The sequence below is a fragment of the Streptomyces sp. NPDC001410 genome (assembly GCF_042895235.1).
Classification (GTDB): Bacteria; Actinomycetota; Actinomycetes; order Streptomycetales; family Streptomycetaceae; genus Streptomyces.
The window spans coordinates 115,344-173,014 of sequence record NZ_JBIAWE010000008.1 but is presented as its reverse complement, the minus strand read 5'-3'; the positions used below and the strand labels follow the sequence as shown (position 1 = coordinate 173,014).

Sequence of the window (57,671 nt, the reverse complement as noted above, 5' to 3'; positions counted from 1 at the left end):
CCAGCAGCCGGTGTCCTGGCCGTCGCGTGCCGAGAAGGCGGGCGGCAAGACCAGCCCCGAGGAGCTGATCGCCGCCGCCCACTCCAGCTGCTTCTCGATGGCCCTCTCGCACGGCCTCACCGGCGCGGGCACCCCGCCCACCCGCCTGGAGACCAAGGCCGACGTCACCTTCCAGCCCGGCGAGGGCATCACCGGCATCCACCTCACCGTCCGCGGCGAGGTGCCGGGCGTGGACGCGGAGGCCTTCGCGTCGGCGGCCGAGGACGCCAAGAAGAACTGCCCGGTCAGCCAGGCCCTGACCGGCACCACCATCACCCTGACGGCCGAGCTGGCCTGAACGTCGTACGACCGCCACGGTGCCGCGTTCCCGGACAGGGGCGCGGCATCGCCGTTTCCGGGTATTCGTACATTGACAGCGCCGTACGCGCGTTTTGTGCTGGAAGGGCGCGAGGCGCCCTGACGGAAGGGGACGGACCATGGCACGTGCGGTCGGGATCGATCTCGGGACGACGAACTCGGTGGTGGCCGTCCTGGAGGGCGGCGAGCCCACCGTCGTCACCAACGCGGAGGGCGCGCGGACCACCCCCTCCGTGGTGGCGTTCGCGAAGAACGGCGAGGTACTGGTCGGTGAGGTCGCCAAACGGCAGGCCGTGACGAACGTGGAGCGCACGGCCCGCTCGGTGAAGCGGCACATGGGCGACGCCGGCTGGCGCTTCCCCGAGCAGGGCACGGTGGACGGCGCCCGGCTGCGTGCCCAGGAACTGTCGGCGCGAGTGCTGCAGAAGCTGAAGCGGGACGCGGAGGCCTATCTCGGCGAGGACGTCACGGACGCGGTGATCACCGTGCCCGCGTACTTCGACGACGCCCAGCGGCAGGCGACCAAGGAAGCGGGGGAGATCGCCGGTCTGAAGGTGCTCAGGATCATCAACGAGCCCACGGCCGCCGCCCTCGCCTACGGCCTGGACCGCGGCGAGGAGCAGACCGTCCTCGTCTTCGACCTGGGCGGCGGCACCTTCGACGTGTCCCTGCTGGAGATCGGCGACGGCGTCATCGAGGTGAAGGCCACCAACGGCGACACCCACCTCGGCGGCGACGACTGGGACCAGCGGGTCGTCGACCACCTGGTCAAGCGGTTCAAGGGTCAGCAGGGCATCGACCTCGGCAACGACAAGATGGCGGTGCAGCGGCTGCGCGAGGCCGCCGAGAAGGCCAAGATCGAGCTGTCCTCGTCCTCGGAGACCTCGATCAACCTGCCCTACATCACCGCCTCCGCCGCGGGCCCGCTGCACCTGGAGGAGAAGCTGACCCGCGCCCAGTTCCAGGAGCTGACAGCGGACCTGCTGGACCGCTGCACGACCCCCTTCCACCAGGCGGTCAAGGACGCGGGCGTGAAGCTCTCCGCCATCGACCACGTCATCCTCGTCGGCGGCTCGACCCGGATGCCCGCGGTCACCGACCTGGTCAAGCAGCTGACCGGCAAGGACCCGCACAAGGGCGTCAACCCCGACGAGGTGGTGGCGGTCGGCGCCACCCTCCAGGCGGGCGTGCTCCGCGGCGACGTCAAGGACGTCCTCCTCCTGGACGTCACCCCGCTGTCCCTGGGCATCGAGACCAAGGGCGGCATCATGACCAAGCTGATCGAGCGGAACACCACGATCCCGACCCGCCGTTCGGAGATCTTCACCACCGCCACCGACAACCAGCCCTCGGTCGGCATCCAGGTCTACCAGGGCGAACGCGAGATCGCCGCCTACAACAAGAAACTCGGCGTCTTCGACCTCACCGGCCTGCCGCCCGCCCCGCGCGGTGTCCCGCAGATCGAGGTGGCCTTCGACATCGACGCCAACGGCATCATGCACGTCTCCGCGAAGGACCTCGCGACCGGACGGGAACAGAAGATGACCGTCACCGGCGGCTCCGCCCTGCCCAAGGACGACATCGACCGCATGATGCGGGAGGCCGAGCAGTACGCCGAGGAGGACCGGCAGCGCAAGGAGGCCGCCGAGACCCGCAACCAGGCCGAGCAACTCGTCTACCAGACCGAGAAGTTCATCCGCGACAACGAGGACCGCGTGCCCGCCGACACCCGCACGGAGGTCGAGGCGGCGGCCACCGAGCTGAAGACCCTGCTGGAGCAGAACGCCGACACCGCCGCTCTGCGCCCGGGAGTCGAGAAGCTCGCCACGGTCAGCCAGAAGATGGGGCAGGCCATGTACAGCCAGGCCCAGCCCTCGGCCTCCGGCGCCCCGGCCGGGGAACAGAGCACGCCGCCCGACGAGGAGGGAGTGGTGGACGCGGAGATCGTCGACGAGGACCGGGACCAGAAGGGCGGCGCAGCCTAACCGCCCAGCCGCTCCCAGCCCCGCCGCTCCGGCCGCGGCCCGAGCTGTCTCGGATCCCGTGTCCGGTAGACGACGTACGGCCGGAACAGGTACTGCACCGGTGCGCTGAACATGTGCACCAGGCGGCTGTAGGGCACGAAGGCGATCAGCAGCATGCCGATCACCGCGTGCACCTGGTACAGCACCGGCACGCCCCCCATCAGGTGGGTCTTCGGCTGGAGCGTGAACAGGCTGCGCGCCCACGGGGCGATCGTCTCGCGGTAGTCGTAGCCGTCGCCGGAGGTGTGGGCGAGCTTGGCGACCATGCCCAGGACGATCGCCCCGAGCAGGACGACGTACATGATCTTGTCGTTGACCGTGGTGGCCCGGAACACGGGGGAGCGGGTCCGCCGACGGTAGATGAGCAGCAGGATCCCGACGACCGTCAGCACTCCGGCCGCCGTGCCGCCGTACAGCGAGAACAGGTGGTACGTGCGCTCGCTGACGCCGATCGCATCCGTCCAGGACGCGGGCACGAACAGCCCGATCAGATGCCCGGCCAGCACGAACAGGATGCCGTAGTGGAAGCAGGGCGAGGCGATGTTCAGCAGCTTCGACTCGTACACCTGCGACGAGCGCGTGGTCCAGCCGTACTTGTCGTAGCGGTAGCGCCAGACGAGGCCGGCGACCAGCAGGGCGAAGGCGATGTAGGGCAGGGCGCCCCACAGGAGCGTGGTCATGAGCGCACTCCGGTGTGTGCGGTCGGCAGTGCGGCGCACACGGCGTCCAGGACGGCCGCGTACGGTGTGCCGTGGTCGGTCAGCCGGCACCGCAGCTGTTCCAGGGCGTCACGGTGTCCGGTCAGCAGATCGGTGTTGCCGGTGCGGGCGGTGAACTCCAGCACCGCCGGCAGGAAGTCCGGCAGCTCCTCACCGCTGAACTCCAGCCCGTGCTGCCGGTAGACGTCCTTGAAGCGGACCAGGGACATGCCCCGCCGCCGGGTGTCGCCGTCCCGCCACCAGCTCAGGTACAGGCTGTGCCGGTTTTTGAAGTCGAAGACCTGCACATAGTGCGCGGCCAGCTCCTGCGGCTCGCTGACGGCCGCGTGGTCGGTGAACGCGCGCAGCTGCGGGGCGGCTTCGCGCAGCAGTGGCAGCCGGGCGAAGAAGTCGTCGTCCGGGTAGGTCAGGCAGAGCGCCGCAGCCTGGTACAGCACCGCGTCCGAGGGCATCAGGGCCTCCTAGGCGTCGTCCGCGTGGTCGGAGGTCTGCCGCTTGCGCAGCAGATGGAAGGTCTCGACGGACACCAGCGGCAGCCGTCTGCGGCCGGAGTCCTGGCCGAAGGGGCCGTCGCCGCCCATGCCCGGCCCGCCTTCGTAGTCGAGGCTGCATCCCTCGGGCAGCGCCGACTCCTCCAGCCGGCGGGCGTCGCCGACGGCGGCGGTCGGGATGACGTACCGGTCCTCGTACTTGGCGATCGCGAGCAGCCGGTACATCTCCTCGATCTCGTGCGGCCGCATCCCGACAGCGGAGGCGATCGCGGTGTCGGGTTGCTCGCCGAGGTTGAGCGCGCGCATGTGGGAGCGCATCGCCGCGAGCCGCTCCAGCGAGGCCCGCACCGGCCGGGTGTCGCCCGCCGTGAACATCTCCGCCAGGTACTCCAGCGGGATGCGCAGCGTGTCGATCGCGCCGAACAGGTTCCGCGCGTCCTCGCCGTCGTGCCCGGTCTCGGCCAGCGCGTCCACCACCGGCGACAGCGGCGGGATGTACCAGACCATCGGCATCGTCCGGTACTCGGGATGCAGCGGCAGCGCCACCCGGTACCTGGTGATCAGCGCGTGCACGGGGGAGCGGCGGGCGGCCTCGATCCAGTCGTGCGGGATGCCCGCCGCCTCGCAGGCCCGCCGCACCGCGGGGTCCTCCGGGTCGAGGAAGACGCCCAACTGGGCCTCGTACAGCTCCTTTTCCTCCCGCACGGACGCGGCAGCGGTCACCCGGTCGGCGTCGTAGAGGATCACTCCCAGGTAGCGCAGCCGGCCCACGCAGGTCTCGGAGCAGACCGTCGGCAGCCCGACCTCGATCCGCGGATAGCACAGCGTGCACTTCTCGGCCTTGCCGGTGGCGTGGTTGAAGTACACCTTCTTGTACGGGCATCCGGTCACGCACATCCGCCAGCCCCGGCACCGGTCCTGGTCGACCAGCACGATGCCGTCCTCGGCCCGCTTGTACATCGCCCCCGACGGGCAGGAGGCCACGCACGACGGGTTCAGGCAGTGCTCGCAGATCCGCGGCAGATAGAACATGAAGGTCTGCTCGTACGCGAACTTCACCGTGTCCGAGGCCTGTTGGCGCACCCGCTCCACCATCGGGTCGAGGTCGCCGTAGGCCGGGGCGCCCGCGAGGTTGTCGTCCCAGTTGGAGGACCACTCGATCTTCATCGGCTTGTCGTCGAGGGACGACACCGGCCGGGCGACCGGGAAGTCCTCGCCGAGCGGGGCGTCGGTGAGGTTCCGGTAGTCGTACGTCCAGGGCTCGTAGTAGTCCTTGATCTCCGGCAGCCTGGGGTTGGCGAAGATCCCGGCGAGCTTGTGCAGCCGGCCGCCCGCCTTGAGCTTCAGGGCTCCGCGCCGGTTCAGCTCCCAGCCGCCGCGCCACTTCTCCTGGTCCTCGTAGCGGCGCGGATAGCCCTGCCCGGGCCGGGTCTCGACGTTGTTGAACCAGACGTACTCCATGCCCCGGCGGTTGGTCCACGCCTGCTTGCAGGTGACCGAACAGGTGTGACAGCCGATGCACTTGTCGAGGTTCATCACCATGGCGATCTGGGCCATCGGACGCATCAGTACTCGACCTCCTGGCTGCGGCGGCGGATCACCGTCACCTCGTCGCGCTGGCTGCCCGTCGGGCCCAGGTAGTTGAAGGCCCAGGACAGCTGGGCGTAGCCGCCGATCAGGTGGGACGGCTTGAGGATCAGCCGGGTGAGCGTGTTGTGGATGCCGCCGCGCATCCCGGTGGTCTCCGTCTTCGGCACGTTCACCGTGCGCTCCTGCGCGTGATGCATGTAGACCGTGCCGGCCGGCATCCGGTGCGAGACGATCGCGCGGGCCACGACCACGCCGTTGCGGTTGACGGCCTCGATCCAGTCGTTGTCCTGCACCCCGATGGCGTCCGCGTCCTGCGGGGACATCCAGATGTTCTGGCCGCCCCGGGAGAGGGCCAGCATGAACAGGTTGTCCTGGTACTCGGAGTGGATCGACCACTTGTTGTGCGGGGTGAGGTAGCGGACCGTCACCTCCCGCTGTCCGTCGGGCCCGAGCCGCGGTTCGCCGAACAGCCGGTGCATGTCCAGCGGCGGCCGGTACACCGGCAGCCCCTCGCCGAGTTCGTGGATCCAGTCGTGGTCGAGGAAGAAGTGCTGGCGCCCGGTGAGGGTGTGCCACGGCTTGCCGTGCTCGGTGTTCAGCGTGAACGCGGTGTACCGGCGACCGCCGGACTCGCTGCCCGACCACTCCGGCGAGGTGATCACCGGCACCGGCGCCGCCTGCGTGTCGGCGTACGTGACCCGCTTGCCCTCGTGCTCGGCGGCCAGATGCGCCATCTCCTGGCCCGTGCGCTGCTCCAGCGTGTGGAAGCCCTGGGTGGCCAGGCGCCCGTTGGTGGTGCCGGACAGGGCCAGGACGGTGTTGGCCGCCTTCACCGCCGTGTCCAGGGACGGGCGGCCGTCGGCCGGTCCGCCGCGCACGGGCCCGTTCAACTCCCGCAGGTGCGCCACCTCTTCGTCCGGCCGAAGGGCGATCCCCTTGGCGGGCAGCCCGAGTTGCTCCACCAGCGGGCCGAGCGCGCCGAACTTGGCGCCGACCGCCGTGTAGTCGCGCTCCACGACGGTCAGGCCGGGCAGCGTCTTGCCGGGCTCGGGGTCGCACTCCCCGCGCCTCCAGTCCAGGACCACCCCGCCGGGCTGGGCGGTCTCGCCCGGGGTGTCGTGCTGGAGCGGGGTCGCCACCAGGTCCTTGCGCACGCCCAGATGGTCGACGGCCAGCTCGCTCAGCTTCTCGGCGAGCGCCTTGAAGGCGTCGAAGTCGGTGCGCGCCTGCCAGGGCGGGTCCACGGCCGGCGAGAAGGAGTGCACGTAGGGGTGCATGTCGGTGGAGGACAGGTCGTGCTTCTCGTACCAGGTGGCCGCGGGCAGCACCACGTCCGACAGCAGAGTGGAGGAGGTCTGCCGGAAGTCCAGCGACAGCAGCAGGTCGAGCTTGCCCTCGGGCGCCTCCTCCCGCCAGACCACGTCCCGGGGCCGTTCGCCGGGTGCGGCCTGCTCGGCGCGCAGCGAGGACTGGGTGCCGAGCAGATGCCGGGTGAAGTATTCGGCGCCCTTCGCGGACGAGCCCAGCAGGTTGGCCCGCCACAGGGTGAGCACGCGCGGCCAGTTCTCCGGCGCGTCCGGGTCCTCGCAGGCGAACTTGAGCGTGCCCGCCCGGAGTTCGGCCACCGCCCTGGCCACCGGGTCGCCGAACACCTCGCCCAGATCGAGCGGGTTGCGGTCGAAGGTCGGGTACGACGGCATCCAGCCCACGCGGGCCGACAGGGCGAGGCAGTCGGCCGCCGTCATCCCCGCGAACCTGCCCTCGCCGAGCGGCGAGGCAAGCACATCGGCGGCGAAGCGGTCGTAGCGCCACTGGTCGGTGTTGAGGAACCAGTACGCGGTGCCGATCATCTGCCGCGGCGGCCGCGCCCAGTCGGAGGCGGCGGCCAGCGTCGCCCAGCCCGTCACCGGCCGGCACTTCTCCTGGCCGACGTAGTGCGCCCAGCCGCCGCCGTTGCGGCCCTGGCAGCCGGTGAGCTGCAGCAGGGCCAGGAAGGCGCGGTAGATCGTCTCGGAGTGGAACCAGTGGTTGGTGCCGGCGCCCATGAGGATCATGCAGCGGCCCCGGGACCGCTCGGCGGTCCGCGCGAACTCGCGGGCGATCTTCACGCACTGGGCGGCCGGGACGGAGGTGTGCCGCTCCTGCCAGGCGGGCGTCGCCGGAGAGCGGGCGTCCTCGTAGGAGGCGGGCCAGTCGCCCGGCATACCGTGCCGCCACACACCGTACTGCGCCAGCAGGAGGTCGTAGACGGTCGTCACCAGCGGGCCGTCCGACCCGCCCAGCCGGGTCGTCGGCACACTGCGCCGCAGCACGTCCCCGCGGCCCTGCCCGTGCTCGCCGCCCTCGGTGTCGAACCGCGGCAGCAGCACCTCGACGTTGGTCGCGGCCTCACGGCCGTACAGACTCAGCTCCGGCTGCACAGCGCCGAGTTCGAGATTCCATTTGCCCTTGCCCGACTCGGTCCAGCGGAAGCCCAGGGAGCCGTTCGGGACGACCGCGCGGCCGCTCGCCCGGTCAAGGACGACCGTCTTCCACTCCGCGCCCTCGCCGCCCTGCCCGAGGTCGGCGGCGCGCAGGAACTTGTCCGGCACGTACGCCCCGTCCCGCTCGCGCAGCGTCACCAGGAACGGCAGGTCGGTGAACTTGCGCACGTAGTCCGCGAAGAACGGTGTCTCCCGGTCGACGAAGAACTCCTTGAGGATCACATGCCCCATGGCCAGCGCCAGCGCGCCGTCGGTGCCGGGGTGCGGATGCAGCCACTCGTCGGCGAACTTGGCGTTGTCCGCGTAGTCCGGCGCCACCACCACGACCTTCTGGCCGCGGTAGCGGGCCTCCGCCATCCAGTGCGCGTCCGGGGTCCGCGTCACCGGCACGTTCGAGCCCCACATCATCAGATAGGCGGCGTCCCACCAGTCGCCCGACTCCGGCACGTCCGTCTGGTCCCCGAAGACCTGCGGGGACGCCACCGGAAGGTCCGCGTACCAGTCGTAGAACGACAGCATCGACGCGCCGATCAGCGAGTGATAGCGGGCGCCGGCCGCTTGCGACACCATCGACATCGCCGGGATCGGCGAGAACCCGGCGATGCGGTCGGGGCCGTACGTCTTGATGGTGTGCACCTGGGCGGCCGCGACGATCTCCACGGCCTCGTCCCAACTCGCCCGCACCAGACCGCCCTTGCCGCGCGCCCGCTGGTAACGGCCGCGCCGCTCGGGGTCGCTCTGCAGGTCCGCCCACGCCAGCACCGGGTCGCCGAGCCGCTGCTTCGCCTCCCGGTACAGCTCCAGCAGCACGCCCCGGACGTACGGGTAGCGCACCCGGGTGGGGGAGTAGGTGTACCAGGAGAACGCGGCACCGCGCGGGCAGCCGCGCGGCTCGTACTCGGGGCGGTCCGGGCCCACCGACGGGTAGTCCGTCTCCTGGGTCTCCCAGGTGATGATCCCGTCCTTGACGTACACCTTCCACCGGCAGGAACCGGTGCAGTTCACCCCGTGCGTGGAGTGCACCACCTTGTCGTGGCTCCACCGGTCCCGGTAGAAGGCGTCCGCCTCCCGGCCGCCGGTGAGCGTGACGCTGTGCAGGTCGGGCGCGGGCGTGCCCGGCCGGAAGAACCGCCCGGCGCTCAGCAGTGCCGCGCCGGGCTCCTTCGGTGGTGTCCGCGTGTCCGTCACGTGCGCTCCCTTGCTCACCCCATGGTTCAGAACCTAGGGGCGGGCAGGGACACCCACCTGTTCAGACCGCCGTACGGGTCACCCGGCACGGTCGGTCACCCGTCCGGGTCAGGGCTTGCGCGCCACCCCCGCGTACACCGGCACCACGCCCTCCGCCTGCGCCGCCACGTCCTCCGGCTCCGGGCGCCACCCGTGCACGGGGATCACGCCCGGCCCGAGGAGTTCCAGGCCGTCGAAGAACCGCCGGAACTCGGGCAGCGTGCGCGGGTGGAAGGGCGTGCCGCTGCTGCGGAACAGCTCGGCGGCCCGGGCCACCCCGTCCGGGCTGAGGTCCTGCGTGACCTGGGACAGGATCAGGAAGCTGCCCGGCGCGAGCCGCGCGACATAGCGCTCGACCAGGCCGTACACGTCGTCGTCGGCATCATCGAGATAGTGGGTCAGCGCGACCACGGACAGCGCCACCGGCCGGTCGAGGTCGAGGCTCTCCCCGGCCCGCCGCAGGATCGTCTCGGGGTCCCGGACGTCGGCGTGGATGTACTCCGTGCCGCCCTCGGCGGAGCCGTGCAACAGCGCCTCGGCGTGCCGCAGCACGATCGGGTCGTTGTCCGCGTACACCACCCGGGACTCCGGGGCCGCGCCCTGCGCCACCTGGTGCAGGTTGGGCTCGGTGGGGATGCCGGTGCCGATGTCCAGGAACTGCCGGATCCCAGCCTGGGCCGCCGCCCGCACGGCACGGTGCATGAACCGGCGGTTGGCGCGCGCCCCGCGCACCGCCGTGCCGTCCGCGGCCAGGATCTTCCGGGCCAGCTCCTCGTCCACCGGGTAGTTGTCCTTGCCGCCCAGCCACCAGTCGTACACCCGGGCCGGGTGCGGCCTGCTGGTGTCGATCACGGTGGGTGGCGCGGCGTCCGGTCCGGTCATGCGGTGTGTGCTCCTTGGCTGGTCGCAGGGGTGTCGGAGGTTTGTTTCGCAGGGGAGTCAGAAGCTCTCGCGGTACTCCCGGAGCAGCTTCATCGTGCGCTGCGCGGAGGCGGCCCGGGCCGTCATGTGGTCCAGCACCTCCAGATGCGCCGAGACCTCCCGGCGCGAGTCCAGGTACAGGGCGCCGGTCAGGTACTCGGTGAACACCATGTCCGGCAGCTCCGGCTCGGCGAACCGGAACAGCGTGAACGGGGCGTACGTCCCGGGATGCGGGCCGGCCGCGAACTCGGCGATCTGCAGGGTGACCCGGTCCCGCTCGGCGTACTCCAGCAGCCGGTCCAGCTGGTCGCGCATCACCTCGGGCCGGGTGCTCACCGGACGCCGCAGCACCGTCTCGTCCATGATCACCCACAGGTGGGGCGGATCGTCCCGCTCCAGCAGCCGCTGCCGCTCCATGCGCAGCGACACATGCCGCTCGACCGTGTCCGGGCCGGTCTGCCCTATCGTCCCGGCCTCCATCACCTCGCGCGCGTACTCCTCGGTCTGCAGCAGGCCGGGCACGAAGTGCGGCTCGTAGGAGCGGATGATCCGGGCGGCGCCCTCCAGGCTCACATACAGGCTGAACCAGTCGGGCAGCACGTCGTGGAACCGCTGCCACCAGCCGGGCTGGTTCGCCTCCTCGGCCAGCCGCACGAACGCGGCCGACTCCTCCGCGGGCACCCCGTAGGTGGTCAGCAGCACCTGCACGTACGGGATCTTCAGCGCGACGTCGGCCATCTCCATCCGCCGTACGGTCGCCGACGCCACCCGGAGCACCCGGGCGGCCTCCTCGCGGCTGAGGCCGGCCGCCTCCCGCAGCTCCTGCAACCGCTTGCCGAGCACCACCTGGCCCACGGTGGGCGCAGCCCGCCGCTCACTCACGCCACGCCCTCCCCTACGCGCCGAAGTACGCGGGCAGTCTGTCAGACGACGCCGTTTCGCACACGCGGTCGAGGGGAGTCGGCTCCGGAGAGATCGTCAACCGGCCAGTGTGTGCAGGTACTTGGTGGTCGCCGGGTCCGCGGGCAGGAACGTCTCGATGGCGAGTTCGGCGACCGTGACGTCCATGGGCGTGTTGAAGGTGGAGATCGACGACACGAACGACAGGATCCGGTCGTCGTGCTCGATCTGCATCGGCAGCGCGAAGTACGGCACCGGCTCGGCCGGTTCGTCGCCGGGCGCGTCCTCGGGCACCGGGTAGGCAGCCACCTCCTCGTACAGGGCGCGCAGTTGGTCCGAGCGGTGCAGGGCGATCTCCCGCTCCATCTGCGCCAGCAGATGCCCGCGCCACTCGCGCAGGTTGCGGATGCGCGGCGCGAGCCCCTCCGGGTGGAGGGTCAGCCGCATCGCGTTCGGGGCGGGCGTCAGCAGCTTCTCGGGGACGCCCTCCAGCAGCATCGTGATGCCCCGGTTGGCGGCCACCACGGTGTACCCGGCGTCGACCACCAGCGCCGGATACGGCTCGTACCCCTGGATGAGGCGCTCCATGCCGTCGCGCAGCGCGTCCAGCGCCGGGTCGTCCAGCGGGGTCTCCGGGTAGTGCGGGGCGTAACCGGCCGCCAGCAGCAGGGCGTTGCGCTCGCGCACCGGCACGTCCAGGTGCTCGGCCAGCCGCAGCACCATCTCCTCGCTGGGCCGGGAGCGGCCGGTCTCGATGAAACTGATGTGCCGGGCGGAGGAGTCGGCGCGCAGCGCCAGCTCCAGCTGCGAGACCCTGCGCCGCTCCCGCCAGGCGCGCAGCAGCGGGCCGATGCCCTTGTCGGCCTTGTCGGCCTTGTCGGTCCTGTCAGCGGGGGTGGCGGCGGATGCGTTCGGGCCGGTCGCGACAATGGTCATACGGACGACCGTAGTCGAGGAGCCCGCCCGGCGACCGCAACCGGGCACCGGAGTTGAGGAGCACCCGCATGAACCAGCCGTGGAAGTCGTCCTGGGAGGCCGCGGCGGTGTACCGGTCCAGGGTCCGCGGCTGTCTGCTCGGCGGAGCCGTCGGTGACGCCCTCGGCTACCCCGTCGAGTTCGCCTCCCTCGACCGGATCCGCGTCTCCCACGGCGAGCACGGGGTGGCCGGCCTCGTCCCCGGCGCGTACGGGGTGGTCGGCCGGATCAGCGACGACACGCAGATGACCCTGTTCACCGTCGACGCCCTCATCCAGGCCCATGCCCGGGAGCGGGAGAAGGGGATCGGCGGCGGCTGGGCCCTGCTGCTGCGCCAGGCGTACGAGCGGTGGCTGCAGACCCAGTCGAAGCCGGGCCCCGAGGAGGCCGAACCGCAGCCCGCCGTCGGTCTGCTCGCCGAGCCCTGGCTGTACGCCCGCCGCGCCCCCGGCAACGCCTGCCTGTCCGGGGTCGCCCAGATGTACGCGCCCGACCCCCAGCTCCCGCTCGACGGCAGGCCGGGGGAGGTCAACCCGGACTCCAAGGGCTGCGGCGCGGTGATGCGCTCGGCCCCCTTCGGCCTGGTCAACCCCGCCGACGCGGCCTTCGCCATGGCCGCCCGCGGCGCCCAGATCACCCACGGCCACCCCACCGGCTACTACGCGGCGGGCGCCCTGGCCGCGATCGTGGCCCACCTCGTCGCCGGGGACTCCCTGGAGGGCGCGGTGCTGCGCACCCTGCGGCTGCTGGAACGCCACCCCGGCCACGAGGAGACCTCGGCCGCCCTGCGCGAGGCCCTCGACCTGGCCGCGGACGGGTCGCCGACCGCGGAGAAGGTCGAGTCCCTCGGGGCGGGCTGGGTCGCCGAGGAGGCCCTCGCCCTCGGCGTGTACTGCGCCCTGGCGAAGCCCCGCGTCAAGGACGCCCTGCTGCTGTCCGTCAACCACTCGGGTGACAGCGACTCCACCGGTTCGATCTGCGGCAACCTGCTCGGCGCCCGGCACGGCGACGTCGGCCTGCCCCACACCTGGGTCGAGCGGATCGAGGGCCGCGCCCGCATCGCCGCACTGGCGGACGACCTCGCGGCGGAGCGCGTACGGGGCTGAGCGTGGCAGGCTGAACGCGTACCAGCCCGCCCCGAAGGGAGACCGGTCATGGCCGTCGAACCGCTGTCGCAGAAGGAGATCGAGGACCGGCTGGCCGAGCTGCCCGGCTGGTCGGTGGAGGGCGACCGGCTCACCCGCACCTACCGGCTCGGCTCGCACTTCGCCGCCACGGCGCTGGTCGTGCACATCGCCCGGATCCAGGACGAGCTGGACCACCACTCCGACCTGACCCTCGGCTACAACACCGTCTCCCTCAGCGTGAACACCCACAGCGCGGGCGGCGTCGTCACCGGGAAGGACTTCGAACTCGCCCACAGAGTGGAGGACATCGCCCCAGGCCACGGGTCACACTGAGCAGTGTGCTGGACTACGACAAGGAAGCCGACGCCTACGACGCGTCCCGCGGCGGCGAGCCGCGCGCCGAAGCCGCCGCACACGCCGTCCTCGGCCTGATCCCCGACCGGCCGGGCCGTCTCCTCGACGTCGCCTGCGGCACCGGCATCGTCACCCGGCGCCTGGCCGCCTCCCGCCCAGGCCTGCGGGTGACCGGCGCGGACCTCGCCCCCGGCATGGCCCGCATGGCCGCGGCCCGCCTGCCCGGCGCGGTCCTGCTGACCGACTCCCGCCGGCTGCCCTTCGCCGACGCCACCTTCGACGCGGTCACCAGCATCTGGCTGCTGCACCTGCTGTCCGACCCCGCCGACGTCCGCGCCGTCGTCGCCGAGTGCGCCCGCGTGCTGCGGCCCGGCGGGGTCTACGTCACCACCGTCGACAAGGCCGCCGCGCACGACGTCGGCAGCGACATCGACACCGTCCTCGCCCCGCGCCCCCGCCGCCCCGCCCGGGACGCCGCCGAAGTCCTCACCGCCCACGCGGCCGAGCACGGGCTGCAGCCGGCCGGACAGGCCACTTTCCCCGGCCTCGGGCAGGGCCGCAGCCCCCGCTCCACCATCGCCGACCTGCGGCGCGGCTGGTTCACCGTGCTGCCGCCCGGCGACCCCCGCGCCGACGGGTTCGCCGAGCGGCTGGCGGCCCTGCCCGACCAGGACCGCCGCCGGGCCGACCCACGTTTCAGCGTGCGCTCGTACCGGAAGCAGGCGGCAACTCCCGGGCAGGCGGCGGCAACTGACACGTGACCCCGTCCGTCCTCCCCGGGAGGTACGTCACGTGAAGCACCCGCACCCCCACCGCAGAAGCCGCAGGTCCGCGCTCGCCGCGGCCGCCACCGCCCGACAGGCAGAACACCGCCTACAACCAGCCCCCGCACCCGAGCTTCTTCATCGGGGACGGGATGGCGACGGCGCCCAGGCCCGTGGTGTACACCCCGTGAACCGCGTGGCAACCCTGCGCCGGTGAGACGCCGAAGGCGGCCGCCGACATCCGTCACGCGGCCGCCCCTCGTCCGCCTCCCGAATCAGGATCACCGCCGTCACCCCGTGCCGTTGTGCTGCGACGGCTGTCCTGCGACCTCGCCGCCGGGTGTCAGGGTGAACCGGGTGCCGTCCATCGTCGTCGTGGCAGTCGCCGGCTTGCCGTACGCCTGCATGGTGAACTCCTCCGCCTTGCCCATGTGCAGGTCTGCTTCGGCGGCGTCGCTCCATGAATTGACCCGCACCCACACCGACCAGTCGTTCACTCGTTTCTCTCGCCATGGCCCCCAGGAGTCCTGCGGCAGCAGCCCCGCGCCCCGGCCCGAGAACACGTACCAGGCCATGAGACCGAGCAGGATCACGACGGTCACGAGCGGAAGCGAGATGATCGGGCGACGGATGCGGGAGAGACTCATGACGGATTCCTTCTGGGTCGGAGCGAGGGCTTCGCCGCAGACGAGGACGACTTTCGGCCGGGCCGCGTTCCAGGTGAGCGCGAGGAGCTGATCAACGACCGTCCAGCGATGATTGTTTGACGACCCTTCACTTCCGCGGATCTGAAGACCTCGAGAGCGCCCCCCTACTCGCCTACCTGCCCGAGCCGGCGAGGGTCACCTTGGGGGTGGAGGCGGCCAGTGCGGGCGGAGTGCCGGCGAGCAGACCGGCGGCCAGCGCCGGCACGGCGGTGAGGGTGCGGGTTCTTCGCACGGTGGGGGTCTCTCCTACAGGAGGAGGGCGTGAGAGCCGGGCGGCCCCCAGTGCGGGTGGGGACCGCCCGGCCGACGGTGCGATGTCGCGCCCCACAGGGGCGCGGGGCTGTATCGACATGCGGCTCCGCCGCGCGGGCGCGACCAGCCACGGACGGCCCGCAGTCTCACTGGCGGCCTTATTCCAGAAGCTCCGCGTACGAGCCCATGGCCAGGGCGATGTCCGCCTCGGCCCAGAAGCGGTGGTACGTGAAGACGGGCGCGGCGCCGCCCTTGAGGTAGGCCTCGATCTTCGACCAGGCCGGGTCGTTCTTGTAGAAGGACCGGATCGAGGAGAACGTCGAGGAGGAGTTGATCGCGTCGCCGTTCGGCATCTTGCCGCTCCAGCCGCTCGGCACGTACACGCTGTCGCCGAACCTGCTGTAGTCGCTGCGGGTCTCGGGGACCGCGATGCCGAGGCTGTCCTGGTAGTTGGCCCACATGCCGTCCAGCAGCGCCTTCGCCGTCGACTTCGCCGTCGTGTCACCGGACTTGGCGGCGTAGTAGGTGAGCGTCTTGGCGTAGGCGGCCGTCACGCCGACGTCGTTCGTGTAGTCGGCGACGGTGACGTGCAGTCCGCTGTTGCTGCCGGGGCTCGACGCGTTCCAGGTGTCGGGCTGGCCCGACCACTGGAGGGTGGAGGGGATCCGGTAGGTGCCGTCCGGGTTGATCGTGGTCTTGGACAGCGCCCACTTCACCCACTTGTCGAGGATCGCCTTGGCGGTGGCGTTCCCGGTCTGCTGGTAGTACTCGGCGACCCGCTCCATCGACCAGGCCTGGAACCCGAACCACTGGTTCGAGGGCGGGTCGTGGTAGACGGGCTGCCAGTCGTAGTACATGCCGTAGAACGTCGAGGTGCCCGCCGGCGGGGTGGCGTACCGGCCCTGCCAGCTGTTGGTCGCGCCACCCGCGATCGCGCCCTCGGACGACTGCAGCCACTGGTAGAACTCCAGCTGCCGCTGCAGCGACTTGCCCCAGTCGGCCGCGCCGGTCGCCGACTTCGGCTTCAGGTCGGCGTACGAGCTGAGCGCGTAGGCCGCGAGCGGGTTCTGGTAGCCGCCGTGGACATGGCTGGAGCCGATCCGCCAGGCCCAGCCCGCGCTGGTGTCGGTGGCGCCGCCCCAGGCGTAGTACCAGGACAGCAGGTAGTGCGAGGCGTCCTTGCCGGTGCCGGCCGGGCAGGACGAGGCGCCCACACAGTTGCCGATCTTCTTGAAGTACTTGTCGTACATCGCGTACCGCAGGTAGTCGCCCATCTTCGCGGCCTTGGCGACCGTCGCGGACACGTCACCGCCCTTGCCCTGCGTCTTCGCCCACACGTCGGCCCAGTACGCGGCCTGCACCGCGCGCGCGTCCGCGTCCGGGGCGTCCGTGTACTTCCACTGCCTGGCGTAGGAGGAGTCGCCGGTGAACAGGTCCAGATAGCCGTTGGTGCCGCCGTACTTGAAGGCGTCGCAGGTCGGCTGCGGGACGGTCTCCCAGACCGACTCCTGCGCACCGCGCTGGAAGGTGTTGATGTACGACGGCCCGGTGGCCGTCGGCCCCGCCTCGCACTTGCCGGGCTCGTTGCCGTAGCCGTAGACGTTGTCCACGTCCTGGATCCAGTGCATGCCGTAGACGTCGTCCGTGCCGTAGGCCGACTTCAGCTCACCGGCGATCGGGTCCGGGCCGACCGACACCGACGTGTCCAGCTTCGCCGGATACTCGTTCGGTGTGTCCAGCTCCGGGGCGTACGTCGCCGGCTTCGAGGCGTTGTAGAAGGAGTTCGTCGGCTGGTCGGCGTGGGTGGGGATCATGTACTTCTCCATGAGGTCCCACGCGCCGTTGAACTTTGACCAGTCGCCGGTGACCTTGCCGTACATGGCCTGCAGCCAAAGAAGGTAGCTGTATGCCTCCGACGTGGTCTCGTGGCCCTGGTCCGGGGCCTCCACGATCAGCGTCTCCACCGAGTGGTAGGGGATGCCCTCGGGGGAGAAGTAGCCGTTCGCCGGGTTGGTGATCTTCCCGTACAGGTCCAGGAAGCGGGCGTCGTACGCCTTCGTCGCGGCCAGCTCGGTCACCGTGACCGTCGCCTTGGTGTGGCCGGTCGCCGAGGCCGTGAAGGTGGCGCTCCCGGTGCCGGAGGCGTCGGCCGTGATCGTCACCGGCTGCGCGGTGCTCCAGTTCGACGGGGTGAAGGTCAGCGAGGAGCCGTCGGTGACGGACAGTCCCGTGTTGCCGTCCGTGCGGGCCACGCTCACCGTCACGTTCGCACTCGGCTGCGTCGACAGCTTCACCGAGAACGATCCCGTCCTGCCCTGCCGGATGCCCAGCTGGGCCGGGGAGGCCACGACGGCGGGTCCCGAGGCGACCGTGATGCCGACCGGCGTGGACTCGGCGGAGGCTCCGAGGCTGTCGTACGCCTTCGCCACCAGCGAATGACTGCCCACGGTCAAACTGGAGACCGGGAGCGAGTACGGCGCGCTCGTGTCGGTGCCCAGCAGCGTGGTGTCGTCGTAGAACTCCACCTTGCTGATCGTCGCGTTGTCGGCAGCCGCCGCGGTCGCCGCGAGCGGCACCGCGTCCCCCTGTGTGTAGACCGCGCCCGCGCCGGGGCTGGTCAGCACGGTGACCGGCGGCTGGTGCGCACCGGCGCAGGTGGTGCCGTTGACCGCGAAGGAGGTGGGGGCGGCGTTGGCGCCGCTGTAGGTGAACTGGGCCCCCGTGGAGACCGCGGCTCCGGATGCGATCGTGCCGTTGTACGAGGCGTTCTGCACGGTGATCGTCTGGCCGGACTGGGACCAGGTGCCGTTCCAGCCGTTCGTCAGTTTCTGGTTTCCGGTGTAGCCGTAGGCCAGGGTCCAGCCGTCGATGGCGGCCGTGCCGCGGTTGGTGATCGTGAGGTCGGCGGTGAAGCCGGAACCCCAGTCGTTCGTCTTGTAGTCGACGCTGCACTGGACGGTCGCCGCGTGCGCGGCCGTCGTACCGGTGGCGAGCATGGTCAGGGGCAGGGCGAGCGCGGCCAGTGCGGCGGTCCACCATCGCCGCGCGGCTCTGCGTCTGCGTCCGGGATCCATGTGCTGGTTCCTCCTTGCGGCTTGCGGCTCGGAAAGAGTCAAGGCTTGAACCAGTGGGAGCGCTCCCATAGTGGGGATGAGGGTGAGAGCGGTCAAGGTGCTTGAAGAGTCGAAAAGATTCGACCTGCTCCGTTGAGGAAAATTCAAGCAACTCCCCTGGGCAACCAAGCCACTTGCCGCTACCTTCCTTCGCACCAGTGGGAGCGATTCCATTCAGTCGACGCGTCCGTCACGGCGCGCCAAGCTGCAAGGAGTCGCTCATGCGACACCCCCCGCGTTCAGTACTTTTAGCCGTCGCCGGTGCGGTCGCGCTTCTCGGAAGCGCGGTCGTCCCGGTGGTCACGGCTGAGGGAGCCACCCCCGCCTGCACGGTGGAGTACGCCGTCACCAGTCAGTGGGACAACGGCTTCCAGGGCTCCGCGAAGATCACCAACAACCGCTCCGCACTGACCGGTTGGCAGCTCGGCTTCGACTTCGCGAGCGGTCAGAAGGTCACCCAGGGCTGGAACGCCAAGTGGTCCCAGTCCGGCACCACCGTGACCGCCGCCAACGAGAGCTGGAACGGCGCCCTCGGCGCCGGCGCGAGCGTCAGCGCCGGGTTCCTCGGCTCCTGGTCGGGGAGCAACGCCGCACCGACGGCGTTCAAGCTCAACGGCACCACGTGCAACGTGGATTCCGACCCGACGACACCCCCGCCGACCGATCCGCCCCCGTCCAACGGCACCGCGCCCGCCCTGCACGTCTCGGGCACCAAGCTCGTGGACGCCGCCGGCAAGTCCCGTCGTCTGCTCGGCGTGAACCGCTCCGGCGGCGAGTTCATGTGCGTGCAGGGCTACGGCATCTGGGACGGCCCGGTGGACGACGCGGCGATCAAGGCGATCGCCGACTGGAAGGCGAACGCCGTCCGCATCCCGCTCAACGAGGAGTGCTGGCTGGGCCTTTCCAACATCAAGCCCGAGTACGGCGGCACGAACTACATCAACGCCGTCAAGGACCTGGTGGCCCGCGTCGAGGCGCACGGCCTGACCCCGATCCTCGAGATGCACTGGTCCTACGGCCAGTACACCGGCAACTCCGCCGGCTGCTCCGACGTGCACGCCACCTGCCAGAAGCCGATGCCCGACATGCAGTACGCCCCGTCCTTCTGGGCGTCGGTCGCCGGCACCTACAAGGACGACCAGGCGGCCGTGTTCGACCTGTTCAACGAGCCCTACCCGGACCGGGCGACCGCCGGCACGACGGACGCCTGGAAGTGCTGGCGGGACGGCGGCACCTGCCCCGGGATCTCCTACGAGGTCGCCGGTGTGCAGGATCTCGTCGACAGCATCCGCAGTGCCGGCGCGAAGAACGTCATCATGGCCGGCGGGCTCGCGTACTCGAACGACCTGAGCCAGTGGCTGACGTACAAGCCCACGGATCCGACCGGCAATCTCGCCGCCGCCTACCACGTCTACAACTTCAACACCTGCGCGAGCGAGAGCTGCTGGAACTCCACGCTCGCCCCGGTCGCGGCCCAGGTGCCGCTGGTCGCCGGCGAGATCGGCGAGAACACCTGCTCGCACGGCTTCGTCGACCAGGTCATGAAGTGGTTCGACGACCGCGACCTGTCCTACCTCGGCTGGACCTGGAACACCTGGGACTGCTCCTCGGGCCCGTCCCTGATCAGCGCCTACGACGGGACACCCACCGCGTTCGGCATCGGGCTGCGTGACCATCTGCGCGCCCTCAACCCGTAAGCCTCGGGCAAGACTCACGGAAGAAGGAAACCCGCACTCATGAGTCGTACCAGAACGTCACTGCTCGCCGCCCTGGCACTGGTCGCCGGGGCCTTCGGGACGGCGCTCACCGCCGCACCGGCCGGCGCCGCCACCACCTCCATCCCCTGCACCGTCGACTACAAGGTGCAGAACCAGTGGGACACCGGCTTCACCGCCGCCGTCACCATCACCAACAACGCGGCCGCGAAGTCGAGTTGGTCGGTGAAGTGGTCGTACGCCGGAAACCAGCAGGTGACCAGCGGCTGGAACGCCAAGATCACCCAGAGCGGCACGGCCGTCACCGCGAACAACGAGTCCTACAACGGCACGCTGGCCACGGGCGGTTCGGTCAGCTTCGGCTTCAACGGCTCCTACAGCGGTACCAACGCCGTACCCACCACGTTCACCCTCGACGGCGTCACCTGCAACGTCGACGACGGCGGCAGCGGGGGCGGCGGAGGAGGCGGCGGGAACGGCGGCGGCACCGGCACCCGCGTCGACAACCCCTACGCCGGCGCCAAGGTGTACGTGAACCCGGAGTGGTCGGCGAAGGCCGCCGCCGAACCGGGCGGCAGCCGCGTGTCCAACCAGCCCACCGGCGTCTGGCTCGACCGCATCGCCGCGATCAACGGAGTGGGCGGGAGCATGGGGCTGCGCGCCCACCTGGACGCGGCCCTCGCCCAGAAGGGCAGCAACGAAGAGGTCGTCCAGCTGGTCGTCTACGACCTGCCGGGCCGGGACTGCGCGGCACTGGCCTCCAACGGCGAACTCGGCCCCACCGAGATCGACAAGTACAAGACACAGTTCATCGACCCGATCGCGGCGATCCTGTCCGACCCCAAGTACGCCTCGCTCAGGATCGTCACCACCATCGAGATCGACTCGCTGCCCAACCTCGTCACCAACACCGGCAGCCGTGCCACCGCCACCCCGGCCTGCGACACCATGCTCGCCAACGGCAACTACGTGAAGGGCGTCGGCTACGCCCTCGCCAAGCTCGGCGCCATCCCCAACGTCTACAACTACCTCGACGCCGGCCACCACGGCTGGATCGGCTGGGACGACAACTTCGGCGCGGCCGCAGGCGTGTTCAAGCAGGCCGCCACCAGCGAGGGCGCGACGGTGGACGACGTCCAGGGCTTCATCACCAACACCGCGAACTACAGCGCCCTGAAGGAGGACAACTTCACCGTCGACGACAGCGTCAACGGCACCTCGGTGCGCCAGTCGAAGTGGGTCGACTGGAACCGCTACGTCGACGAGCAGTCCTTCGCCCAGGCCTTCCGCAACCAGCTGGTCTCGGTCGGCTTCAACTCCGGCATCGGCATGCTGATCGACACCTCCCGCAACGGCTGGGGCGGCACCGCCCGCCCGACCGGACCCGGCCCGAAGACCAGCGTGGACACCTACGTCGACGGCGGCCGCTACGACCGCCGTATCCACGTCGGCAACTGGTGCAACCAGTCCGGTGCCGGCCTCGGCGAGCGTCCGCAGGCCGGCCCGGCCGCCGGGATCGACGCCTACGTGTGGATGAAGCCCCCGGGCGAGTCCGACGGCTCCAGCAGCGCCATCGCGAACGACGAGGGCAAGGGCTTCGACCGCATGTGCGACCCGACGTACACGGGCAACGCCCGCAACGGCAACAACATGTCGGGCGCCCTGGCGAACGCACCGCTGTCCGGACACTGGTTCTCCGCCCAGTTCCAGCAGCTGATGCAGAACGCCTACCCGCCGCTGTCCTGACCGGATGAGCGCCCGCCGGGGTCGGTCCTCCAGGGACCGGCCCCGGCGGATCGCCAGCCTGCTTTTGCCGGACCGGCAACACCGCTGGCCCGCGGCCGGTGCGCCGTCGCACGCTGACCGCATACCGACGAGAGGCTGGGCACCATGGCGCACGACCACCACCACGAGCACGACCAAGATCACCGCCACGGGCACGGGCACGGGCACGGCACCGACATCGACTGGGCCGAGATGGCACCGCACCTGGAGACCCAGGCGGAGCTGTTCACCCCCGTCTACGAGCGGGCCATGGCCTGGCTGGCGAAGGAGGTGACCGAGCCGGGGCTGATCGTCGACGCGGGCAGCGGCCCCGGCGTCGTCGCCTGCCTGTTCGCGGAGGCCTTCCCCGGGGCGAGGATCGTGGCCGTCGACAGCACCGAGCCGCTGCTGGAGCGCGCTCGCGAGCGCGCCGTACGACAGGGCGTGGCGGACCGCTTCGACACCCTCGCCGGTGAACTGCCGGGTGTGCTGGGCGAGTTGGAGTACCCGGCCGATCTGCTGTGGGCCAGCCGCAGCCTGCACCACCTCGGCGACCAGCGGGCCGCGCTCGCCGCGTTCGCCGCCCGGGTCGCCCCCGGCGGCACCATTGCCCTCCTCGAAGGCGGCCTCCCCTCCCGCTTCCTGCCCCGTGACATCGGCATCGGACGCCCCGGACTCCAGGAGCGGCTGGACGTGGTGGAGGCGGAGTGGTTCGCGCGGATGCGGGCCGAGCTGCCCGGCTCGGTCGCGGTGACCGAGGACTGGCCGGCCCTGCTGACCTCGGTCGGCCTGAAGCACACCCGCACCCGCAGCTTCCTGCTCGACCTGCCGGCCCCGGCGACCGACCGGGCCCGCGCCTATGTGGCCGCCTCCCTGACCCGGGTGAGTGAAGCGGCCGCCGAGAGCCTCGACGCCGAGGACCTGGCCACCCTGGACCGCCTGCTCGACCCGGCCGACCCGGCGAGCGTGCACCGCAGGCCGGACGTGTTCGTCCTGGGTGCGTACACGGTCCACACGGCGGTACGGCCGGTCTGAGCACCCGCCGCCACCTCCCCTCGGTGCCGTACTGCCGTACCTGTGACGGGACTTGACTTGGAGAACGCTCGAAGTGATGGACTGCGGGCGTTCACCGACACACAGGGGGAAACCATGAACGACGCTCCGGTCGCGCTCATCACCGGTGGCGGCAGCGGTATCGGCGCCGCCGTCGCCCGGCAGCTGCTCGACGCCGGGTACCGGGTGACGGTCACCGGGCGCGGGGAGCAGCGGCTGCGGGACTTCGCCGACAGCCTGGGCAATCCCGACGAACTGCTGACGGTCGCCGGCAGCGCGTCGGCATACGAGGACGTACAGGACGCGGTCGACCGTACCCTCAAGGCGTACGGCCGACTGGACACCGTCGTCGCCAACGCCGGCTTCGCCACCCACGACACCGTCGCCGACGGCGACCCGTCCGGCTGGACCGAGATGGTCCTCACCAACGTCCTCGGCCCCGCCCTGCTCGTCCGGGCCTCCGTCGACGCGTTGAAGGAGACCGGCGGCCGGATCGTCCTCATCGGCAGCGTCGCCGGGTTCGTGCACGGGCCGGGCAACCTCTACGGCGCCACCAAGTGGGCGGTCACCGGGCTCGCCGAGAACACCCGGCGCCAGGTCACGGAGTTCGGGATCGGCGTCACGCTGGTCGCCCCCGGCCGGGTGGAGACCCCGTTCTGGGACGGGCTCGGCAGCCTGCCCCCGGGTCATCTCCTGACCGCGGACCAGATCGCCGACTCGGTGGTCTGGGCGATCCGGCAGCCGGCCGGGGTCGACGTCAACACCGTGGTCGTACGTCCGCTGGGGCAGCCCAACTGACGTACACACGGCATCAGTTGTTAGCGAGGAACTGCTTGGCCAGCTGGTCCCCGAGGGAGACGGCCGCGCTGTGGCTCTCGATGGGGGAGACCTTGGAGTTCTTGAACAGGATGTACGTCACGCCGGAGTCGGCCCCGCCGGTGGCCGGGTCGGGGTCGATACCGAGCGCCTTGGCGGTGGCGTACGAGGCCTCACCGATGATCTTCGTGGGGCCGGTGTCGCCGACGACGGCGTACTCGACCTTGTTGTTGTAGATGACGGCGACGACACCGCCGCCCTTGATGCCCGCGCCGGAGTAGTTCCAGATGCTGCTGGAGCTGGGCACCACGACGTACGGCAGGGACTCCGCCTTCAGCGGCTTGCCGTCGGACTGGTGGAAGGCGGTGTCGTCCTGGTACCAGGGGTCGCGGTTCTCGTTGCAGTTGGTGGTGCGCTGGCCGTCGCAGTCGATGTCCATGTCGGCCTTCCAGAACACCGCGCCGTTCTTGCCGCACACGGGGACCGTGGCCGAGGTCTCGTCATCGGTCTTGTACTTGCCGTGGGAGATCTGCGAACAGGACGTCACCTTGGCCAGCAGGTCGGCCGCGCTCACCGAGCCCTCCTGGGCGGAGGCGGGTGCGGGGTCGCCCGAGGCGTTGGCGGGCAGCACTCCGGCGGCGAGGAGGGCGGCCCCGGAGGCCGCGGCGAGGGTCAGTGTTCGAAGACGCACTGTGGGGGACCCTTCTGTTAGGAAAGTTTCCTTACCGGGTGCCGTACAAGGTGGCCCCTCCCGCATGTCCTCGTCAAGTCCCTGCGGGGAAGTCGCGCAGGCTGGGCCGTTTGCGGCGACTTCGCCACCGGATGCAGTGAATTGCCCCCCGGGGAACACTGGTCATGTCGAACCGGGAGGTGGATCGTCATGTTCGTACGCACCGTCTATGTGACCGGCGACCCCGCGAAGATCGACACGGCCATCAGAGCCCTGAACACGGAAGGGCGCGAGCTGCTCCAGGAGCGTCCGGGCTACTGCGGAGCCGGGGTCTTCGTGGACCGGGACCTCGGCAAGCTGCTGGGCGTGAGCTGGTGGGACACGGCCGAGGCGCGGCACAACAGCGACGAGGTCATGCAGCTGCGCAGGCAGGCCATGCTCGGGCCGTTCGCCGGCACGCTGACGGTGGAGAACTTCGAGGCGGTGGTGTACCACCCCCTCCAACCACCACGCATGGGCGGCGGACTGCGCGTCACGCGGGTGGAGTTCGACCCCGCGGACATCGATCTGGTCGTCGAGACGTTCCGGTCGACCGTGGCTCCGCGCCTGGAGACGCTGCCGGGCCTGGCCACGATCGGCCTGCTCGTCGACCGGGAGCGCGGTACGGGCCAGGCCTACGCCCTCTTCGTCGACCGCGACTCGATGGTGGTCTCGCGGGCCGGCCAGGCGGCCGCCCGGCACGAAGGTGTGGCCAAGGCGCAGGTGAACGTCGTCGGTCTGGAGGAGTTCGAGGTCGTGCACACGGACGTGCACGTCGGCTGACCGGGCCCGCGCCGGTGTCCGGACAGCCCCCTCCGGTGCGGAAGTTCAGGAAAACGGCCGTCCGCCCTGCTGCTCAAGCAGGGTGAACGGCCGTTCGTGGGGCGGGTGTCAGCCCATGTCGAAGGTGGCCGGGTCCGGACCGAGCCGGCGGTCCTCGTTGAGGGCGCTGATCGCCGCGAGGTCCTCGTCGTCCAGGCTGAAGTCGAACACCTCGATGTTCTCCTTGATCCGCGACGGCGTCACGGACTTCGGGATCACGACATTGCCCAGCTGGAGGTGCCAGCGCAGCACGACCTGGGCCGGCGTGCGGTTGTGCTTCTGGCCGATGGCGACGATGGCCGGCACCTCCAGCAGGCCCTTGCCCTGGCCGAGCGGCGACCAGGCCTCGGTCCTGATGCCCTGCTCCGAGTGGAACGAGCGCGCCGCGCGCTGCTGCAGGTGCGGGTGCAGCTCGATCTGGTTGACCGCCGGGATGACCGAGGTCTCCGCGATCAGCTGCTGCAGGTGCTCGGGGAGGAAGTTGGAGACGCCGATCGCCTTGACGCGGCCTTCGGCGTAGAGCTTCTCGAACGCCTTGTAGGTGTCGAGGTACTTGCCCCGGGACGGCAGCGGCCAGTGGATCAGGTACAGGTCCAGATAGTCGAGACCCAGCTTCTCCAGCGACGCGTCGAACGCGCGCAGCGTGGAGTCGTACCCCTGGTCGCTGTTCCAGAGCTTGGTGGTGACGAAGACGTCCTCACGGGGCAGGCCGGAGGCGGCGATGGCCTTTCCGGTGCCCTCTTCGTTGCCGTAGATCGCGGCTGTGTCGATGCTGCGGTACCCGGCCTCGAGCGCCGTGGCGACGGCCCGCTCGGCCTCGTCGTCCGGCACCTGCCAGACGCCGAAGCCCAGCTGGGGCATCTCGACGCCGTTGTTGAGGATGATCGGGGGGACCTTGCTGCTCACGAGCTTCTTGATCCTTCGGTTGTCGACAGGTGGTACTCCCATCGTCAACGATCACGCGCCGACCTGCATTCCTGACCGCGGAATCCGTGCCAACTGACCGGCGAGTCAGTTCCCGGAAGCTCAGATTGGCCGGAAACGCATCCGACGTTATCGGTCCGGACCATTGACCGCGGCCCTTCATCCCGGGACTCTGTATCGCGCCACCGGACGTGTCGATGAACCCGGTGCATGCATGTGAACGGCCTCTGACCATGGCCGCTGTCTGCCCTCTGAGATCCCCCACCCTCAGGAAAGCGGGTACGCGCACATGAACAAAACCCTGCCCACGACCCCCCGTGCGGCCCTCCAGGACCCGAAGACATCGGATGAAAAGGCCTGGCGGAGTCCGGGCTACCAGATCGTGGAAACCGCACTCGAAGTGACCGCCTACGCGCTCGCCGACCGCCGCGCCCCCGAGCCGCCGCAGGCCTCATGAGCACGACCGTTCCGCCCGTCCGGGACGCCTCGACCGTCCCCCGTACCGACGTCCCCGTCACCGTCCCGCCCACCGGCGCCGTCTGGCCGGCCGCCGAGTTCACCGAGCGGCTGCGCGCCGTCACCGCGGCCCGCTACCACGACCGGCACCCCTTCAACCTGCGGATGCACCGCGGCGAGCTGACCCCCGCCGAACTGCGCCGCTGGATCGCCGCACGCTTCCACTACCAGCGGCACATCCCCGTCAAGGACGCCCTGATCCTCGCCGGGCTCGACCGGCCCGAGCAGCGCCGCCTCTGGCTGCGCCGCATCCGTGACCACGACGGCACGGGGGACGGCGGCCCGGGGAGCGAGGGCGGCATCGAGCGCTGGCTGCGGCTCGGTGAGGCGGCCGGCCTCGGCCGCGAGGAGCTGTGGGACGCCTCCCGGGTGCCGCCCGGGGTGCGGTTCGCGGTCGAGGCCTACGTCACCTTCTGCCGGCTGCGCCCCACGCTGGACGCCGTCGCCGCCTCCCTGACCGAGCTGTCCGCACCGGACCTGATGCGCACCCGCATCGCCGCCTTCGAACGTCACTACCCGTGGATCGACCCGGCCGGTCTCGCCTACTTCCGCACCCGTGTCACCCAGGGCGCCCGTGACGGGGAGGAGGCCCTCGCCCTGGTCCTCGCCACCGCCCGCACCCGTGCGCAGCAGGAACGGGCGGTGGCCGCGCTCACCTTCAAGTGCGAGGTGCTGTGGGCGCTGCTGGACGCGGTGGACGGGAGCACCTCGTGAGCTTCTCGCGTCCCGCGGCGCGCCGGTCGCCTCCCACAGTCCTCCAGCCGCTTCCCGCAGCCCGCCGGAACCCGACCGCCTGGCGTCCCGCCCTCGCCCGGGGCGTCCTGCTGCGGCACGACCCGGTGCGGGACACGGACCTGTTGCTGCTGCCGGAACGCGTTGTCGTCCTGCACGGCAGCGGGGGCGCCGTCCTCGGGCGGTGCGACGGCAGCCGGACCGTGGCCGGCATCGTCGCCGAACTGTCCGCGGAGTACCCCGGCGCACCCGTCGCCGTCGAAGTCCCGGACTTCCTGGCCGGGTTGCGCAAGGAGGGCTGGCTGACATGACGACCGTCGCTCCGCCATGGGCCCTGCTCGCCGAACTCACCCACGCCTGCCCGCTGCGGTGCGGCTATTGTTCGAACCCCGTCGAACTGGTCGGTCGGTCAGTGGAGTTGACCACAGAGCACTGGACCGGGGTGTTCCGGCAGGCGGGTGACCTCGGGGTCGTCCACACCCATCTGTCCGGCGGCGAGCCACTGCTGCGCCGAGATCTGCCCGAGCTGGTGGCGGCCGCGGATGCGGCGGGCCTGTACACCCAGCTCGTCACCAGCGGGGTGGGCCTCGGCGAGCGACGGCTGGCCGGGCTGGCCGAGTCCGGGCTGCGCAGTGTGCAGCTGTCCGTGCAGCACGCGGACCCGGATGTCGCCGAACGCATCGCGGGCGTACGGTCGTTCGCGGCGAAGCAGCGCGCGGCCCGGCTGGTCCGCGAGGCGGGACTGCCTCTCGGGATCAACGCCGTCCTGCACCGCGGCAATCTCGACGCCCTGGACGAGCTGATCCGGCTCGCCGTGGACTGGGGCGCGGACCGGCTCGAACTGGCCCACACCCAGTACCACGGGTGGGCGCTGCGCAACCGCACCGCCCTGCTGCCCACACCCGGCCAGGTCGAACGGGCCCGCTCGACCGTCGCCCACTGGCGCGAACGACTGGGCGACACCCTGGAGTTGGTGTGGGTGGCCCCAGATCTGCTGGATGCCACCCCGAAACCGTGCATGGGCGGCTGGGGTCGCATCTCGCTCACCGTCGCCCCCGACGGCACGGTCCTGCCCTGCCCGGCCGCGAACAGCCTGCCGGGTCTGGACCCGCCGAACGTCCGGGAGCACCGACTGGACCGGATCTGGCGGGAGTCGAAGGCTTTCAACGTCTTCCGGGGCGAGTCCTGGATGCCCGAGCCCTGCCGTGGCTGCGCCCTGCGCGCCACCGACCACGGCGGCTGCCGCTGCCAGGCCTACGCCCTCACCGGCGACCCCGCCCGCACCGACCCGGCCTGCCGGCACGCCCCGGACCACTCCCTCGTACGCGACCTCGTGGGCGCGCCCCGGCGGCTCGCGTACGCCTACCGAGAAGCAGCGAGTGAAGCCCCGCGAGAAGCCCAGTGACAAGTTCAGCCAGAAGTTCAGCGAGAGGAAGGAACATGAGACGCCGACGCCTGCGCGCGGCCCTGACGGCACTCGCGCTCACCACCGCCGGCCTGGCCGCGCTCCCCGCGGCCGTACCCCCGGCCGCAGCCGCCCCGGCTCCCGCCCTGCCGCGGCCTGCCGCCGCCCCCGACTGGTCCACGGCCGTGGTCGACTCCACCTTGGCCCGCTATACGCCGACCAGCATCGGCGGCTGGTCCTACCCGGTCGGCCTCTACCTCTACGGCCAGTACCTCACCTACCGGCGCACCCACGAAGCGCGCTACCTCACCTACATCAAGAGCTACGTCGACCGCTTCGTGAAGAGCGACGGCTCCATCGACCAGTCCTTCAACAACCTGGACAGCATGCAGGCCGGCCGCCTCTTGGTGATCCTGCACCACGAGACCGGCCAGGACCGCTACCGCAAGGCGGCGAAGAAGATCCGCGACCGCCTCGCCACCTACCCGCGCACCGCCGACGGCGGCTTCTGGCACGCGGACAACAGCAGTCGCGCCCACCAGCTCTGGGCGGACGGCGTCTACATGGTGAACCCGTTCCTCGTCGAGTACGGCCGGGAGTTCGGCGACAGCGCGTACACGAACGACGAGGCGGCCCGGCAGCTGACCGTCTACGGCAGCCATCTCCAGGTCGCAGGCGGCCTGTTGAAGCATGCCTACGACGAGTCGAAGAGCGCGAGCTGGGCCGACCCGCAGACCGGGCTAGCCCCCGAGCACTGGTGCCGCGCGGTCGGCTGGTACTCGATGGCGATCGTCGGCGTCCTCGACGCGATCCCGGCGAACCACTCCGGGCGGCCCCAACTCCTCGGCATCTTCCGACGGCTGGCGGCAGGCCTGGAGCGGTACCAGGACCCGGCCAGTGGCCGTTGGTTCCAGGTCATGGACAAGGGGAGCAGAAGCGACGACTGGACCGAGACGTCCTGCTCCAGCATGTTCACCTACGCCCTGTCGCGCGGTGTCCAGCAGGGATATCTCGACCCGCACTACGCGGCCGTCGCCCGGCACGGCTACGAGGGCGTGCTGGCGAAGATCTCGGTCGGCGCCGACGGCCGCACCAACCTCGCCGACATCTCCGTCGGCACCAACGTCGGCGACTACGCGTACTACGCCGCCCGCACCCGGGCCGTCAACGACTTCCACGGCCTGGGCGCCTTCCTGATCATGAACGAGCAACTGCGAGGAGAATAATGTCATGAGCACGTCCAGAAGGGCGGTGCTCGGCGCCGCGCTGGGCGGCGCGGCCGGAGCCGCCGTCGGCCTGCCGACCCCGGCCCGGGCCGCGTCCTGGCAGCTCAAGTGGTCCCCGTCCGCGAGCGCCGACGGACTGGGCGCCTTCGAGACCGTCGAGGACGACCGCGCCGACTCGCACTCCGCGGGGCACCCGCACATCTACGCCACGGGCGACAACTGGCGCTTCACCATGCACACGGTCGACCGCGACACCTCGACCGACCGCCAGCGCCAGGAGGTCACCGGCCTGCGCACGAGCGGCAGCAGCTACCTCAAGTGGACCGAGGGTCAGACCTGGCGGATCACGTACTCGATGTACATCCCCAGCTCGCTGAAGGCGACCACCACCTTCACGCACATCATGCAGATGAAGCAGCCCGGCAACGGTACGTCGCCGATCGTCGTGCAGTCCCTGCGCCGGGTGAACGGAAAGCAGACCATCGAGCTGAAGCTCGCGATCGACGACATCCTGGTCGGCCGCACCGACCTGGACCCACTGCACGACAAGTGGACCGACGTCGACTTCCAGATCAAGGTCGGCAACGGTTCGGCAGGTTCGGTCCGCTGGATCCTCAAGAGCGGCTCGACGACCGTGATCGACAAGGCGAGGACCGGCGTCGACACCTTCCTCGCCGACCGCGTCCGCCCGAAGTGGGGCATCTACCGCTCCCTCGGCGACACCTCCGGCTCCCTGCAGAACACCTATCTCCTGCTCACCAACCTCCGCGGCTACCAACTCGTCTGAGGAGCCGTCCCATGCGTTCCAGCCCCCCGCACGGCAGAGGTGCGGCGGCGATCGTCCTGTTCGTCGTCGCCGTCGTCCTCGGCCTCACCCACCCCGCCGCCCTCGCGGCCCCCGAGCCCGCGCCCCGCGCCGCCGCCGTCTTCGACGTACGCGACTACGGCGCCAAGGGCGACGGTTCCACCAACGACACCCCCGCCGTCAACAAGGCCATCACCGCGGCGAGTTCGGCGGGCGGCGGCACCGTCCGATTCCCGGCCGGCACCTACAAGTCCAAGAACACCATCCACATGAAGAGCGACGTGACGCTCCAGGTCGACACGGGCGCCACGATCCAGGGCTCCTCCGCGGACACCTACGACCCGCCCGAGTCCAACCCCTACGACAAGTACCAGGACTACGGGCACAGCCACTTCCACAACGCGATGATCTCCGGCGACCGGCTCACGAACATCGGCTTCGTCGGCGGCGGTGTCATCGACGGCGCAGGCAACCTGATCACCGGCAACCCGAGGCCGGGCGAGGCCGACAAGATCCTCTCGCTGACCCGCTGCGACGGACTGCGGATCGGTGACGGCCTCACCCTGCGCCGAGGCGGCCATTTCGCCGCCCTGGTCAACGGCTGCAAGAACGTGACGTCGGACCACCTGACCATCGACACCGCGAGCGACCGCGACGGTTGGAACATCATCTCCACGACCGACGTCACGGTCACCAACGCGCACATCAAGGCCAACGACGACGCGCTCGTCTTCAAGAGCGACTACGCTCTCGGCGCCAAGCTCCCCAACGGCCATGTCCGGGTGAGCGATTCGTACCTCTCGGCGCGGTGCTGCAACGCCCTGATGTTCGGCTCCGAGACCTGCGGCGACTTCTCGGACTACCAGTTCGAGAGGATCCGTATCGAGGGCGCCGACAAGTCCGGCCTCGGCATGGTGTCCATGGACGGCGCGAAGATCTCCGACGTCCACTACCGCGACATCACCATGAGGAACGTCCACTCGCCGATCATGCAGAAGATCGGCACGCGCAAGCGCTGCGGCAACAGCCCGGGTGTCGGCTCGATCAGCGACGTGACGTACGACGACGTCACGGCCACCGGCAACAGCCCGTCCTTCAGCCCGACCCTGTGGGGCGAGACCGGCCACCGGATCAGCGGCATCACCTTCCACCACGTCGACATCACCGTGCCCGGCGGCAACGGAACCATGTCCACCGCGGTGCCCAGCAACGACCCGAACGACTACAACCCCAAGAGCATCGGCACCCGGCCCGCCTACGGCTGGTACCTGCACAACGCCGACCATGTGCGGTTCACCGACAGCTCCGTGAAGTCCGCCGCCGACGACGGCCGCCCGGCGGTCATCGCCAACGCGGCGAGCGACATCCGCTTCACCCGCTTCACCGCCCAGCGCGGCGCCGGCTCCCCGCACGACGCCGGCTTCCAGAACGTCGCCGGTTACTGCCTGACGGACAGCCGCACCACCTCGGGCGGCGCCCTGCGGATCTCGTCCACCGGGTCCACCGAAAACTGCGGTACGGCGGCTGGGCCCCTCGATCTGGAGAACCCCCGCCAGGACTTCCTCCGGGCCTCGGTCGGCGGCCTCTTCCTGCACTGGGGCCTGCGCACCGCCCCCGCCCACACCAGTTGCGGCGCCTGGGAGAACGACGTCACCAGCGGCGGCTGGACCCCGGACTACTGGGTGAACGAAGCCCGCAAACTGCACACGCAGTACCTCGTCCTGGCCACGTTCCACAGCCGACTGGGCTACGCCCGCCCCTGGCCGTCCAAGATCCCCGGCTCCTGCTCCACCAAGCGGGACTTCCTCGGCGAGCTGATCACGGCGGCCAAGGCCAAGGGCATGAAGGTCATCCTCTACATGACCGACGACCCCCAGTGGCACGCCGAGGGCGGCCACGAGTGGCTCGACTCGGCCGCCTACTCCGCCCACAAGGGCAAGAACGTCGACCTGACCACCCGCGACGGCTTCGGGCAGTTCAGCTACGACAACTTCTTCGAGGTCATGGACCGTTACCCCGACCTCGGCGGCTTCTGGATCGACAACGACAACGCGTACTGGGAGAGCCACAACCTCTACGCGCAGATCTACCAGAAGCGCCCGAACTACACGCTCAGCAACAACAACGAAGACACGCCGATCATGGACATGATCAGCAATGAGCAGAAGACAGGAATGACGCCCGCCTACGACTACCCCCAGGCCGTGTACACGGCCCAACCCCGGCTGACCGAGGCCGACTTCAAGCTGCCCTCGACCGGCGCCTGGTGGTACGACGGCTCCAACCCGTCGGTCGACCGAGCGCTCACCCTCGGCCGCCTCGTCACCAACGCCGGCTCCTCGGTCAAAGCCCTGATGGCCGAGACCGCCCAGGTCAACGGCAAGTTCCCGGCCAACCAGGCCGCCTTCAACAACTTCGCCAACAGCTATCTCGACCCCATCTGGGAGTCCCTGCACGGCACCGAGGGCGGCGGCTACCTGTACGGCGGCCTCAAGCCGGGCTTCTGGAACGACGGCGCCCACGGCGTGACCACGATCAGCAGGACGGACCCGAACCGCCAGTACATCCACGTGCTGACCCCGCCCGGCACCAGCACTCTGCGCATCCGCGACAACGGGTATCGCATCGCATCCGTCATCAACCTCCGTACGGGCAAGGCGGTTTCCTGGTCACAGTCCGGCGGCGTGCTGACGCTGACCGGGCTCGGCGACTGGGACCCGTACGACACCGTCTTCAAGGTCACCAGTGCCGGTCGCCAGGGCATCCTCACCGGAGTCAAGGTGACCGCGAGCGCCTCGGCGAGCGGTCACACCGGCTCCGCCGCCGGCGACGGCGACCACCTCACCTACTGGGACAACGACAAGACCCTGCCCGTCGACCTCACCTTCGACCTCGGCGCGGCGAAGAAGGTGCAGTACATCGGCCTCAACCAGCGGGAGGACTCGGTCGCCTACGCCCGCTCGGACACCGAGCAGTCCGCCCGCATCAAGGACTACAAGGTCTTCCTGAGCAATGACGGCTCGACCTGGGGGAGCGCGGTGAAGACCGGGCAGCTCCCGAGCCGACGCGGCATCCAGGGCATCGACCTCACCGCCGCGAACGCCCGCTACGTACGCCTGGAGGTGGACTCCACCTGGGCCGCGTCGACCGATACCACTCGCTACAAGCGGCTGCGGATCGACGAGGCGTGGATCGGCACCGCGTACGCGACACCGGCGGCCTTCACCACCAAGTCGGACAACGGCCAGTCCCTCCGCCCCGCCATGGGCTGGAGCAGCTGGAGCTTCGTGCGCCGTGGGCCCACCGAGGCGAAGATCAAGGAACAGGCCGACGCGCTGGTGGCGAGCGGGCTCAAGGACCACGGGTTCGTCCAGGTCAACCTCGACGACTTCTGGCAGAAGTGCGACTCCAATGGCTTCGTCGTCGACTCCTACGGCCGTTGGGCCGTGGACACGGCCAAGTTCCCGTCCGGGATCAAGGCGCTGGCGGACTACGTCCACTCCAAGGGGCTGAAGTTCGGCTTCTACGTCACCCCGGGCATCGCCAGGAACGCGGTCACCGCGAATACGCCGATCGAAGGGACTCCGTACCACGCGAAGGACATCGCGGACACCTCGAAGACGGAGAAGAACTACAACTGCAAGAACATGTACTACATCGACTACTCCAAGCCGGGCGCGCAGGAGTTCGTGAACTCGTGGGCGAAGCAGTTCGCGTCCTGGGGAGTCGACTACCTGAAGATCGACGGCGTGGGCAGCCAGGACGTCCCCGACGTCCAGGCCTGGGACAAGGCGCTGCGCGCCACCGGACGGCCCATCACCTTCGCCCTCTCCAACAACCTGCCGATCGCGAACGCCTCCACCTGGCGGCAGCTGGCCAACAGCTGGCGCACCCAGGGCGACGTCGAGTGCTACTGCGGACCCGGTTCCCACGGCAGCGGCTATCCGCTCACCGACTGGTCCCATGTCTTTGCCCGCTTCACCTCGGCCGCCAACTGGCAGCCGTACGCAGGACCCGGCGGCTGGAACGACCTGGACTCCCTGGAGATCGGCAACGGCGACCAGGTGGGGCTCACCGCCGACCAGCGGCGCTCGCACTTCACCCTGTGGGCGATGGCGGGCGCGCCCCTGCTGCTCGGCACCGACCTCACCCACCTCGACCCCGTCGACAAGGCGATGCTGACCAACGACCGGCTGATCGGCGTCGACCAGGACGGCGTGGCCGCGAAACGCCTTGTGAACAGTGGTGTCAAGCAGGTCTGGAGCAAACGCGAGAACAGCGGCGACCATGTGGTGGCGCTGTTCAACACCGGAACCTCCGGCAACACCACGGTCAGTGTGAACTGGTCCCAGGTCGGCTTCACCGGCTCCGGCGACGTCACCGACCTCTGGTCCGGCTCCCACAAGGGCGTGATCGCCGACTCCTACAGCGCGACCCTGCGCCCCGGCGAGACCCGGCTGATCCGGGTGAAGCCGGTCGACTCCACGAAGGCCGCGGCGTCCCCGGGCTTCGCCGTCGCCCCCTACGAGTACCTCGGCTGGGGCAACCCGCAGAGCCCCACCTCGGTGATGTCCGCGACCGGCGTCAAGTGGTTCACCCTCGCGTTCATCCTCTCCGACGGCACCTGCAACCCGAAGTGGGACGGCTCGCGACCGCTGACCGGCGGCACCGACCAATCGACGATCAACGCCATCAGAAACGCCGGCGGTGACGTGATCGTCTCCGTCGGCGGCTGGAGCGGAGCCAAACTCGGCGAGAAGTGCTCCAGCGCCTCCGCGCTCGCAGGCGCCTACCAGAAGGTCATCAACGCCTACAAGCTGAAGGCCCTCGACATCGACATCGAGAACACCGAGTGGTCCAACGCCACCGTCCGCCAGCGCGTGGTCGACGCGCTGAAGACCGTCAAGGCCGCCAACCCCGGCCTGAAGACCGTCATCACCTTCGGCACGACGACCGGCGGACCCGACTCCACCGGCGTCGACATGATCAAGCGGGCCGCCAACTCCGGCCTGGCGAACGACGTGTGGTGCATCATGCCGTTCGACTTCGGCGGCGGCACCACGAACATGGGCACCCTCACCACCCGGGCCATGGAAGGCCTCAAGGCCCGGGTCAAGGCGGCCTACGGCTACAGCGACGCCACCGCCTACGCCCACATCGGGCTCTCGTCCATGAACGGCAGGACGGACGACTCCGGGGAACGCGTCCGCCTCGCCGACTTCAAGACCATGCTCGCCTACGCCCGGCAGCACCACATCGGACGCCTCACCTACTGGTCCGTCAACCGCGACCGCCCCTGCGGCTCCGGCACCGACGGTGACTCCTGCAGCGGCGTGACACAGCAGCCGTACGACTACCTGAAGGTCTTCGCCCAGTACACGGGCTGAGGGGAACACCCATGAATCTCAAGAGAGTTCTGCCGTACGGCCTGGTCGCGGCCCTTGCGCTGCCCCTGGCCGGTCTGAGTCAGGGCACCGCCCTCGCCGCCACCGACTACCAGGCCGAGGACGCCCGGATCTCCCAGGGCACCGTCGCCACCAACCACACCGGCTACACGGGCACCGGCTTCGTCGACTACACCAACGTCAAGGGCTCCTACGTGGAGTTCACGGTGAACGCGGCCGCCGCCGGCACCGCAGCGGTCACCCTCCGCTACGCCAACGGCACCTCCACCGACCGCCCGATGGACATCTCCGTCGGCGGCACGGTCGCCGCGCCCGCGGTCTCCTTCCCGGCCACCGCCGACTGGAACACCTGGGCCACCCGAACCGTCAACGTGCCGCTCGCCGCCGGGTCCAACACGATCCGCGCGACCGCCACCACCGCCGACGGCGGCCCCAACCTTGACCGCATCAGCGTCGCCGCGGCGACCGACACCCAGGCCCCGACCCGACCCGGGCAGCCCGGCTGCTCCGACATCGGCGAGAGCGGCCTCACCCTCGGCTGGGGTGCCTCCACCGACAACGTGGGCGTGGCGGCGTACGACATCTACGAGCACGGCAACAAGATCAGCGAGGCGCCCGGGAGAGCGACCAGCAAGGCACTGACCGGGCTCACCCCCAACACCACCTACAACCTGACCGTCATCGCCCGGGACGCGGCCGGCAACACCTCCCCGGCCAGCCCCGTCGTCGACTGCACGACGAAGCCCAGCTCCGACAGCACACCGCCGACCGCACCCGGCACCCTGTCCGCGGCCGGCATCACGGCGAACACGGCCGACCTCAGCTGGGGCGCGTCGACGGACGACCGCGCCGTCGTCGCCTACGACGTACGCAGCGACACCACCGTCTACAAGACCGTCACCGGCGGTACGTCGACCACCCTCACCGGTCTCGCCTGCAACAGCCCGTACTCCCTGAACGTCGTTGCCCGGGACGCGGCCGGGAACGTCTCGCAGCCGGGCAACACCGTCACCTTCACCACCAAGGCCTGCGCCACCGACGGCGGTGTCCCGTCCTCCGTCGCCACGCTGTCGACGGGCTGGACGATCCCGTGGGGCACCTACTGGATGCCCGACGGCAAGACCGCGCTGGTCACCGAGCGGGACGACTTCCGGGTCTGGAAGGTCACCAAGGACGGCACGAAGACCCAGGTGGGCACCGTCCCGAACGCCGTCACCACCAACGGCGAGGGCGGGCTGCTCGGGGTCGCCGTCGACCCCAGGTGGGACACCGACCACTACGTCTACTTCATGCACACCGCGTCCGAAGGCAACCGCGTCGTCCGCATGACCTACGACGGCACCAAACTCACCGACTACAAGGTGCTGCTCCAGGGCATCAAGAAGAACCGCTACCACAACGGCGGCCGCCTCGCCTTCGGCCCCGACGGCTATCTGTACGTCTCCACCGGCGAGGCCCAGACACCCGACCTCGCGCAGGACAAGAACTCCCTCAACGGCAAGATCCTGCGCATGACGACCGACGGCAAGCCGGCCCCCGGCAACCCCTTCGGCAACTACGTCTACTCCCTGGGCCACCGCAATCCGCAGGGCCTCGCCTTCGACCGCAACGGGCGCCTGTGGGAGGCCGAGTTCGGCAACAGCTCCAAGGACGAGCTGAACCTCATCAAGCCCGGCGCCAACTATGGCTGGCCGACCTGCGAAGGCAACTGCTCCGTCGCCGGCATGACCAACCCCAAGGCCACCTGGAACGTCTCCGAGGCCTCGCCCAGCGGTATCGCCATCGTCCGCAACGTCATCTACATGGCGTCCCTGCGCGGCGAACGGCTGTGGCGCATCCCGATCAGCGGGGACACCGAGAAGGTCGGCACCCCGACCGCCTACTACGTCGGGACCTACGGCCGGCTGCGCACCGTCACCAAGGTGCCCGGCGCCGACCAGCTGTGGCTGTCCACCACCAACTGCGACAACAACGGAGGAGCGGCGGACGGATCCGACAAGATCTTCAAGGTGACGATCAGCTGACGGGGGTCAGGCCTGGTAGAGGGCCTCGACCTCGGTCTCGTACGCCTTCTCGATCGCCTTCCGCTTCAGCTTCAACGACGGTGTCAGCAGGCCGTGTTCCTCGGTGAACGGCTGCGCCAGTATGCGGAAGGTACGGATGGACTCGGCCTGCGAGACGAGGGTGTTGGCGGCGACCACCGCCCGCCGCACCTCCGCCTCCAGGTCCGGGTCCCGTACCAGCGCCGCGGGCGTCAGCTTCGGCTTGCCGCGCATCTGCAGCCAGTGCTCCACGGCCTCCTGCTCCAGGGTGACCAGGGCGGCGATGTAGGGGCGGTCGTTGCCGACGACGATGCACTGGTTGACCAGCGGATGGTCGCGGACCCGCTCCTCCAGGACACCGGGGGAGACGCTCTTGCCGCCGGAGGTCACCAGGATCTCCTTCTTGCGGCCGGTGATGGTCAGATAGCCGTCCTCGTCGAGGGAGCCGAGGTCGCCCGTGGCGAGCCAGCCGTCGTGCAGGGTCTCGTCGGTGGCCTTCTGGTTGTTGAGGTACCCCTGGAAGACGTTGCCGCCGTGCAGCCAGATCTCCCCGTCCTCCGCGATGTGCACGGTGACGCCCGGGACGGCCTGGCCGACCGTGCCGTAGCGGGTGCGGTCCGGCGGGTTCGCGGTCGCCGCCGCCGTCGACTCGGTCAGGCCGTAGCCCTCGTAGATCTGCACACCCGCGCCCGCGAAGAACAGCCCCAGCCGGCGGTCCATCGCCGAGCCGCCGGACATCGCGTTCCGGATCCGCCCGCCCATCGCCGCGCGGACCTTCGCGTACACGAGCTTGTCGAACAGCTGGTGCTGCATCCTGAGGGCCGCCGACGGGCCCGGCCCTGTGCCCCAGGCCTTGGCCTCGATGGCATCGGCGTACTTCACGGCGATCTCGACCGCCTTCTCGAAGGGCCCCGACTTGCCGTCCTTCTCCGCCTTGCGCCGGGCCGCGTTGAACACCTTCTCGAAGATGTACGGCACCGCGAGGATGAACGTCGGCCGGAACGCGGCCAGGTCCGGCAGCAGCGCGGCCGCGTGCAGCTGCGGCTGGTGCCCGAAGCGGACCCGGCCACGGATCGCGGCGACCTCCACCATCCGCCCGAAGACGTGCGCCAGCGGCAGGAACAGCAGCGTGGAGGCCTCGTCGCCCTTCTTGGAGTGGAACACCGGCTCCCACCGCTCGATGACGGTGTCCGCCTCGTACATGAAGTTCCCGTGCGAGAGCACACAGCCCTTGGGGCGGCCGGTCGTGCCCGAGGTGTAGATGATCGTGGCGACCGAGTCCGGGGTGACCGCCTGCCGGTGCCGGTGCACCACCTCGTCGTCCAGATGCGCGCCGGCGTCGTACAGCTCCCGCACACAGCCGGCGTCCAGCTGCCACAGCTCGCGCAGCTGCGGCAGCCGGTCGATGACCGTGGCGATGGTCATCGCGTGGTCCTCGTGCTCCACGATCGCCGCCGACACCTCGGCGTCGTACAGCATCCAGAAGCACTGCTCGGCCGAGGACGTCGGGTAGATCGGGACGACCTGGGCGCCGATCGTCCACAGCGCGAAGTCGAACAGGGTCCACTCGTAGCGGGTGCGGGACATGATCGCGACCCGGTCGCCGAACCGGACGCCACGGGCGAGGAGCCCCTTGGCCAGGGCGAGGACCTCGTCGCGGAACTCGGCGGAGGTCACGTCCCGCCACTGGCCCGACTCGTCCTTGCGGCCCAGTGCGATGTGCAGGGGGTCCGTCCGGGCATGCTCGAAGACGACATCGGCCAGGCCGCCCACCGGCGGCGCCGACGTCAACGGAGGGGTGGTGAACTCGCGCAAACCCTCGCTCCCCGTTCCTATGACGCTCCGCACAGCGCCGTGAAAGCTACCCCACCCACAGGCGGGGCGGGAGGGGGTGCGAAATCGACCAATGCTCACCAACGGCGTGGGCGGTGCCCAGAAAATACACTCACATGCGGAAGGGTCGGACAGAATACTTACGGTTCAGTAAGTTTCGGGGGAGTAATCTCCACCGAATCTGTACGACCCGATTACGGCCCACCGCCACCCCCGGAGGACTCAGGTGCGCGGCACCCTCGTCTTCTCCTTCAGCGTCGCGGGAGCGGATTCCGTCACTCCGGTCCGCTCTGCGCCCGGTGTCCTGACCAGGGCCAGCACCAGCGCGCCCGCCGCGATCCCGGCCAGGCCCGCGACCACCAGTGTGCCGTTCAGACCGGAGGCGAACGCGGCACGCAGCGTGTGCTCCGGGAGGCTGCCGCGCAGAGCGGCCGCGCCGCCGCCGGCCAGCGTGTGGGCCGCGCCGTGCGGGAGCGTGCCGGTCATCCGGGACGTCAGGACGGTGCCGAACACCGCGACCCCCAGCGCGAACCCCAGCTGCCGGACGGTGTTCACCGCACCGCCCGCCATCCCGGACCGCTCCGGCGGCACCGACGCCAGCGCCGCCCCGGCCACGGTCGGGGACACGAACCCGGTGCCGACGCCCACCAGCACGAACCCCGGCACCAGCGCCGGCCAGCCGGAGTCCGCGTCCAGCACCGCCTGGCAGATGTCGCCCGCGCCGATCAGCAGCAGCCCGCCGCCTATGGTCAGCCGGGCCGGCACCCCGTGCAGCAGCTTCCCCACCAGCACGGCGACGATCATCGCCGCGACCGTCAGCGGCAGCAGCGTCAGCCCGCCCCGCACCGGACTCATGCCCAGCAGCGTCTGCATCCAGATCGACACGTACGGCGTCACCCCGAACGCCACCCCGTTGAAGGCGAACGCCCCCGCCATCACGCCCACGAACGCGGGCTTGCGCAGCAGCCCGAGGTCCAGCAGCGGATGCGCCGACCGCCGCTCCACCAGCACGAAGACCACCAGCGCCAGCGCCGCGCAGCCGAACGCCGTGAGCGCCGCCGGCGCCGTCCAGCCGTCCTCACCGGCCCGCACCACCGCGTACGTCACCCCGCCCGCGAAACCGGCGAAGGCCGCCGTACCCGCCCAGTCGACCTGCATCCCGCGCGGACCACGGGATTCCGGCACCACGCGCAGCGTCAGCCACACGGCGACGACACTCACCGGCAGGTTCACGAAGAAGATCCACCGCCAGCCCGGCCCCTCGGTGAGCAGACCGCCCAGCACCGGGCCGACCGCCGCGGCCCCGCCGCTCACCGCGCCCCACACCCCGAGCGCCACCGACCGCCGCTGCCCCTGGTAGACCGAGCCCAGCAGCGGCAGCGTCGTCGCGAACATCGCCGCCGCACCGACACCCTGCAGCGCCCGTGCGGCCACCAGCAGGCCCGGCCCCGACGCCAGCCCGCACAGCAGCGACGCCACCGCGAACAGCACCACGCCCGCCACATGCACCCGGCGCCGCCCCAGCACGTCGGCGGCCGCGCCCACGCCCAGCAGCAGCGCCGCCAGCGCCAGCGCGTACCCGTCGACCACCCACTGCAGATCGCTCAGCGACGTGTGCAGCGCACCGGCCATGTCCGGCAGCGCCACCACCACGATCGTCACGTCCAGCAGCAGCATGAACGTGCCCAGGCACACGGCCGTGAGCGTCCCCCATGTACGCATGTCCTCAACTCCCTTTACGACGGCTGCGTATCGCTCCGTACGATGCGTACAGCGCGGCCGATCAACCCGGAACAGGCCGCTACAGCGACGAAATCCGACGGGGGAGCGCATGCTGACGATGGAATCCGACACCTTCGACCAGCTGGACCTCCAGCTGCTGTCCGCCCTGGAGGTCGACGGCCGGGCCTCCTTCAGCCGGATCGGGCAGGTGCTCGGCGTCTCCGACCAGACGATCGCGCGCCGCTTCCGCCGGCTGTCCGCCGAGGGCGGCCTCAGGGTCGTCGCCCTGCGCGACGCAGAAGCCCTCCGCCAGGACCAGTGGATGCTCCGCCTGCGCTGCGCCCCCGACGGCGCCTCCGTCATCGCCGACGCGCTCGCCAAACGCCCCGACACCGCCTGGATCGGCCTGGCCGCCGGCGGCACCGAGGTCGTCTGCATGACCCGGCCGCGCAGCCCCGGCGACCACGACGACCTCCTCCTCGGCAAGCTGCCGCGCACCCCGAGCGTGGTGGAGATCCGCGCCCAGCAGCTCCTGCACCGCTTCTACGGCGGACCCACCGGCTGGCTGCGCAAGTTCCGGGCACTCGACGACGACCAGATCGCCGCCCTGCGCCCCGAGCCCCAGGCCCCGGCCGGCCCTGCCCGCATCGACCCCGAGGACGAGCCGCTCCTCGCCGTCCTGCAACAGGACGGCCGGGCCGGCCACCCCGAACTGCAGCGCGCCACCGGCCGCTCCGAGTCCGCCGTCAAGCGCCGCCTCGCAGCTCTGCTCGCCTCCGGAGCGGTGTACATCGACGTCGAGTACAACTCGGAGATCCTCGGCCACGCCCGGGCCGCCGCCCTGTGGATCACCACCGCCCCCGCCGCCCTGCACACCGTCGGCGAAGCCCTCGCGACCCACGACGAGATCGCCTTCGCCTCCGCCACGGCCGGCCCCTCCCACATCGTCGTCACCGCGGTCGTCCGTGACACGAGCAGCCTGTACGCCTACCTCAGCGGACCGCTCGGCCGGCTGGAGGGCGTCCAGCACGTGGAGACCACGCCGTTCCTGCGCCGGGTCAAGCAGCTGACGTATCAGCGCCCGCCGCGCTGACCGCGGTGCAGCCGGTCCCCGCCCGCCAGGACCGCCGCCGCCAGCGCTTTCGCCGCGGCGTCGGCCGTGCCTCGCCGCCGGCCGTGCACGAGGACGAAGTCCACCTTGCCCAGCTCCGGCAGGCCGGAACGGTCCGGTACCCGGAACAGCCCCGGCGGGATCAGCCGCCGCGAGTGGGCCATGACACCGAGCCCCGCGCGGGCGGCGGCGATCAGGCCGTTGAGGCTGCCGCTGGTGCACGCGATCCGCCAGTGGCGCCCCTGCTCCTCCAGCGCCTCCAGGGCGCGGGCGCGGGTGATGCCGGGCGGGGGATAGACGATCAGCGGGACCGGCCGGTCGGGCTCCAGACGCACGTGTTCGGAGCCGATCCACACCAGGTCGTCGCGCCACACCAGCTCGCCGCGCGGATCCTGCGGGCGCCGCTTGGCGAGCACCAGGTCGAGCTTCCCGGCCGCCAGCTGCTCGTGCAGGGTGCCGGACAGCTCCACCGTCAGCTCCAGGTCGACCTCCGGGTGGTCGTGGCGGAAGCCCTCCAGGATCTCCGGCAGCCGGGTGAGGACGAAGTCCTCCGAGGCACCGAAGCGCAGCCGGCCCCGCACCCGGGTGCCGGTGAAGAACGCCGTCGCCTGCTCGTGCACCTCCAGCAGCCGGCGGGCGAAGCCCAGCATCGCCTCGCCGTCCTCGGTCAGCTCCACGGAGTGGGTGTCCCGGGAGAACAGCTGCCGGCCGGTGGCCTCCTCCAGCCGGCGCACATGCTGGCTGACCGTGGACTGGCGCAGCCCGAGCCGCCGTGCGGCCTGCGTGAAGCTGAGCGTCTGCGCCACCGCCAGGAACGTGCGCAGCTGGGTGGGGTCGTACACGACGCCAGCCTATCGCCGGTCATCACGGAACACGATGGCAGTCAGAGTGGTATATGGGATTCCCGATCGGTGCCGGGGAGAGGACGATGGAGAGGGGCTCTCCGGGCTCCTGCACGAACGTGACGACCTGCAAGTGGAGCACCGTGAAACGCCTGCGCTGGCCGAGCTGGATGCCGATCGACCCGTACATCGTGCTGTTGCTCGGCACGGTGGGCCTCGCGGCGCTGCTCCCGGCCCGGGGCACCGGCGCCGACGTGGCCTCCGGGGCGTCCACGGCCGCGATCGCCTTCCTGTTCTTCCTCTACGGCGTCCGGCTCTCCACCCGTGAGGCGCTGGACGGCCTGAGACACTGGCGGCTCCACGTCACCGTCTTGGCCTGCACCTTCGTCATCTTCCCGGTGCTCGGTGTCGCCGCCCGCGGCCTGGTGCCGGTGGTGCTGACCCAGCCGCTGTACCAGGGGCTGCTGTTCCTCACCCTGGTGCCGTCCACGATCCAGTCGTCGATCGCGTTCACCTCGATCGCCCGCGGAAACGTGCCTGCCGCCATCTGCGCGGGCTCGTTCTCCTCGCTGGTCGGCATCCTCGTCACCCCGCTGCTGGCGGCCGGGCTGCTGGGCAACGACGGCGGCGGGTTCTCCGCGGACTCCGTGGTGAAGATCGTGCTCCAACTGCTGGTGCCGTTCCTGGCCGGGCAGGTGCTGCGCCCCTGGATCGGCGGCTTCGTCGCCCGGCACAAGAAGGTCCTCGGCCTGGTCGACCGCGGCTCGATCCTGCTGGTCGTCTACACCGCGTTCAGCGAGGGCATGACCCGGGGCATCTGGCACCGGGTCAGCCCCGTCCGGCTGGCCGCGCTGCTCGGCGTCGAGGCCGTCCTGCTGGCCGTCATGCTGGTCCTGACCTGGTACGGCGGCCGGGCGCTCGGCTTCGGCCGGGAGGACCGGATCGCCATCCAGTTCGCCGGGTCGAAGAAGTCCCTCGCCTCCGGACTGCCGATGGCCAGCGTCCTGTTCGGCGCCCACGCCTCCCTGGCCGTACTGCCGCTGATGCTCTTCCACCAGATGCAGCTGATGGTGTGCGCGGTCATCGCCAAGCGGCGCTCCCACGACCTGGACGAGCCCACCCAGGGGTCAGGAGTCTCCTCCCCTCACGCGATCGAGGGGCAGCCACAGGACCGTGTCCTTCGGTGACCGCTGGGCCTTCGGGTCGGACAGCTCCTCGTCGGTCAGGGCACGGTCCCAGACGTGGACCTCGTCGATCGCTCCGGTGAAGAAGGCCCGGCTGTCCATGCGCTGGCCGAGGTGCACGCCGAAGGGCGAGTTGCGGCTGACCGAACCCGGCACGTCGGCGACGGCGGACTGCGTACCGTCGACGGACAGCGACAGCAGGCCTCCGCCGCGTCTGAGGACGGCGTGGTGCCACTGACCGTCGTTGTACGCGGTGTCCGTGCGCACGAAGGCGGTCTGCGGAGCGGCCGCACCGTTCCGTACGGTGATCAGCCCCTGTACGCGGTGGTTCGCCGGCTCGCCGCGCACCCACACCTGCGGCTGGGTGGTGCCGATGCCCCCCATCCAGAGCAGCGGCTGCTCGCCGGTCGTGGCCGTGTACCGGAACCACAGGGACGCGGTGAAGTCCCCGGAGCCGAGCGGAAGCCCGGGGCGGTACGGCAGGCGCACGGCGTCGTCGGTGCCGTCGAACTCCAGCGCCCCGTCGAACACGCCGTCGGTCTCCTCGGCGTCGCCGAGCACCGCGGCCGGTCGGGCGTGCGGGGCGAGGTCGGCGGTGTGCGGGTCGGGGCCGCGGCGCGGGGCGAGCCAGTCCTCGGTGAAGCGGGCGAAGCGGATCTCGTCGCGCGCGTCGACCGCCCCGCCCTCGTACATCAGGCCCACCGTGTCGTGGTCGACGCGCACCAGGTCGGAGTAGCCGGACCAGTCCGTGGTGACGACCGTGCCGCGGTCCACGCTGTCCCAGGTGCGGCCGCCGTCGTAGGAGGAGCGGATCATCATCGTGCGGCGCCGGTCGGGGTCGGCGGGGCAGGCCAGCAGGATGCGGTCGCCGACGCGCAGCATCGAGCCCTGCACCTGCGGGGTGTAGAGGTCCGGCAGGTCGCGGAAGGGCGCGGCGAAGCTGCCGCCGCCGTCCCGGCTGACGGCCTGGGTGCGGTGGCCGAGGTCGGTGCCGTCCTGCTCCCGGCCGCTGACCAGGACCGAGCCGTCCGTGTGTTCGGCGAGGGTGAGTTCGGAGGGCTTCTGCCGGAACGTGCCGTCGGCGGCGATCGGCCAGGTGTCGGTGGCGCCGATCCGCCAGTGGCCGCCGTGGTCGTCGCTGACGATGAGCGCGGCGTGGTTGGCGCTGACCCGGCTGCCGTCCCACGTCTCGGTGTTGACGCCGAAGACCAGCCGGCCGGCGTAGCGGCCGTGGGTGAGCTGGATGCCGTGCACGGGGCCGGTCGCGTACCAGGAGTTCCAGTCGGCCGGCAGGATCTCGGGGCTCAGATCGCGCGGCTCGGACCAGGTCACTCCGTCGTCGTCGCTGTACTGCAGATGCGGGCTGCGGTCGCAGGGCACCGAGCAACTGGCGCCGTCCTTGCGGCCGGTGTTGTACGTCTGAGCGAGCCAGATCCGGCCGGTGTCGCGGTCCACGACCGGCGCCGGGTTGCCGTGGGTGTCGCCCGCGCCCTCGTTGACCACCTGCAGCGGGCCCCAGGTGCGGCCGCCGTCGGTGGAGCGCTTGACCACGAGGTCGATGTCGGCCGCGTCCCCGCAGTTGAGGACCCGGCCCTCGGCGAACGCCAGCAGTGTGCCGTCGGTGGTCCGCACGATCGCCGGTATCCGGAAGCAGGCGTAGCCGGGGTCCTGTGACGCCTTGAAGAGGACCTGCTGCTCGAACTCGGGGGAACCGGCGGCGGGTTGGGCGTGTGCCGGGTGCGGCAGCACCAGCAGAGCGGCCGCCGTGAGGGCGGCGGCCAGGCAGTTTCTCAGACGGGTGCGGATTCCTGACGGCATGGCGCGACCTGCCCTTCATGCGTCGAGACATGTGGACATCCGGACATCCGACGTCCAACATGCGCGTATCAGACGGTAGTTGGGGCCTCCGGTGCCTCACAAGAAGCGTGCAGCTACTTCAGCGGGCTCACGGGCGCAGCACCACCTTGCCGAGGTTGCTCCGCGACTCGATCGCCTCGTGCGCCTTCGCCGCGTCCTCCAGGGCGAACTCGCCGTGCACGGCGGGCTTCAGGACGCCGTCGGCGAACAGCCGCCACAGCTCCTGCCGCCACCGCTCGTACAGCTCCGGCCGGCCGCGGGCGATCAGCGCCATCTGGAAGCCGATCACCGACTTGGCGCCGACCAGCAGGTCGTACGCCTGGATCGTGCCGCCGCCCGAGCTGTAGGCGACCAGCCGGCCGTGCGGGGCGAGTGCGGCGAGGGCGGGGGTGAGCAGATCACCGCCGACCGCGTCCAGGACACAGTCGACAGGCTCGCCCCAGCTGTCGTCGGCGTACCGGACACAGTCGTCCGCGCCCAGCGAGCGGACGAAGTCCGCCTTGGCCGGATCGGACACGGCGCCCACCACCCGGCCCGCGCCCCGTGCCCGCGCCAGCTGCACCGCGAGCTGCCCGGCCCCGCTCGCCGCGGCCGTGACCAGGACCGCCTCTCCCCGGACGAGGCGCGCCGACTCCAGCGCGCCGAGCGCCACCAGTCCGCCGCGCACCAGCGCGACCGCGTCGACGCAGGTGGCGCCGTCGGGTACGGGGGAGGCCATGGCCTCGTGCAACAGGGCGAAGTCGGCGTACCCGTGGCCGAAGCACAGCCCGGTGACCCGCTCGCCCGGGCGGAAACGGGTCACGCCCTCGCCCGCAGCCACCACCTCACCGGCGATCTCGCCGCCCAGCGGGATCGGTTCGGCGGCCTCGGTGACCTTGCGGACGACGGGCAGGGTGACACCGACCGCCTCGCAGCGCACCAGCAGTTCCCCGGAGCCGGGCCCGGGGACGGGTGCCTCCTCCAGGAACAGGGGGCCACCGGTGGACTCGTACCGGACGCGGCGCATCGCAACCTCCAGGAGCGGGAGTGGTCGTCGGGAACACCCATGAATTCGTTGGGAGACCCAACGGTAGCGATGGATCGTTGGGAAGTCCAATGATTCTTCGGTAGGGTGCACATATGGCCGAAGCACCCCTCCCCGCGATCCGCGCCCTGCCCAGCTGGCTCCTCGGCCGGGCTGCCGCCCGCGGCCGCTCCCTGGTCGCCGACGCGCTCGCGGCCGAGGGCATGAAGATGTGGCACCACGTGGTGCTCTCCGCCGTCCGTGACCTCGCCCCCGTCGCCCAGGCCGACCTCGGCCGTGGCGTGGGCCTCGACCCCAAGGACCTGGTCGGTGTCCTCAACGACCTGCAGTCCGCCGGCCTCGTCGTGCGCGCCCCCGACCCGAAGGACCGGCGCAAGAACGCCGTGTCCCTCACCGGCGAAGGCGCCCGTCTGCTCACCCGCTGCGAGAAGGCCGCCCGCGAGGCCAACGACGAACTGCTCGCCCCGCTGTCGACGGCAGAACGCGATCAGTTCATGGGCCTGTTGATCCGGATTTCCGGCACGGACGGCTGATGACGGCTAACGTTCCGTCATGACCGCAGCTCCCGTGCTCGATCCGCAGCGTACCGCCCTCGTCCTCGTCGACCTGATGGACCGCATCGTCGCGCTGCCCCTGGAACCCCGCAAAGGCACCGAAGTGCTCGCCACCGCCGAGGAGTTGGCGGCCGCCTTCCGTGCCGCCGGCGCACTCGTCGTCCTGATCCGGGTCGAACGCCCCGCCGTCGCCGAGCAACCGCCCGGCAGCAGGCTGGCGGCGGGGCTGGCCAGGGACGGCGACCTGGAGATCGTCAAGCGCACCATCGGCGGCTTCCAGGGCACGGGCCTGGACGAGCGGCTGCGCGAACGCGGCATCCGCACCCTGCTGTTCGGAGGCATCGCCACCAACCTCGGCGTCGAGTCCACCGCCCGCGCCGCGGCCGACCTCGGCTACGACCTCGTCTTCGTCGAGGACGCCATGGCCGCGTTCACCACCGCCGAGCACGAGGCCTCGGTCAGGCTCGACTTCCCGAGACTCGGCACGGTCGTGACCGCCTCCCAGATCCGCCTCGCGACCCGCTGACCCTCAGACCGGTCTTCACTGCCGTGCAAGCGGCTCGAGACGGCGAACGCGCGGAGGCCCGAAGGGCTGAGCACGATCGCCGTCTCGACACCGGCTCAGGCGCCCCCGGAGGCGAACGAAGCCAGAAAACACAGCGGGGCCCCTGCGGCGCAGGGGGCGCTCCCCGCCGGTCGGGGCCCCGCCGCCGTGCCGCGGGGACCGGTCAGCCCTGGGTGGCCGCGGCCCGCAGGGCGACGCGGTCCTCACCCGCGTACACGTTCATCGAGCCGCCCCGCAGGAAACCCACCAGGGTCAGGCCCGCCTCGGCGGCCAGGTCCACCGCCAGCGAGGAGGGCGCCGACACCGCCGCCAGCACCGGGATCCCCGCCATCACCGCCTTCTGCGCCAGCTCGAACGAGGCCCGACCCGAGACCAGCAGAATCGTCCGGGACAGCGGCAGACCGTCGTTCTGCAGCGCCCGCCCGACCAGCTTGTCGACCGCGTTGTGCCGGCCCACGTCCTCCCGTATGTCCAGCAGCTCCCCGTCCTCGGTGAACAGGGCGGCCGCGTGCAGCCCCCCGGTCCGGTCGAACACCCGCTGGGCCGCCCGCAGCCGGTCGGGGAGGCTCGCCAGCAGCTCGGGGGTGACCCGGACCGGGGGAGTGTCGGCGATCGGCCAGCGCGCTGTCGTGCGCACGGCGTCCAGGCTGGCCTTGCCGCACAGCCCGCACGAGGACGAGGTGTAGACGTTCCGTTCCAGGGTGAAGTCGGGCAGGGCGACGTCCGGGGCGGTCCGCACGTCGACCACGTTGTACGTGTTCGAGCCGTCCGCCGTCGCCCCGGCGCAGTAGACGATGTTCTGCAGATCGGATGCGGTGGCCAGCACACCCTCGCTCACCAGGAACCCCGCCGCCAGCGCGAAGTCGTCACCCGGAGTGCGCATGGTGATCGCGAGCGGCTTCCCGTTCAGCCGGATCTCCAGGGGTTCCTCGGCGACGAGCGTGTCCGGTCGGGTCGAGACCGCCCCGTCCCGGATGCGGAGGACCTTGCGTCGTTCCGTGACTCGTCCCATGTCCTGATCAGCCCCGGTTCTGTACGTGCTGGTAGCCGAAACGGCCCTTGATGCAGAGATTGCCGTGGGTCACCGGGTTGTCGTGCGGTGAGGTGACCTTCACGATCTCATTGTCCTGCACGTGGAGCGTGAGGTTGCAGCCCACTCCGCAGTACGCGCACACCGTGGTCGTCTCCGACTGCTTCGACTCGTCCCAGGTACCCGCCGCCCGCATGTCGAACTCCGACCTGAACGACAGCGCCCCCGTCGGGCACACCTCGATGCAGTTCCCGCAGTACACACAGGCCGAGTCGGTCAGCGGCGCCTCGTGCTCGACGGCGATCCGGGCGTCGAAGCCGCGCCCGGCGACCGAGATCGCGAAGGTGTTCTGCCACTGGTCGCCACAGGCGTCGACGCACTTGTAGCACAGGATGCACTTGTCGTAGTCACGCACATACAGCTCGTTGTCGACCTTCGGCTCCTCGTTCAGCCGGGCCGCGCCGGGGCCGAAGCGGTCCGGCTTCGCCTCGTACTCCTTGATCCACTCGGCGGCCCGCGGAGTGGTCGACAAGTCGACCGAGGAGGCGAGCAGCTCCAGGACGATCTTCCGGCTGTGCCGGGCCCGCTCCGTGTCCGTACGGACCTCCATCCCCGGCTCGGCCTTGCGCGAGCAGGCCGGCACCAGCGTCCGCGACCCCTCCACCTCCACCACGCACACCCGGCAGGCACTCTTCGGCCGCAGCGTGTCGCCCTGGCACAGGGTCGGGATGTCCTTCCCCGCGGCCCGGCAGGCGTCCAGGATCGTCGAGCCCTCCGGGACCCGGGCCGGCTCGCCGTCGATGGTGAACTCCAGCAGACGGCGCGGGATCCCCAGCGGTGTGACGGTCATTCGTACGCCCCCAGTCGGTCGATGGCGGATTCCACGGCGTTCCACGCGGTCTGCCCCAGACCGCAGATCGAGGCGTCCCGCATCGCCCGGCCGACCTCGCGCAGCAGGGCGATGTCGTCGGCGGCCCCGGCCCCCGTGCGCTCCACGATCCGGGCCAGCGCCTCCTCCTGCCGGACCGTCCCGACCCGGCACGGCACGCACTGCCCGCAGGACTCGTCGCGGAAGAACTCGGCGATGCGCAGCAGCAGGCGGGGGAGCGGGACGCCGTCGTCGAAGGCCATGACCACACCGGAGCCCAGCGTGGTCCCGGCCTCCCGGGTGCCCTCGAAGGTCAGCGGGATGCCCAGCTCGTCGGGCCGTACGAAGCCGCCGGCGGCCCCGCCCAGCAGCACCGCCCGCAGCCCCTCCCGCACTCCGGCCGACTCCAGCAACTCGCCGAGCGTCGCACCGAACGGCAGCTCGTACACGCCGGGCCGCGCCACGCTGCCCGACACGCAGAACAGCTTGGGTCCGGTGGACCGTCCGGTGCCGATCGCCGCGTACGCCGGTGCCCCCAGCGTCAGGATCGGGAGCACGTTGACCAGGGTCTCCACGTTGTTCTCGACCGTGGGCCTGCCGAACAGACCCTTCTCCACCGGGAACGGCGGCTTGGAGCGGGGCTCGCCCCGGTAGCCCTCGATGGAGTTGAACAGGGCCGTCTCCTCACCGCAGATGTACGCGCCGGCGCCGCGCCGGATCTCGATGTCCAGGCGGTAGCCCTGGCCGAGGATGTCGTCGCCGAGCAGACCGCGGGCCCGGGCCTGGTCGATCGCATGCTGCAGACGGTGCACGGCGCGCGGGTATTCACCGCGGATGTACACGAAGGCTCGGTGCGCGGAGATCGCGTACGACGCGATCGTGATCGACTCCACGAGCGCGTACGGATCGCCCTCCATGAGCACCCGGTCCTTGAAGGTGCCCGGCTCGGACTCGTCGGCGTTGCACACCAGGTAGTGCGGATGATCCGGCTGGGACGCCGTGGCCTGCCACTTGCGGCCGGTCGGGAAGGCCGCGCCGCCGCGCCCGACCAGCCCCGAGTCGGTGACCTCCCGGATCACCCCGGCGGGACCCAGCTCGAACGCCCGGCGCAGCGCCGTGTAGCCGCCGTGCGCCCGGTAGTCGTCCAGCGAGGACGGATCCACCGCACCGACCCGGCGCAGCAGCACCAGCGACGGATCGCCCGCCTGGGGCACGGCTGCCACGGCCGGCGGTTCCCCGGGCGCCGCGTCCGGCGCGCTCGCCGCGAGGACGGCCGCCTCGACGGCCGCCGGCGCCGACACCGCCGTACGCACCGGATCGCCCGCCCGGATCGCCAGGGCCGCCGGGGCCCGCTCGCACAGCCCCAGACAGGGGCTGCGCTCGACGCTCACCCCGCTGCCCGGACCGAGCCGTGCCTCGATCCCCGCGCACAGGTCGCCCGCCCCGGCCGCCGTGCAGGCGAGGTCAGTGCACACATGCAGCACGGTCGCCGGGCGGGGGCGGACGGAGAACATGGCGTAGAACGTGGCCACCCCGTACGCCTCCGCGGGCGGCACGGTCAGCCGTCGGCACAGGTAGTCGAGGGCGCCCTCGCTGATCCAGCCGATCCGGTCGTTGATCGCGTGCAGCCCCGGCAGCAGCAGATCGCGCCGGTCGCGAGCCGCCCGGCCGCCGCGCGCCCACCTCAGGTCGGCGTCCGTACGGTCGGCGCCCTCCCAGGAGGACTCCGGAGGGCCCAACAAGGCGTCCACGGCAGCCCGTTCCTCGTCCGTCGGCTTGCTGTCGCCGAAGTGCAGATCCACGCCCTCACCTCACGTACGTCACGGCCGGCAGCTTCTCGATGCGGATCGCCGACGCCTTGAACTCCGCCGTCCCCGCGATCGGGCAGTTCGCCTCGATCGTCAGCTGGTTGGTGTCCACCTCGTCGGGAAAGTGCATGGTCATGAAGGCGAGGCCGGGCCGCAGCGCGGTGTCGATCCACACCGGCGCCACCACCGACCCGCGCCGCGAGGACACCCGCACCTCCTCACCCACCACGACCCCGTACCGCTCGGCGTCCTCCGGGCACAGCTCGACGTACTCGCCGCGCCGCAGCGGAGAGGCGAAACCACCGCTCTGCACACCGGTGTTGTACGAGTCCAGGCGCCGGCCGGTGGTGAGCCGGACCGGGTACTCCTCGTCCGTGAGGTCCACCGGCGGATCGTGCTGCACCAGCCCGAACGGCGCGGCCAGGCCCCGCTTCTCGGGGTCCCTCTCCCACAACCTGCCGTGCAGATAGGTGGGTTCGAGCCGCTGGGGGCTCGGGCACGGCCACTGGATGCCCTGGTGCTCCGCCAGCCGCTCGTACGTCATCCCGTAGTGGTCCGGCGACACCGAGCGCAGCTCGTTCCAGACGGCCTCCGCGTCGGCGTACTTCCAGTCGTGGCCGAGCCGGGCCGCCAGCTCGCAGATGATGTCGATGTCCTCACGGGCCTCGCCGGGCGGGGTCACGGCCCGGCGCACCCGCTGCACCCGCCGCTCGCTGTTGGTGGTCGTCCCCTCCGTCTCCGCCCAGCCCGCGGTCGCCGGCAGCACCACGTCCGCCAATTCGGCCGTCTTCGTCAGGAAGATGTCCTGTACGACGAGGAAGTCCAGCGCCCCCAGCCGCCGCACGGCCTGCTCGCTGTCGGCCTCCGACTGCGCCGGGTTCTCGCCGATGCAGTACACGGCCCGCAGCGAGCCCTCCTCCATCGCCTCGAACATCTCCGTCAGGTTCAGCCCGTAGCGCGGCTGGATGACGGTGTCCCAGGCCGACTCGAACTTCATCCGGACGTCCGCGTCGAGGATGTCCTGGAAGCCGGGCAGCCGGTTGGGGATCGCGCCCATGTCGCCGCCGCCCTGCACGTTGTTCTGCCCGCGCAGCGGCTGCAGTCCGGAGCCGTAGCGCCCGACATGGCCGGTGAGCAGGGACAGGTTGATCAGCGCGCGGACGTTGTCGGTGCCGTTGTGGTGCTCGGTGATGCCGAGCGTCCAGCACAGCTGGGCCCGCTCGGCCCGGGCGTAGGCGTGCGCCAACTCCCCGATGGCGCGGGCCGGTACGCCCGTCACCTTCTCCGCGAGCGACAGCGTCCACGGCTCGACCAGCTTGCGGTACTCCTCGAACCCCGAGGTCGCCCGCTTGACGAACGCCTCGTTGACCAGGCCCGCCCGGATGATCTCCCGGCCGATCGCGTGCGCCATCGGGATGTCCGTGCCGACGTTCAGCCCGAGCCAGCTCTCGGCCCACTCGGCGGTGGACGTCCGCCGCGGGTCGACCGCGTACATCCGGGCGCCGTTCCTGATCCCCTTGAGCACGTGCTGGAAGAAGATCGGGTGCGCGAAGCGGGCGTTGGAGCCCCACATCACGATGACGTCGGTGTGCTCGGCCTCCTCGTACGACGACGTGCCGCCGCCGGAGCCGAACGCCGCCGACAGGCCCGCGACGCTGGGCGCGTGACACGTCCGGTTGCAGGAGTCGACGTTGTTGGTGCCCATCGCCACCCGGGCGAACTTCTGCGCCACGTAGTTCATCTCGTTGGTGGCGCGGGCACAGGAGAACATCCCGAACGCCCCCCGGTGCCGCTCAAGTCCGCGCGCGGCCCGGTCAAGCGCCTCCTCCCAGCTCGCCTCCCGGAACGGTTCGTCGCGGGAGTCGCGCACCAGGGGGCGGGTGAGCCGGGTGTAGGTCTTCGGTTGCCGGTTCCTCATGCGGCGCTCCTCAGCGCAAGCAGGTCCGAGATGGCGTGCACCGTGCGCAGGGTGGGCACCGGCACGCCGGTGATCTCCGCCAGCTCGACGACGGCCGCGAGCAGCACGTCCAGCTCCAGCGGCTTGCCGCGCTCCAGGTCCTGGAGCGTGGAGGTGCGGTGGTCGCCGACGCGTTCCGCGCCCGCGAGCCGCCGCTCGATGGAGACCCCGACCCGGCAGCCCAGCGCCTCGGCCACGGCCAGGGTCTCGCGCATCATCGTCTCGATGACCCGGCGCGTGCCGCCGTGCAGGCACATCTGCCGCATCGTGGCGCGGGCCAGCGCGCTGATCGGGTTGAAGGAGATGTTGCCGAGCAGCTTGACCCAGATGTCGCCGCGCAGGTCCTGCTCCACCGGGCACTTCAGGCCGCCGGCCTGCATCGCCTCGCTGAGGTCCAGGCAGCGTGCCGAGATGCTGCGGTCGGGCTCGCCGACGGAGAACCGGGTGCCCTCCAAGTGCCGTACGACGCCCGGCGACTGGAGTTCGGTCGCGGCGTAGATGACACAGCCGACGGCCCGTTCGGGCGCGAGGACGGCGCTGACGGCGCCGCCCGGGTCGACGCTCTCGACACGGAGGCCGTCGTAGGGGCCGCCGTGCCGGTGGAAGTACCACCACGGGATGCCGTTCTGGGCGGCCACCACCGCCGTGCGCTCGTGCAGCAGCGGTGTGATCAGCGGCCCGCACGCCGCGTACGCGTTGGCCTTCAGGCCCAGGAAGACGAAGTCGGCCGGGCCGACCTCCGCCGGGTCGTCGGTGGCATGGGGGTGCGCGGTGAAGTCGCCGCGCGGGCTGAGCACCCGTACTCCGTACTGCCTCATGGCCGCGAGATGCGGTCCACGGGCGATGAGGTGCACGTCGGCGCCCGCGCGGTGGAGCGCGGCACCGACGTAGGCGCCGATCGCGCCGGCGCCGAGGACTGCGACTTTCACGGGAGCACTCCGTTCGGTTTGAGGGATACCGCGGAGGTGGGGGGAGAAGGATCCGGAGCCTGACGGACTGTCGAGGACTGGAGGGGAGGACTGACGACTGAATCCTGTCGACGAAATATTGTCTACAGTATGGAGGGGATTGCGGCAAGGGTTCGGACGACGGCCTGAGCGTTTCCGCTGAGGGAAGCCGACAACTGGCGCGCCCGATTCCTGTGGCTTCACCTGCCGTCGTACTCGTGAGTCACTGATCAGACTGGTGGATCCCGCTACCCAAGGCAACGAGGGGAACCCCCACATGCACGGCTCGCGCATCGCCGCCATCGGTCACTATCAGCCCGCGAAGGTACTCACCAACGAGGACCTCGCGGGCATGGTCGACACCAGTGACGAGTGGATCCGCAGCCGGGTGGGCATCCGGACCCGGCACATCGCGGGCCCGGACGAGCCGGTCGACGAACTCGCCGCGCACGCCGCCGCCAAGGCCCTGGCCGCAGCCGGGCTCACGGCCCAGGACATCGACCTGGTGCTGGTGGCCACGTCCACCGCGATCGACCGCTCCCCGAACACCGCCGCCCGGGTGGCCGCCCGGCTCGGCATCCCGCAGCCGGCCGCGATGGACGTCAACGTCGTCTGCGCCGGCTTCACCCACGCGCTGGCCACCGCCGACCACACGGTACGAGCGGGCGCCGCGACCCGGGCGCTGGTGATCGGCGCCGACAAGATGTCCGAGATCACCGACTGGAGCGACCGCACCACCTGCGTCCTGGTCGGCGACGGGGCCGGGGCGGCGGTGGTCGAGGCGTGCGTGCCGGGTCAGGAGCCGGGGATCGGGCCGGTGCTGTGGGGATCGGTGCCGGAGATGGGCAACGCGGTGCGGATCGAGGGCACGCCGCCGCGGTTCGCGCAGGAGGGGCAGAGTGTCTACCGCTGGGCCACCACCCAGCTGCCGCCCATCGCCCGGCGCGCCTGCGAGAAGGCCGGTGTCGCACCTGCCGATCTCGCCGCGGTCGTGCTGCACCAGGCCAATCTGCGCATCATCGAGCCGCTCGCGGAGAAGCTCGGCGCCGTCAACGCCGTGGTCGCGCGCGACGTCACCGAATCGGGTAACACGTCCGCGGCCAGCATCCCGCTCGCCCTGTCCAAGCTGCTGGAGCAGGGCGCCGTCCGCAGCGGCGACCCGGCCCTGCTGTTCGGCTTCGGTGGCAACCTGTCGTACGCGGGGCAGGTCGTCCGGTGCCCGTGACGCCGTCCGCGGGGGCGCACGGGGTGGTGTGACGCGCCCAACTCCCACTTCGTCTGGCTTTTGTGCACCGTAGACTGTAGACGAAAGACAATCCATAGTGGGCAGTCCACCGTGTACTGCAAACAGCCTGGAGGGGGACCGCGATGTTGCCGACCGGACTGCCGCAGGGAGCCGTACCCAAGCTGGAACGGCCCGGCCCGTTGCGCGACCGTGTCTACGAGGCACTGCTGGAGCTGATCACCACCCGCGCGCTGCGGCCCGGCCAGCACCTCGTGGAGAGCGAACTCGCCGGACATCTGGGCGTCTCCCGCCAGCCGGTCCGCGAGGCGCTGCAGCGGCTCAACACCGAAGGCTGGGTCGACCTGCGTCCCGCACAGGGCGCGTTCGTCCACGAGCCCACCCAGGAGGAGGCCGACCAACTCCTGACGGTCCGCACCCTCCTGGAGGCGGAGGCGGCCCGACTGGCCGCCCAGAACGCCGACAAGGCGGGCATCGACGCCCTGGAGGAGCTGTGCGCCGAGGGTGAGCAGGCGGTCGCGGCCGAGGACGTCGACCGCGCGGTCGCCCTCAACGCGGCCTTCCACGCCAAGGTGATGGAACTGGCGGGCAACACGGTCCTCGCCGAACTGGCCGGGCAGGTCGACCGCCGGGTCCGCTGGTACTACACCCCGGTGGCCCGACAGCGCGGAAAGCAGTCCTGGATCGAACACCGCGAGCTGATAACAGCGATCACCGCCCGCGACGAACAGCGCGCCACCCACCTGATGCGCGAACACACGGAGCACACCCGCCGCTCGTACCACGAACAGAACGCGTCCTGAGCGCGGTCGGCGTCGCGTGCGAGAATCCCCGGATGGGAACGACCACGGACTCCGCCCCCGTCACACTCCTCCCCGGGACTGCCGAACTGCGGCCCGTCATCGAGCAGTTGGTGCAGCTGTACCGTCATGACATGTCGGAGTTCCTCGGTCATCTCCCGGCAGCCGACGGGAGGTTCGGGTTCAGCAGCTTGCCGCTGTTCTTCGACGAGCCGGAGCGGGAGGCCCTGTTGATCCAGTACGGCACGGCCCCAGGCGGTTTCATCCTGACCCGTCCCCTGCCGGAGGGCTCGACCTCGATCTCCGCGTTCTTCGTCGTACGGGCCCTGCGCAGGCGCGGCGTCGGCCGACAGGCCGCCCTCCAGCTCCTGCGCTCCCGCCCGGGGGC

Annotated in this window: 46 protein-coding genes and 1 pseudogene (2 of these 47 cut by a window edge); 26 read left to right on the top strand and 21 right to left on the bottom strand. The window is 70.7% G+C overall.

Features of this window, described 5'->3' with window-relative positions; genetic code table 11:
- Positions 1-337, top strand: partial view of an OsmC family protein gene (locus ACFY3C_RS19090; RefSeq protein ID WP_386576043.1) — the 3' portion only. It extends 89 nt beyond the left edge of the window; only the last 337 of its 426 coding nucleotides appear in the window; its start codon lies off the left edge, out of view; it ends in the stop codon at positions 335-337.
- Between the two features lie 139 nt (positions 338-476).
- Positions 477-2,342, top strand: a complete 1,866-nt coding sequence (dnaK, locus tag ACFY3C_RS19085; RefSeq protein ID WP_390771562.1) for a molecular chaperone DnaK — start codon at positions 477-479, stop codon at positions 2,340-2,342.
- Here dnaK and narI read toward each other — a convergent pair.
- From narI to ACFY3C_RS19050, 7 genes are all read right to left on the bottom strand, one after another.
- Positions 2,339-3,061 (bottom strand): respiratory nitrate reductase subunit gamma, encoded by a 723-nt coding sequence (narI, locus tag ACFY3C_RS19080; protein ID WP_390771561.1) that lies wholly within the window; start codon positions 3,059-3,061, stop codon positions 2,339-2,341. The genes dnaK and narI overlap by 4 nt on opposite strands.
- Positions 3,058-3,552: a nitrate reductase molybdenum cofactor assembly chaperone gene (narJ, locus tag ACFY3C_RS19075; protein ID WP_386576039.1), complete on the bottom strand. Its 495-nt coding sequence runs from the start codon at positions 3,550-3,552 to the stop codon at positions 3,058-3,060. The genes narI and narJ overlap by 4 nt, the downstream gene beginning before the upstream one ends.
- Positions 3,553-3,561: 9 nt before the next feature.
- Positions 3,562-5,157, bottom strand: coding sequence for a nitrate reductase subunit beta (narH, locus tag ACFY3C_RS19070; protein ID WP_390771560.1), 1,596 nt, complete (start codon positions 5,155-5,157; stop codon positions 3,562-3,564).
- The gene (locus tag ACFY3C_RS19065) at positions 5,157-8,852 is read right to left on the bottom strand and encodes a nitrate reductase subunit alpha (RefSeq protein ID WP_390771559.1); all 3,696 of its coding nucleotides are present in this window, start codon (positions 8,850-8,852) and stop codon (positions 5,157-5,159) included. The genes narH and ACFY3C_RS19065 overlap by 1 nt, the downstream gene beginning before the upstream one ends.
- Positions 8,853-8,960: 108 nt before the next feature.
- Positions 8,961-9,773, bottom strand: coding sequence for an SAM-dependent methyltransferase (locus tag ACFY3C_RS19060; RefSeq protein WP_390771558.1), 813 nt, complete (start codon positions 9,771-9,773; stop codon positions 8,961-8,963).
- A gap of 57 nt (positions 9,774-9,830) precedes the next feature.
- Positions 9,831-10,694 (bottom strand): helix-turn-helix domain-containing protein, encoded by an 864-nt coding sequence (locus ACFY3C_RS19055; RefSeq protein WP_386576034.1) that lies wholly within the window; start codon positions 10,692-10,694, stop codon positions 9,831-9,833.
- 96 nt (positions 10,695-10,790) lie between these two features.
- Positions 10,791-11,648 carry a helix-turn-helix domain-containing protein gene (locus ACFY3C_RS19050; RefSeq protein WP_390771557.1) on the bottom strand — a complete coding sequence of 286 codons (858 nt, stop codon included), beginning with the start codon at positions 11,646-11,648 and terminating at the stop codon, positions 10,791-10,793.
- Between the two features lie 68 nt (positions 11,649-11,716).
- Here ACFY3C_RS19050 and ACFY3C_RS19045 point away from each other — a divergent pair, with 68 nt between their 5' ends.
- The 4 genes and pseudogenes from ACFY3C_RS19045 to ACFY3C_RS19030 form a co-directional block, all read left to right on the top strand.
- On the top strand, positions 11,717-12,793 hold the full coding sequence (locus ACFY3C_RS19045; protein WP_390771556.1) for an ADP-ribosylglycohydrolase family protein: 1,077 nt from the start codon (positions 11,717-11,719) through the stop codon (positions 12,791-12,793).
- 48 nt (positions 12,794-12,841) lie between these two features.
- A complete protein-coding gene (locus tag ACFY3C_RS19040; RefSeq protein WP_386576030.1) occupies positions 12,842-13,147 on the top strand; it encodes a 4a-hydroxytetrahydrobiopterin dehydratase in 306 nt (101 codons plus the stop codon).
- A gap of 5 nt (positions 13,148-13,152) precedes the next feature.
- Complete coding sequence (locus ACFY3C_RS19035) at positions 13,153-13,929, top strand: class I SAM-dependent methyltransferase (protein WP_390771555.1); 777 nt, start codon at positions 13,153-13,155, stop codon at positions 13,927-13,929.
- Between the two features lie 101 nt (positions 13,930-14,030).
- Positions 14,031-14,123, top strand: a pseudogene (locus ACFY3C_RS19030) (hypothetical protein); the annotation flags it as partial.
- Between the two features lie 99 nt (positions 14,124-14,222).
- Here ACFY3C_RS19030 and ACFY3C_RS19025 read toward each other — a convergent pair.
- Positions 14,223-14,579: a hypothetical protein gene (locus ACFY3C_RS19025; RefSeq protein WP_390771554.1), complete on the bottom strand. Its 357-nt coding sequence runs from the start codon at positions 14,577-14,579 to the stop codon at positions 14,223-14,225.
- Positions 14,580-15,049: 470 nt separating this feature from the next.
- The gene (locus tag ACFY3C_RS19020; protein WP_390771553.1) at positions 15,050-17,965 is read right to left on the bottom strand and encodes a glycoside hydrolase family 48 protein; all 2,916 of its coding nucleotides are present in this window, start codon (positions 17,963-17,965) and stop codon (positions 15,050-15,052) included.
- Between the two features lie 260 nt (positions 17,966-18,225).
- Between ACFY3C_RS19020 and ACFY3C_RS19015 the strand changes: the two genes are divergently transcribed.
- From ACFY3C_RS19015 to ACFY3C_RS19000, 4 genes are all read left to right on the top strand, one after another.
- A complete protein-coding gene (locus tag ACFY3C_RS19015; RefSeq protein WP_390771552.1) occupies positions 18,226-19,701 on the top strand; it encodes a cellulose binding domain-containing protein in 1,476 nt (491 codons plus the stop codon).
- A gap of 39 nt (positions 19,702-19,740) precedes the next feature.
- Complete coding sequence (locus ACFY3C_RS19010; RefSeq protein ID WP_390771551.1) at positions 19,741-21,465, top strand: glycoside hydrolase family 6 protein; 1,725 nt, start codon at positions 19,741-19,743, stop codon at positions 21,463-21,465.
- Between the two features lie 144 nt (positions 21,466-21,609).
- The gene (locus tag ACFY3C_RS19005) at positions 21,610-22,518 is read left to right on the top strand and encodes a class I SAM-dependent methyltransferase (protein WP_390771550.1); all 909 of its coding nucleotides are present in this window, start codon (positions 21,610-21,612) and stop codon (positions 22,516-22,518) included.
- A 114-nt stretch (positions 22,519-22,632) separates the two neighbouring features.
- Positions 22,633-23,334 (top strand): SDR family oxidoreductase, encoded by a 702-nt coding sequence (locus ACFY3C_RS19000; RefSeq protein WP_386576022.1) that lies wholly within the window; start codon positions 22,633-22,635, stop codon positions 23,332-23,334.
- A 13-nt stretch (positions 23,335-23,347) separates the two neighbouring features.
- On the opposite strand, the gene ACFY3C_RS18995 is transcribed toward ACFY3C_RS19000, so the two are convergent.
- Entirely contained in the window at positions 23,348-24,043 is a 696-nt protein-coding gene (locus tag ACFY3C_RS18995) for a glycoside hydrolase family 75 protein (protein ID WP_386576020.1), read from the bottom strand.
- A gap of 189 nt (positions 24,044-24,232) precedes the next feature.
- Here ACFY3C_RS18995 and ACFY3C_RS18990 point away from each other — a divergent pair, with 189 nt between their 5' ends.
- Entirely contained in the window at positions 24,233-24,844 is a 612-nt protein-coding gene (locus ACFY3C_RS18990; protein ID WP_390771549.1) for a hypothetical protein, read from the top strand.
- A 108-nt stretch (positions 24,845-24,952) separates the two neighbouring features.
- Here the strand turns inward: ACFY3C_RS18990 and ACFY3C_RS18985 are convergent, their stop codons facing one another.
- The gene (locus ACFY3C_RS18985; protein ID WP_386576018.1) at positions 24,953-25,789 is read right to left on the bottom strand and encodes an aldo/keto reductase; all 837 of its coding nucleotides are present in this window, start codon (positions 25,787-25,789) and stop codon (positions 24,953-24,955) included.
- Positions 25,790-26,096: 307 nt separating this feature from the next.
- Between ACFY3C_RS18985 and pqqA the strand changes: the two genes are divergently transcribed.
- From pqqA to ACFY3C_RS18945, 8 genes are read left to right on the top strand one after another with little or no spacing between them, the layout of a single operon-like run.
- The gene (gene pqqA, locus ACFY3C_RS18980) at positions 26,097-26,264 is read left to right on the top strand and encodes a pyrroloquinoline quinone precursor peptide PqqA (RefSeq protein WP_386576017.1); all 168 of its coding nucleotides are present in this window, start codon (positions 26,097-26,099) and stop codon (positions 26,262-26,264) included.
- Positions 26,261-27,037: a pyrroloquinoline-quinone synthase PqqC gene (gene pqqC / locus ACFY3C_RS18975; protein ID WP_390771548.1), complete on the top strand. Its 777-nt coding sequence runs from the start codon at positions 26,261-26,263 to the stop codon at positions 27,035-27,037. Before pqqA ends, pqqC begins: the two co-directional genes overlap by 4 nt.
- Positions 27,034-27,366 (top strand): pyrroloquinoline quinone biosynthesis peptide chaperone PqqD, encoded by a 333-nt coding sequence (pqqD, locus tag ACFY3C_RS18970; protein ID WP_390771547.1) that lies wholly within the window; start codon positions 27,034-27,036, stop codon positions 27,364-27,366. The genes pqqC and pqqD overlap by 4 nt, the downstream gene beginning before the upstream one ends.
- A complete protein-coding gene (gene pqqE / locus ACFY3C_RS18965) occupies positions 27,363-28,460 on the top strand; it encodes a pyrroloquinoline quinone biosynthesis protein PqqE (protein ID WP_386576013.1) in 1,098 nt (365 codons plus the stop codon). The genes pqqD and pqqE overlap by 4 nt, the downstream gene beginning before the upstream one ends.
- A 35-nt stretch (positions 28,461-28,495) precedes the next feature.
- Positions 28,496-29,686, top strand: coding sequence for a glycoside hydrolase family 105 protein (locus ACFY3C_RS18960; protein WP_390771546.1), 1,191 nt, complete (start codon positions 28,496-28,498; stop codon positions 29,684-29,686).
- A gap of 4 nt (positions 29,687-29,690) precedes the next feature.
- A complete protein-coding gene (locus ACFY3C_RS18955; RefSeq protein ID WP_390771545.1) occupies positions 29,691-30,473 on the top strand; it encodes a heparin lyase I family protein in 783 nt (260 codons plus the stop codon).
- An 11-nt stretch (positions 30,474-30,484) separates the two neighbouring features.
- Positions 30,485-35,878, top strand: a complete 5,394-nt coding sequence (locus tag ACFY3C_RS18950; RefSeq protein ID WP_390771544.1) for a glycosyl hydrolase family 28 protein — start codon at positions 30,485-30,487, stop codon at positions 35,876-35,878.
- An 11-nt stretch (positions 35,879-35,889) separates the two neighbouring features.
- A complete protein-coding gene (locus tag ACFY3C_RS18945; protein WP_390771543.1) occupies positions 35,890-37,920 on the top strand; it encodes a PQQ-dependent sugar dehydrogenase in 2,031 nt (676 codons plus the stop codon).
- Positions 37,921-37,926: 6 nt separating this feature from the next.
- Here the strand turns inward: ACFY3C_RS18945 and ACFY3C_RS18940 are convergent, their stop codons facing one another.
- Entirely contained in the window at positions 37,927-39,753 is a 1,827-nt protein-coding gene (locus tag ACFY3C_RS18940; RefSeq protein ID WP_390771542.1) for an AMP-dependent synthetase/ligase, read from the bottom strand.
- A 240-nt stretch (positions 39,754-39,993) separates the two neighbouring features.
- Positions 39,994-41,493: an MFS transporter gene (locus ACFY3C_RS18935; RefSeq protein WP_390771541.1), complete on the bottom strand. Its 1,500-nt coding sequence runs from the start codon at positions 41,491-41,493 to the stop codon at positions 39,994-39,996.
- 109 nt (positions 41,494-41,602) lie between these two features.
- Here ACFY3C_RS18935 and ACFY3C_RS18930 point away from each other — a divergent pair, with 109 nt between their 5' ends.
- On the top strand, positions 41,603-42,586 hold the full coding sequence (locus tag ACFY3C_RS18930; protein ID WP_386576006.1) for an Lrp/AsnC family transcriptional regulator: 984 nt from the start codon (positions 41,603-41,605) through the stop codon (positions 42,584-42,586).
- Here the strand turns inward: ACFY3C_RS18930 and ACFY3C_RS18925 are convergent.
- Complete coding sequence (locus ACFY3C_RS18925) at positions 42,568-43,446, bottom strand: LysR substrate-binding domain-containing protein (RefSeq protein ID WP_390771540.1); 879 nt, start codon at positions 43,444-43,446, stop codon at positions 42,568-42,570. The genes ACFY3C_RS18930 and ACFY3C_RS18925 overlap by 19 nt on opposite strands.
- A gap of 170 nt (positions 43,447-43,616) precedes the next feature.
- On the opposite strand from ACFY3C_RS18925, the gene ACFY3C_RS18920 reads away from it, so the two are divergent.
- Positions 43,617-44,633, top strand: coding sequence for a bile acid:sodium symporter family protein (locus ACFY3C_RS18920; RefSeq protein WP_386576348.1), 1,017 nt, complete (start codon positions 43,617-43,619; stop codon positions 44,631-44,633).
- On the opposite strand, the gene ACFY3C_RS18915 is transcribed toward ACFY3C_RS18920, so the two are convergent.
- Together ACFY3C_RS18915 and ACFY3C_RS18910 are read right to left on the bottom strand one after the other, a co-directional pair.
- Positions 44,574-46,448, bottom strand: coding sequence for an exo-alpha-sialidase (locus tag ACFY3C_RS18915; protein WP_390771539.1), 1,875 nt, complete (start codon positions 46,446-46,448; stop codon positions 44,574-44,576). The two genes, ACFY3C_RS18920 and ACFY3C_RS18915, sit on opposite strands and share 60 nt — an antisense overlap.
- Before the next feature lie 127 nt (positions 46,449-46,575).
- Complete coding sequence (locus ACFY3C_RS18910) at positions 46,576-47,493, bottom strand: zinc-binding alcohol dehydrogenase family protein (protein ID WP_390771538.1); 918 nt, start codon at positions 47,491-47,493, stop codon at positions 46,576-46,578.
- A 113-nt stretch (positions 47,494-47,606) separates the two neighbouring features.
- Between ACFY3C_RS18910 and ACFY3C_RS18905 the strand changes: the two genes are divergently transcribed.
- Complete coding sequence (locus tag ACFY3C_RS18905; RefSeq protein ID WP_386576002.1) at positions 47,607-48,044, top strand: MarR family winged helix-turn-helix transcriptional regulator; 438 nt, start codon at positions 47,607-47,609, stop codon at positions 48,042-48,044.
- A 19-nt stretch (positions 48,045-48,063) separates the two neighbouring features.
- Complete coding sequence (locus ACFY3C_RS18900) at positions 48,064-48,591, top strand: isochorismatase family protein (protein ID WP_390771537.1); 528 nt, start codon at positions 48,064-48,066, stop codon at positions 48,589-48,591.
- Positions 48,592-48,793: 202 nt separating this feature from the next.
- On the opposite strand, the gene fdhD is transcribed toward ACFY3C_RS18900, so the two are convergent.
- Genes fdhD through ACFY3C_RS18875 form a run of 5 tightly spaced genes read right to left on the bottom strand, consistent with a single transcriptional unit; the run spans position 48,794 to position 55,222 of the window.
- Positions 48,794-49,642 carry a formate dehydrogenase accessory sulfurtransferase FdhD gene (fdhD, locus tag ACFY3C_RS18895; protein ID WP_390771536.1) on the bottom strand — a complete coding sequence of 283 codons (849 nt, stop codon included), beginning with the start codon at positions 49,640-49,642 and terminating at the stop codon, positions 48,794-48,796.
- Positions 49,643-49,649: 7 nt separating this feature from the next.
- Positions 49,650-50,510 (bottom strand): 2Fe-2S iron-sulfur cluster-binding protein, encoded by an 861-nt coding sequence (locus ACFY3C_RS18890; RefSeq protein WP_390771535.1) that lies wholly within the window; start codon positions 50,508-50,510, stop codon positions 49,650-49,652.
- Positions 50,507-52,330: an NADH-ubiquinone oxidoreductase-F iron-sulfur binding region domain-containing protein gene (locus ACFY3C_RS18885; RefSeq protein ID WP_390771534.1), complete on the bottom strand. Its 1,824-nt coding sequence runs from the start codon at positions 52,328-52,330 to the stop codon at positions 50,507-50,509. The genes ACFY3C_RS18890 and ACFY3C_RS18885 overlap by 4 nt, the downstream gene beginning before the upstream one ends.
- A 4-nt stretch (positions 52,331-52,334) precedes the next feature.
- The gene (locus ACFY3C_RS18880; protein WP_390771533.1) at positions 52,335-54,254 is read right to left on the bottom strand and encodes a molybdopterin oxidoreductase family protein; all 1,920 of its coding nucleotides are present in this window, start codon (positions 54,252-54,254) and stop codon (positions 52,335-52,337) included.
- Positions 54,251-55,222 (bottom strand): 2-dehydropantoate 2-reductase, encoded by a 972-nt coding sequence (locus ACFY3C_RS18875; RefSeq protein ID WP_390771532.1) that lies wholly within the window; start codon positions 55,220-55,222, stop codon positions 54,251-54,253. Before ACFY3C_RS18875 ends, ACFY3C_RS18880 begins: the two co-directional genes overlap by 4 nt.
- Positions 55,223-55,517: 295 nt before the next feature.
- On the opposite strand from ACFY3C_RS18875, the gene ACFY3C_RS18870 reads away from it, so the two are divergent.
- The 3 genes from ACFY3C_RS18870 to ACFY3C_RS18860 all read left to right on the top strand — a co-directional run.
- Positions 55,518-56,465: a beta-ketoacyl-ACP synthase III gene (locus ACFY3C_RS18870; RefSeq protein WP_386575998.1), complete on the top strand. Its 948-nt coding sequence runs from the start codon at positions 55,518-55,520 to the stop codon at positions 56,463-56,465.
- Positions 56,466-56,608: 143 nt separating this feature from the next.
- Positions 56,609-57,286, top strand: coding sequence for a GntR family transcriptional regulator (locus ACFY3C_RS18865; protein ID WP_386575997.1), 678 nt, complete (start codon positions 56,609-56,611; stop codon positions 57,284-57,286).
- Positions 57,287-57,318: 32 nt separating this feature from the next.
- On the top strand, positions 57,319-57,671 hold the 5' portion of the coding sequence (locus ACFY3C_RS18860; protein WP_390771531.1) for a GNAT family N-acetyltransferase. 169 nt of this gene lie beyond the right edge of the window; only the first 353 of its 522 coding nucleotides appear in the window; it begins with the start codon at positions 57,319-57,321; its stop codon lies beyond the right edge, outside the window.

Excerpts from the sequence above, each read along its gene's own strand:
- dnaK (WP_390771562.1), top strand. The coding sequence starts at position 477 with ATGGCACGTGCGGTCGGGATCGATCTCGGGACGACGAACTCGGTGGTG.
- narI (WP_390771561.1), bottom strand. The coding sequence starts at position 3,061 with ATGACCACGCTCCTGTGGGGCGCCCTGCCCTACATCGCCTTCGCCCTG.
- narJ (WP_386576039.1), bottom strand. The coding sequence starts at position 3,552 with ATGCCCTCGGACGCGGTGCTGTACCAGGCTGCGGCGCTCTGCCTGACC.
- narH (WP_390771560.1), bottom strand. The coding sequence starts at position 5,157 with ATGCGTCCGATGGCCCAGATCGCCATGGTGATGAACCTCGACAAGTGC.
- ACFY3C_RS19060 (WP_390771558.1), bottom strand. The coding sequence starts at position 9,773 with ATGACCGGACCGGACGCCGCGCCACCCACCGTGATCGACACCAGCAGG.
- ACFY3C_RS19050 (WP_390771557.1), bottom strand. The coding sequence starts at position 11,648 with ATGACCATTGTCGCGACCGGCCCGAACGCATCCGCCGCCACCCCCGCT.
- ACFY3C_RS19045 (WP_390771556.1), top strand. The coding sequence starts at position 11,717 with ATGAACCAGCCGTGGAAGTCGTCCTGGGAGGCCGCGGCGGTGTACCGG.
- ACFY3C_RS19040 (WP_386576030.1), top strand. The coding sequence starts at position 12,842 with ATGGCCGTCGAACCGCTGTCGCAGAAGGAGATCGAGGACCGGCTGGCC.
- ACFY3C_RS19025 (WP_390771554.1), bottom strand. The coding sequence starts at position 14,579 with ATGAGTCTCTCCCGCATCCGTCGCCCGATCATCTCGCTTCCGCTCGTG.
- ACFY3C_RS19020 (WP_390771553.1), bottom strand. The coding sequence starts at position 17,965 with ATGGATCCCGGACGCAGACGCAGAGCCGCGCGGCGATGGTGGACCGCC.
- ACFY3C_RS19015 (WP_390771552.1), top strand. The coding sequence starts at position 18,226 with ATGCGACACCCCCCGCGTTCAGTACTTTTAGCCGTCGCCGGTGCGGTC.
- ACFY3C_RS19010 (WP_390771551.1), top strand. The coding sequence starts at position 19,741 with ATGAGTCGTACCAGAACGTCACTGCTCGCCGCCCTGGCACTGGTCGCC.
- ACFY3C_RS19005 (WP_390771550.1), top strand. The coding sequence starts at position 21,610 with ATGGCGCACGACCACCACCACGAGCACGACCAAGATCACCGCCACGGG.
- ACFY3C_RS19000 (WP_386576022.1), top strand. The coding sequence starts at position 22,633 with ATGAACGACGCTCCGGTCGCGCTCATCACCGGTGGCGGCAGCGGTATC.
- ACFY3C_RS18990 (WP_390771549.1), top strand. The coding sequence starts at position 24,233 with ATGTTCGTACGCACCGTCTATGTGACCGGCGACCCCGCGAAGATCGAC.
- pqqA (WP_386576017.1), top strand. The coding sequence starts at position 26,097 with ATGAACAAAACCCTGCCCACGACCCCCCGTGCGGCCCTCCAGGACCCG.
- pqqC (WP_390771548.1), top strand. The coding sequence starts at position 26,261 with ATGAGCACGACCGTTCCGCCCGTCCGGGACGCCTCGACCGTCCCCCGT.
- pqqE (WP_386576013.1), top strand. The coding sequence starts at position 27,363 with ATGACGACCGTCGCTCCGCCATGGGCCCTGCTCGCCGAACTCACCCAC.
- ACFY3C_RS18960 (WP_390771546.1), top strand. The coding sequence starts at position 28,496 with ATGAGACGCCGACGCCTGCGCGCGGCCCTGACGGCACTCGCGCTCACC.
- ACFY3C_RS18955 (WP_390771545.1), top strand. The coding sequence starts at position 29,691 with ATGAGCACGTCCAGAAGGGCGGTGCTCGGCGCCGCGCTGGGCGGCGCG.
- ACFY3C_RS18950 (WP_390771544.1), top strand. The coding sequence starts at position 30,485 with ATGCGTTCCAGCCCCCCGCACGGCAGAGGTGCGGCGGCGATCGTCCTG.
- ACFY3C_RS18945 (WP_390771543.1), top strand. The coding sequence starts at position 35,890 with ATGAATCTCAAGAGAGTTCTGCCGTACGGCCTGGTCGCGGCCCTTGCG.
- ACFY3C_RS18935 (WP_390771541.1), bottom strand. The coding sequence starts at position 41,493 with ATGCGTACATGGGGGACGCTCACGGCCGTGTGCCTGGGCACGTTCATG.
- ACFY3C_RS18930 (WP_386576006.1), top strand. The coding sequence starts at position 41,603 with ATGCTGACGATGGAATCCGACACCTTCGACCAGCTGGACCTCCAGCTG.
- ACFY3C_RS18920 (WP_386576348.1), top strand. The coding sequence starts at position 43,617 with ATGCCGATCGACCCGTACATCGTGCTGTTGCTCGGCACGGTGGGCCTC.
- ACFY3C_RS18915 (WP_390771539.1), bottom strand. The coding sequence starts at position 46,448 with ATGCCGTCAGGAATCCGCACCCGTCTGAGAAACTGCCTGGCCGCCGCC.
- ACFY3C_RS18910 (WP_390771538.1), bottom strand. The coding sequence starts at position 47,493 with ATGCGCCGCGTCCGGTACGAGTCCACCGGTGGCCCCCTGTTCCTGGAG.
- ACFY3C_RS18905 (WP_386576002.1), top strand. The coding sequence starts at position 47,607 with ATGGCCGAAGCACCCCTCCCCGCGATCCGCGCCCTGCCCAGCTGGCTC.
- ACFY3C_RS18900 (WP_390771537.1), top strand. The coding sequence starts at position 48,064 with ATGACCGCAGCTCCCGTGCTCGATCCGCAGCGTACCGCCCTCGTCCTC.
- fdhD (WP_390771536.1), bottom strand. The coding sequence starts at position 49,642 with ATGGGACGAGTCACGGAACGACGCAAGGTCCTCCGCATCCGGGACGGG.
- ACFY3C_RS18890 (WP_390771535.1), bottom strand. The coding sequence starts at position 50,510 with ATGACCGTCACACCGCTGGGGATCCCGCGCCGTCTGCTGGAGTTCACC.
- ACFY3C_RS18880 (WP_390771533.1), bottom strand. The coding sequence starts at position 54,254 with ATGAGGAACCGGCAACCGAAGACCTACACCCGGCTCACCCGCCCCCTG.
- ACFY3C_RS18870 (WP_386575998.1), top strand. The coding sequence starts at position 55,518 with ATGCACGGCTCGCGCATCGCCGCCATCGGTCACTATCAGCCCGCGAAG.
- ACFY3C_RS18865 (WP_386575997.1), top strand. The coding sequence starts at position 56,609 with ATGTTGCCGACCGGACTGCCGCAGGGAGCCGTACCCAAGCTGGAACGG.